At 72.1% G+C, this 46250-nt stretch carries 47 protein-coding genes, 2 tRNA genes and 1 pseudogene (1 of these 50 running past the window's edge); 25 read left to right on the forward strand and 25 right to left on the reverse strand.

Features of this window, described 5'->3' with window-relative positions:
- On the forward strand, positions 1-281 hold the 3' portion of the coding sequence (locus ABZ624_RS06135; RefSeq protein WP_360083077.1) for a hypothetical protein. The gene continues 187 nt to the left of window position 1, outside the view; 281 of the gene's 468 nt are visible here — the last part of the coding sequence; the start codon falls outside the window, past its left edge; its stop codon occupies positions 279-281.
- The gene (locus tag ABZ624_RS06140) at positions 278-1852 is read left to right on the forward strand and encodes a multicopper oxidase family protein (RefSeq protein ID WP_360083079.1); all 1575 of its coding nucleotides are present in this window, start codon (positions 278-280) and stop codon (positions 1850-1852) included. The genes ABZ624_RS06135 and ABZ624_RS06140 overlap by 4 nt, the downstream gene beginning before the upstream one ends.
- Before the next feature lie 68 nt (positions 1853-1920).
- On the opposite strand, the gene ABZ624_RS06145 is transcribed toward ABZ624_RS06140, so the two are convergent.
- Positions 1921-2451, reverse strand: a complete 531-nt coding sequence (locus tag ABZ624_RS06145) for a hypothetical protein (protein ID WP_360083081.1) — start codon at positions 2449-2451, stop codon at positions 1921-1923.
- A 639-nt stretch (positions 2452-3090) separates the two neighbouring features.
- Between ABZ624_RS06145 and ABZ624_RS06150 the strand changes: the two genes are divergently transcribed.
- The 14 genes from ABZ624_RS06150 to ABZ624_RS06215 all read left to right on the forward strand — a co-directional run bounded on the left by ABZ624_RS06150 (position 3091) and on the right by ABZ624_RS06215 (position 15787).
- Positions 3091-3291 carry a hypothetical protein gene (locus ABZ624_RS06150; RefSeq protein WP_360083083.1) on the forward strand — a complete coding sequence of 67 codons (201 nt, stop codon included), beginning with the start codon at positions 3091-3093 and terminating at the stop codon, positions 3289-3291.
- Positions 3292-3672: 381 nt separating this feature from the next.
- Positions 3673-4896, forward strand: a complete 1224-nt coding sequence (locus ABZ624_RS06155) for a glutamate--cysteine ligase (RefSeq protein WP_360083085.1) — start codon at positions 3673-3675, stop codon at positions 4894-4896.
- A 130-nt stretch (positions 4897-5026) separates the two neighbouring features.
- Positions 5027-5770 (forward strand): TetR/AcrR family transcriptional regulator C-terminal domain-containing protein, encoded by a 744-nt coding sequence (locus tag ABZ624_RS06160; protein ID WP_360083087.1) that lies wholly within the window; start codon positions 5027-5029, stop codon positions 5768-5770.
- A gap of 112 nt (positions 5771-5882) precedes the next feature.
- Positions 5883-6191 (forward strand): hypothetical protein, encoded by a 309-nt coding sequence (locus tag ABZ624_RS06165; RefSeq protein WP_360083089.1) that lies wholly within the window; start codon positions 5883-5885, stop codon positions 6189-6191.
- A gap of 18 nt (positions 6192-6209) precedes the next feature.
- Positions 6210-7280: a M14 family metallopeptidase gene (locus tag ABZ624_RS06170; RefSeq protein WP_360083091.1), complete on the forward strand. Its 1071-nt coding sequence runs from the start codon at positions 6210-6212 to the stop codon at positions 7278-7280.
- 225 nt (positions 7281-7505) lie between these two features.
- Positions 7506-9770 carry an ATP-binding protein gene (locus tag ABZ624_RS06175; protein ID WP_360083093.1) on the forward strand — a complete coding sequence of 755 codons (2265 nt, stop codon included), beginning with the start codon at positions 7506-7508 and terminating at the stop codon, positions 9768-9770.
- A 96-nt stretch (positions 9771-9866) separates the two neighbouring features.
- Entirely contained in the window at positions 9867-10301 is a 435-nt protein-coding gene (locus ABZ624_RS06180; protein ID WP_360083095.1) for a roadblock/LC7 domain-containing protein, read from the forward strand.
- 2 nt (positions 10302-10303) lie between these two features.
- On the forward strand, positions 10304-10675 hold the full coding sequence (locus ABZ624_RS06185) for a DUF742 domain-containing protein (RefSeq protein WP_360083097.1): 372 nt from the start codon (positions 10304-10306) through the stop codon (positions 10673-10675).
- Entirely contained in the window at positions 10653-11252 is a 600-nt protein-coding gene (locus tag ABZ624_RS06190; RefSeq protein WP_360083099.1) for an ATP/GTP-binding protein, read from the forward strand. The genes ABZ624_RS06185 and ABZ624_RS06190 overlap by 23 nt, the downstream gene beginning before the upstream one ends.
- 61 nt (positions 11253-11313) lie before the next feature.
- Positions 11314-11889: a GAF domain-containing protein gene (locus ABZ624_RS06195; protein ID WP_360083101.1), complete on the forward strand. Its 576-nt coding sequence runs from the start codon at positions 11314-11316 to the stop codon at positions 11887-11889.
- A 191-nt stretch (positions 11890-12080) separates the two neighbouring features.
- Positions 12081-13109, forward strand: coding sequence for an L-threonine 3-dehydrogenase (tdh, locus tag ABZ624_RS06200; RefSeq protein WP_360083103.1), 1029 nt, complete (start codon positions 12081-12083; stop codon positions 13107-13109).
- 77 nt (positions 13110-13186) lie between these two features.
- Positions 13187-14380, forward strand: coding sequence for a glycine C-acetyltransferase (locus tag ABZ624_RS06205; RefSeq protein WP_360083105.1), 1194 nt, complete (start codon positions 13187-13189; stop codon positions 14378-14380).
- Positions 14381-14411: 31 nt separating this feature from the next.
- Positions 14412-15317, forward strand: coding sequence for a LysR family transcriptional regulator (locus ABZ624_RS06210; RefSeq protein ID WP_360083107.1), 906 nt, complete (start codon positions 14412-14414; stop codon positions 15315-15317).
- A gap of 110 nt (positions 15318-15427) precedes the next feature.
- Positions 15428-15787 carry an MmcQ/YjbR family DNA-binding protein gene (locus ABZ624_RS06215; protein ID WP_360083109.1) on the forward strand — a complete coding sequence of 120 codons (360 nt, stop codon included), beginning with the start codon at positions 15428-15430 and terminating at the stop codon, positions 15785-15787.
- 69 nt (positions 15788-15856) lie between these two features.
- Here ABZ624_RS06215 and ABZ624_RS06220 read toward each other — a convergent pair whose 3' ends face one another.
- Positions 15857-16759, reverse strand: coding sequence for a transketolase C-terminal domain-containing protein (locus tag ABZ624_RS06220; RefSeq protein WP_360083111.1), 903 nt, complete (start codon positions 16757-16759; stop codon positions 15857-15859).
- 52 nt (positions 16760-16811) lie between these two features.
- Complete coding sequence (locus tag ABZ624_RS06225) at positions 16812-17519, reverse strand: transketolase (protein ID WP_360083113.1); 708 nt, start codon at positions 17517-17519, stop codon at positions 16812-16814.
- A 124-nt stretch (positions 17520-17643) separates the two neighbouring features.
- Between ABZ624_RS06225 and ABZ624_RS06230 the strand changes: the two genes are divergently transcribed.
- Positions 17644-17717 (forward strand) — tRNA-Pro (locus tag ABZ624_RS06230).
- Positions 17718-18000: 283 nt separating this feature from the next.
- On the opposite strand, the gene ABZ624_RS06235 is transcribed toward ABZ624_RS06230, so the two are convergent.
- Complete coding sequence (locus ABZ624_RS06235) at positions 18001-19686, reverse strand: ribonuclease J (RefSeq protein ID WP_360083115.1); 1686 nt, start codon at positions 19684-19686, stop codon at positions 18001-18003.
- A gap of 312 nt (positions 19687-19998) precedes the next feature.
- Here ABZ624_RS06235 and ABZ624_RS06240 point away from each other — a divergent pair, with 312 nt between their 5' ends.
- Positions 19999-20487 (forward strand): GNAT family N-acetyltransferase, encoded by a 489-nt coding sequence (locus ABZ624_RS06240; protein WP_360083117.1) that lies wholly within the window; start codon positions 19999-20001, stop codon positions 20485-20487.
- A gap of 161 nt (positions 20488-20648) precedes the next feature.
- Here the strand turns inward: ABZ624_RS06240 and ABZ624_RS06245 are convergent, their stop codons facing one another.
- From ABZ624_RS06245 to ABZ624_RS06265, 5 genes are all read right to left on the reverse strand, one after another.
- A complete protein-coding gene (locus ABZ624_RS06245; protein WP_360083119.1) occupies positions 20649-21446 on the reverse strand; it encodes a hypothetical protein in 798 nt (265 codons plus the stop codon).
- A 183-nt stretch (positions 21447-21629) separates the two neighbouring features.
- Complete coding sequence (locus tag ABZ624_RS06250; RefSeq protein WP_360083121.1) at positions 21630-22166, reverse strand: NUDIX hydrolase family protein; 537 nt, start codon at positions 22164-22166, stop codon at positions 21630-21632.
- Positions 22167-22173: 7 nt separating this feature from the next.
- Positions 22174-23355, reverse strand: a complete 1182-nt coding sequence (locus ABZ624_RS06255) for an amidohydrolase family protein (protein WP_360083123.1) — start codon at positions 23353-23355, stop codon at positions 22174-22176.
- 2 nt (positions 23356-23357) lie between these two features.
- On the reverse strand, positions 23358-24761 hold the full coding sequence (locus ABZ624_RS06260; RefSeq protein ID WP_360083125.1) for a glutamine synthetase family protein: 1404 nt from the start codon (positions 24759-24761) through the stop codon (positions 23358-23360).
- A gap of 33 nt (positions 24762-24794) precedes the next feature.
- Positions 24795-25604, reverse strand: coding sequence for an SAM-dependent methyltransferase (locus ABZ624_RS06265; RefSeq protein WP_360083229.1), 810 nt, complete (start codon positions 25602-25604; stop codon positions 24795-24797).
- A gap of 163 nt (positions 25605-25767) precedes the next feature.
- On the opposite strand from ABZ624_RS06265, the gene ABZ624_RS06270 reads away from it, so the two are divergent.
- Positions 25768-26622: a Cof-type HAD-IIB family hydrolase gene (locus ABZ624_RS06270; protein WP_360083127.1), complete on the forward strand. Its 855-nt coding sequence runs from the start codon at positions 25768-25770 to the stop codon at positions 26620-26622.
- 98 nt (positions 26623-26720) lie between these two features.
- On the opposite strand, the gene ABZ624_RS06275 is transcribed toward ABZ624_RS06270, so the two are convergent.
- The 4 genes from ABZ624_RS06275 to ABZ624_RS06290 form a co-directional block, all read right to left on the reverse strand.
- On the reverse strand, positions 26721-27368 hold the full coding sequence (locus tag ABZ624_RS06275; RefSeq protein ID WP_360083129.1) for an endonuclease: 648 nt from the start codon (positions 27366-27368) through the stop codon (positions 26721-26723).
- A gap of 16 nt (positions 27369-27384) precedes the next feature.
- On the reverse strand, positions 27385-27726 hold the full coding sequence (locus ABZ624_RS06280) for a DUF3140 domain-containing protein (RefSeq protein WP_360083131.1): 342 nt from the start codon (positions 27724-27726) through the stop codon (positions 27385-27387).
- Between the two features lie 30 nt (positions 27727-27756).
- Positions 27757-28248, reverse strand: coding sequence for a DNA starvation/stationary phase protection protein (locus ABZ624_RS06285; RefSeq protein WP_360083133.1), 492 nt, complete (start codon positions 28246-28248; stop codon positions 27757-27759).
- A gap of 170 nt (positions 28249-28418) precedes the next feature.
- Positions 28419-29228, reverse strand: a complete 810-nt coding sequence (locus ABZ624_RS06290) for a lysophospholipase (protein WP_360083135.1) — start codon at positions 29226-29228, stop codon at positions 28419-28421.
- Positions 29229-29391: 163 nt separating this feature from the next.
- Between ABZ624_RS06290 and ABZ624_RS06295 the strand changes: the two genes are divergently transcribed.
- The 3 genes from ABZ624_RS06295 to ABZ624_RS06305 all read left to right on the forward strand — a co-directional run bounded on the left by ABZ624_RS06295 (position 29392) and on the right by ABZ624_RS06305 (position 33035).
- Positions 29392-30579 (forward strand): acetyl-CoA C-acyltransferase, encoded by a 1188-nt coding sequence (locus ABZ624_RS06295; RefSeq protein ID WP_360083137.1) that lies wholly within the window; start codon positions 29392-29394, stop codon positions 30577-30579.
- A 60-nt stretch (positions 30580-30639) separates the two neighbouring features.
- The gene (locus ABZ624_RS06300; protein WP_360083139.1) at positions 30640-32154 is read left to right on the forward strand and encodes a long-chain fatty acid--CoA ligase; all 1515 of its coding nucleotides are present in this window, start codon (positions 30640-30642) and stop codon (positions 32152-32154) included.
- A gap of 101 nt (positions 32155-32255) precedes the next feature.
- Positions 32256-33035, forward strand: coding sequence for a sulfite exporter TauE/SafE family protein (locus ABZ624_RS06305; protein WP_360083141.1), 780 nt, complete (start codon positions 32256-32258; stop codon positions 33033-33035).
- Here ABZ624_RS06305 and ABZ624_RS06310 read toward each other — a convergent pair.
- Entirely contained in the window at positions 33024-33803 is a 780-nt protein-coding gene (locus ABZ624_RS06310; protein ID WP_360083231.1) for a TIGR01458 family HAD-type hydrolase, read from the reverse strand. The genes ABZ624_RS06305 and ABZ624_RS06310 overlap by 12 nt on opposite strands.
- 69 nt (positions 33804-33872) lie before the next feature.
- Between ABZ624_RS06310 and ABZ624_RS06315 the strand changes: the two genes are divergently transcribed.
- Positions 33873-34619 carry a cobalt-precorrin-6A reductase gene (locus tag ABZ624_RS06315; protein ID WP_360083143.1) on the forward strand — a complete coding sequence of 249 codons (747 nt, stop codon included), beginning with the start codon at positions 33873-33875 and terminating at the stop codon, positions 34617-34619.
- A 28-nt stretch (positions 34620-34647) separates the two neighbouring features.
- On the opposite strand, the gene cobF is transcribed toward ABZ624_RS06315, so the two are convergent.
- Entirely contained in the window at positions 34648-35421 is a 774-nt protein-coding gene (gene cobF, locus ABZ624_RS06320; protein WP_360083145.1) for a precorrin-6A synthase (deacetylating), read from the reverse strand.
- A gap of 59 nt (positions 35422-35480) precedes the next feature.
- On the reverse strand, positions 35481-35987 hold the full coding sequence (locus tag ABZ624_RS06325; RefSeq protein ID WP_360083147.1) for a DUF309 domain-containing protein: 507 nt from the start codon (positions 35985-35987) through the stop codon (positions 35481-35483).
- 116 nt (positions 35988-36103) lie between these two features.
- Here ABZ624_RS06325 and ABZ624_RS06330 point away from each other — a divergent pair.
- Positions 36104-36177 (forward strand) — tRNA-Pro (locus tag ABZ624_RS06330).
- Between the two features lie 293 nt (positions 36178-36470).
- Positions 36471-37244 (forward strand): hypothetical protein, encoded by a 774-nt coding sequence (locus ABZ624_RS06335; RefSeq protein ID WP_360083149.1) that lies wholly within the window; start codon positions 36471-36473, stop codon positions 37242-37244.
- 376 nt (positions 37245-37620) lie between these two features.
- Here ABZ624_RS06335 and ABZ624_RS06340 read toward each other — a convergent pair whose 3' ends face one another.
- From ABZ624_RS06340 to ABZ624_RS06380, 9 genes and pseudogenes are all read right to left on the reverse strand, one after another.
- The gene (locus ABZ624_RS06340) at positions 37621-39048 is read right to left on the reverse strand and encodes a zinc ribbon domain-containing protein (RefSeq protein ID WP_360083151.1); all 1428 of its coding nucleotides are present in this window, start codon (positions 39046-39048) and stop codon (positions 37621-37623) included.
- Positions 39049-39052: 4 nt separating this feature from the next.
- Positions 39053-39616, reverse strand: coding sequence for a phage tail protein (locus tag ABZ624_RS06345; RefSeq protein WP_360083153.1), 564 nt, complete (start codon positions 39614-39616; stop codon positions 39053-39055).
- Complete coding sequence (locus tag ABZ624_RS06350) at positions 39613-41571, reverse strand: putative baseplate assembly protein (protein ID WP_360083155.1); 1959 nt, start codon at positions 41569-41571, stop codon at positions 39613-39615. Before ABZ624_RS06350 ends, ABZ624_RS06345 begins: the two co-directional genes overlap by 4 nt.
- A complete protein-coding gene (locus ABZ624_RS06355; RefSeq protein WP_360083157.1) occupies positions 41571-41993 on the reverse strand; it encodes a GPW/gp25 family protein in 423 nt (140 codons plus the stop codon). Before ABZ624_RS06355 ends, ABZ624_RS06350 begins: the two co-directional genes overlap by 1 nt.
- Positions 41993-42310, reverse strand: a complete 318-nt coding sequence (locus tag ABZ624_RS06360) for a PAAR domain-containing protein (protein WP_360083159.1) — start codon at positions 42308-42310, stop codon at positions 41993-41995. Before ABZ624_RS06360 ends, ABZ624_RS06355 begins: the two co-directional genes overlap by 1 nt.
- A gap of 61 nt (positions 42311-42371) precedes the next feature.
- Positions 42372-44198, reverse strand: coding sequence for a VgrG-related protein (locus tag ABZ624_RS06365; RefSeq protein ID WP_360083161.1), 1827 nt, complete (start codon positions 44196-44198; stop codon positions 42372-42374).
- Complete coding sequence (locus ABZ624_RS06370; protein WP_360083163.1) at positions 44195-44917, reverse strand: LysM peptidoglycan-binding domain-containing protein; 723 nt, start codon at positions 44915-44917, stop codon at positions 44195-44197. Before ABZ624_RS06370 ends, ABZ624_RS06365 begins: the two co-directional genes overlap by 4 nt.
- Before the next feature lie 36 nt (positions 44918-44953).
- Positions 44954-45379: a phage tail protein gene (locus ABZ624_RS06375; protein ID WP_360083165.1), complete on the reverse strand. Its 426-nt coding sequence runs from the start codon at positions 45377-45379 to the stop codon at positions 44954-44956.
- A 34-nt stretch (positions 45380-45413) separates the two neighbouring features.
- Positions 45414-46250: pseudogene (locus ABZ624_RS06380) on the reverse strand (hypothetical protein); the annotation flags it as partial.

The raw sequence follows: 46250 nt of genomic DNA on the forward strand, positions 1-46250 counted from the left end.
TGGGCTTTCTCGACCTGCACGCGGCCAACGCGCAGGTACTTGCCGCTCTGGTCCTCGTCGAGGCCGCAGCCGCCCTGCTGGTATGGCGATCGATGCGCGGTCCGGCGTGGCCCTTTGCGCTCACAGTGGGCCTGCTCGTACTCGTCGGCGCGCAGATGGGACTGGGCGCGGCCCGGATGCTGGGCGGACACATCCCCCTGGCGCTGGGGGTGTTCGGGGTCGGTGTGGTGCTGGCTTACTGGGCCTGCACGTACAAGCACGGCGAGGGGGACCACGGGTGACGTCACGTCGACGGTTCCTGGGCGTCGCGGCCGGCGCCACGGCCGGCCTCGCCATACCCGCCGGAGCGGCGGTGTACGAGAAGTCGACCGGCGAGCGCACGGGGACGGTTCTGTCCAGCAGTATCCGGCCGCCCCGCCAGTTCGCCGTACCCCTGCCCGTACCGCCGGAGGCCCGCCCCTCCCGCACCGCGGGCGGCACCGACTTCTACGACATCGTCCAGCGTGAGGCGTCCGTGGAGATCGTGCCCGGCCTGAAGACGACGGTCTGGGGCTACGACGGCATCTTCCCCGGCCCCACGTTCACCGCCCGCTCGGGCCGCCGGATGGAGGTACGCGTCCTCAACAAACTGTCCGTGCCCACCTCCCTCCACCTGCACGGGGGTGTCACCCCACCGCACTCGGACGGCTACCCGACCGATGTGCTGGTGCCCGCTCAGTGCGGCGCCGAGTTCAGGGGCCGGGGAATGGCGCACGGCATGGGCGGCATGCGCGCCCCGGCGTCCGACTGGTCGGTCTCGGAGGGCTACAAGACCTACGCGTACCCGATGGACCAGCGGGCCGCGACGCTCTGGTACCACGACCACCGCATGGACTTCAGCGCCCCTCAGGTCTGGCGGGGCCTGGCCGGAATGTTCCTCGTCCACGACCAGGAGGAGGACGCCCTGCCGCTGCCCGGTGGCGAGCAGGACATCCCCCTGATGGTCTGCGACCGCTCCTTCGAGGAGGACGGCTCCTTCCGTTACCCGGGCACCTCGCCGTCGTGCACCGGCACCCCCGGAGTCGAACCTGCCTACATGGACGGCGTCCTCGGCGACGTACAGCTGGTGAACGGTGCGCCCTGGCCCGAGGCCGAGGTCTCGGCGACCCGGCACCGCCTGCGCCTGCTGAACGCCTCCAACGCCCGCCGCTACCACCTGGTGCTGCGCCGGGAGGACGGCAGCACGCTGCCCTTCGTGCAGATCGGGAGCGACGGCGGACTGCTGGCCGCACCCCAGCGTCTGACCGGCATCGCCATGGCGCCGGCCGAACGCTTCGACGTGATCGTGGACTTCACCGGCTGCCCGGCCGGCAGCCACGTCACCCTGGTCAACACCCTGGCGGACGGCCGCATGCGCCAGGTCATGCGCTTCCGCGTCGCCCGCAAGGGGAAGGACACCAGTCACGTCCCCGCCCGCCTTTCCCGGTACGCCGCCCTGCATCCGGCGTCAGCCGTCGCCACCCGGCACTTCGACTTCCGCCGGTCCGACGACGCGTGGACCATCAACGGCCGCCCCTTCAGCACCTCGGAGATTCTGGCCCGTCCACGCCTCGGCACCGTCGAACGCTGGCGGTTCACCAGCGACTTCCACCACCCTGTGCATCTGCACCTGGCCCACTTCCAGGTGCTCGCCCGCGGTGGCCGTGCGCCCGAGCCCACGGACGCCGGCTGGAAGGACACGGTCGATGTCCGCCCGTACGAGGTCGTCGACGTGCTGGTCCGCTTCCGTGGCTACCGCGGCCGGTACATGCTGCACTGCCACAACCTGGAACATGAGGACATGGCGATGATGGCGAACTTCCAGGTGGTGTGATCACCGCAGGGTCAGGGCGCGCCTGCGGCGTGGTGCGCAGGACGGCCGCCGCCTCGCACGGCAGGCCGTCAGCTGAGCCAGTCGAGCCAGATCGCGAGGAATGACGCGATCCCGCCCGGCGCGCCCGCGCCGTAGGCGATCACCATGGACTGGCCGATCGCCACATCCGTGGTGTCGACCCGCCCGGACCAGGCCAATCCGGCGTCCAGGCCCGGGATCGTACGGAAGGGGCTGTAGGCGGCGAGAGTGCCACAGGCTTCCGCGATGAGCTCTCCGTTCCGGCGCAGCTGCGCCCGGCGCAGGCCGGTGGGCCGCAGTTCGTAGGCCCGGTCGCCCACCAGTGCGGTACGGGTCCGCGCCGTGCGGCGAGGGTCCCAGCGGCTGCGTCTGGGGGTCGTGCAGGGAATCACCCGCTCGTCCATGGACATGGTTCCGATCTGACGGTCGGGTATGACCGTGACGATCGGTGTGTGAGGGACCTGCACGGCGACTATGGCACCAGGCCCGTCGCTGTAGCTGATGCGTACCGAGCCGAGGGGGCTGTCTGCCGTACGGTGGTTTGAGAGGCGTACCTTGCGCCGTCTGATGAAGAGTGCCACCGCGGCAGGTTAGGGCATCGGTGGCACGACCGCGGGGCGTGACTTTGGACCCCGCTGGTTCATGTGGCGGGCGCCGCGGCACTGGGCTCGCGAGGGTGGCGAAAGAGCCGGGCAGGGCCATGGAGGAAGCCCCGTGGCCCCGGCGTCTCCCACTCCAGGGCCGGCGATCCGCCTGCAGATCCCACTCCAGGGTCGGCGATCCGCCTGCAGACGATGGCCGGCAAAGCGGTCACGGAGGGCCGTGTCACGGGATGGGGGACGCCCATGCGGGTTGCATCGACGGCACAGGCGAGCCGAAAACCGGACCGTCACCGTTGTCCAGAGCACCCCTGACCTCGCGAGAAAAGGATGTTCCACATGCACCGCAACACACTCCTCCTCGCCCTCTGCGCCCTCCTCGCCGCCGCCGCAACGGGCTTCCTCGCCACCACCGCCGTCCGCAGCCGGTACGCATCGCACTGACGGCAACTCCTCCATGCGCCCACCACATGTGCGAGCACTGCAGACCACTCGCGAGCCCCGTCGCACACGACGATGGACGAGGTGTTGGCAGATGCCCGGCAGCTATGCGAGATCACAGTCCGGTGCCGACCGGGCCCACCACCGCAACCCGCCAACATCACCGGCGTTGGCCAGCATGTGGATGACGAAACCAGCTCCACCCGCCTACTGGGCGCCTACTGGCTGGACTTGGCCGACCGGCATCCGGGAATGCCCTGCTGCTTCTTCGGCCCGGCCCCACAACAGCGTGTGCGCGGAGCACATATCGCCCGTGCCGCCCTGACAGTGGCCGTCTACGGCCTCATCCTGACCGCCCTCGCCCTCACCGCCATCAGCTGACACCCCATCATGAGCAATCCCGGCGGGACTTCGCCTGCCGCAGCTCTCGCTCCCCCGTGCGCCGGCAGGCCACGGTGGTGCGTGACTCCATGCCGCAGGCTCCTCGCCCCAGGGCCAGGTGCACCTCCCCGCCCGCGGGTGCGGCATCGATGCTCGGACGCGCGGAGGCCCAGCTGCCGACGGCGCCGTAGCGGCGGTCACCTGCCGGCGAGCGTGCCCGCGCGTCTCGGGACGGCCTCAACCACCAGCGGATCGCCAGGACTGCGACCAACGGCTGGACTGCCGGCGACTGTACGAAAACCGGCGTTTGTCTCGCCGGCACGCTCCTTTGGCGCTGTGGCGCCCTCCACCGGCGTGACTGCGAGCGACAGACTGGTTGCCATGCAGAGCGAGCAGCGGACACGTGCCGACGCGCAGCCGTCGGCAGACAGCGCAGGTCGTCAGCGGCCTGCGACCGGTGCGACCGAGGTCACCGTGGGGGTGGAGGAGGAGTACCTGCTGGTGGACCCGGTGTCGCGGCAGCTGAGCCCGCAAGCGGACAAGGTGGTGGCTCAGGCAGCCGGGGACCTCGGCGACCGGGTCACCACCGAGTTCACCCTCTACCAGGTCGAGGTCCGCACCGATCCGCACACCGCCCTCACGGACCTGGGGGAACAACTGCGTACGACCCGCGACGCCGTCGCGCGCGCCGCCGCCCGGCTGGGGCTGCGCCTCATCTCCAGCGGCACGCCCATCCTGGGGCAGCTCGATCCCCCACCTGTGTCCCCTGGGGCCCGCTATGCCCAAAGCCTGGACAGATTCCGCGCCTTGGACAACGAACAGAGTGTCTGCGCCTGCCACGTCCACGTCGGCGTCCCCGACGTGGAGACGGCGCTGCAGTTGAGCAACCACCTGCGCCCCTGGCTCCCCGCTCTCCTGGCCATGGCCGCCAACTCCCCCTACTGGGAAGGCAAGGACACCGGCTACGCCAGCTGGCGCACCATGACATGGGGCCGGTGGCCGGTAGCGGGGCCGCCCCCCTACTTCGAGTCCCGCACCCACTTCGAGGACCTCCTCGATCGGCTCGTCACGAGCGAAACGCTTCTGGACCGTGGTGGCCTCTACTGGGACATCCGCCCCTCCCACCACGTGCCCACCGTCGAGATCCGTATCGCTGACGCCACCCCCACCGTGGACGACACCCTGCTGCTCGCCGGGACGGTCAAGGGCCTCGCCCTCACCGCCATGGCAGCCGTCCACCACTCCCAGCCCGCCCTGCGCCCGCAGCCGGAGATGCTGCGCGCCGCATGCTGGCGCGCCGCCCGAGACGGGCTGAACGGCAAGAGCATCAATCTGGACACCGGCCGGCTCGAACCCGCTGCCGTACACCTCGGCCGTCTCTGGAACGCCGCTCTGCCGGCTGTGGCCACCTCGGACGACCACACGCTCTTGCATGCCGCACACATGCGCCTCCGCACGGAGGGCAACGGCGCCGACCGCCAAAGAGCGGCCTACCGCCGGCGGGGCAGTCACACCGGCGTCGTCGACTACCTGATCGAGACGGCCGCCGCTGCCCCGGATCTCGGCCACCGCCCGGCCGAGCCCCACCTCGACGTCCTTGAATGATCCAGACCTCGGTACGACGAGGAGGCACCGACGACCTGCAAGGGCCCGGCTCAGCCGGGCCGCCGTATCCCGAGTCGGGGATAAAACGTACAATTAAAAACGAAATATACGTCGTATCCGGAGCGCGGCCATGGCTCAGCGGGACAACCCCGACAGGCGGGGACGCCTCAGTCGCCCGCTGGTGCTCAGTGCGGCTGTCGCCCTGGTCGACCGAGCCGGGCTCAGTGCCCTGACCATGCGCCGCCTGGCGGCCGACCTGGGCGTGGAACCGATGGCCCTCTACCGGTACACCGACGGCAAGGAAGGCCTGCTCGACGGGTTGGTCGAGGCGTTCTTCGAGGAGGTCAACGAACGGCTGCGCACCACGGCGCAGGAGCCCCGCGCCGACGGCGGCGCCGCACCGGCCGAACCGCCCTGGCGGGCCGAACTGCGCCGAGTCGCCCGGGCGTTCGCCTGTGTCGTACACGCCCATCCGCAGCTGCTGCCGGTAGTCGCGACGCGACCGCTCGCCGTGCCCGTGGCCCGGCGCCCCAGGGCCTGGCTCCAGCTCACCGAGCACATGCTCGCCGTCCTCACCCGCGCCGGATTCGACGACGCCACCGCGCCGGCGGTCTACCGCACCTTCGTCGCCTGGACGCTCGGCTGCCTCCTCGTGGACAAGCGCCAGGTCGTCGACGATCCCGACGAGCCCGATGTCATGCTGCGTCTCGGCCTGCACCGGCTGCCGGCGGCCGAGTACCCGCGGCTGCGCGCCCTCGTCCCGCGGTTCGGCGACTACGACGACGAGCAGGAGCTGATGACCGGCCTGGACAGCCTCCTCGGCCGCCTCCCCGAGCCCCCGCTTGACGCCTTCTACCAGGGCGGAGCACCCTGAGAATACGACGTACACATCGGGCATATGCTTACAGATTTCTCGAACTGTGCGCGCTCTTCGTCCGTACCACTCGCGCCGCCCACGCAGCCCGACGGCGCCGGAAGAAGCCCTCATGTCCAGCACTTCCGAACCCATCCTCCGGGTGCGCGTCACCGCCCGGGACGCCGACACCCTGCGTGCTCTGCTGCGGGACGCCCGTCCCGACGTCGGCGGCCGTCCCCACCGGTCCGACGACGGCACCGTCACCATCGACGCCTATGTGACCGCCGAGCAGGCAGAGGCCCTCGAACGCGAGGGAGTCTCGGTCACCACGATCGAGGACGCCACGGCCGTCGGCCGCGCCCGCCAGGCCGAGGTCGGCCAGGGCGACCGCTTCGCCCCCGCCGACGCCGTGCCCCACGGCCTGGCCGCCAAGGCGTAGGACGCCCAGGAGGACGCCATGCCGTACCTGAACATCACCGAGGTCGACTCCGCCGTGACCAGCCTGGCCACCGCCTACCCGGCCACCAGCGAACTCATCGACCTCCCCGAGCCCTCGGTCGAGGGCCGGGCCTGCCATGCCCTGCGGATCGGCTCCGCCCCCGCCGGAACCAAGGACTGCGCCGTACTGATCGGCGGCGTGCACGCCCGGGAGTGGGGCAGCTGCGAGATCCTCGTCCACTTCGCGGCCGACCTGCTGGAGGCCTACGCCACCGGCACCGGTCTCGGCTACGGGGGCACGCACTTCACCAGCGACCAAGTGCGCAAGATCGTGGACGAGCTGGAGCTCGTCGTCTTCCCCCTGGTCAACCCGGACGGCCGGCTCTACAGCCAGACCGTCGCGCCGATGTGGCGCAAGAACCGCGATCCGGTGAACTCGGGCGGCGACCCGGCCCGCATCGGCGTCGACATCAACCGCAACTACGACTTCCTGTTCGACTTCACCCAGGCCTTCGACCCGAGCGCCCCGGTGCAGGTGTCGGCCGACCCGGCCAGCGAGGTCTACCAGGGGCCGAGCCCCTTCTCGGAGCCCGAGACCCGTAACGTCCGCTGGCTGCTCGACGCCCATCCCCGCACCCGCTGGTTCGTCGACGTGCACAGCTACTCCGACGACATGCTGACCAACTGGGGAGACGACGAGAACCAGTCCCAGTACAAGGACCAGAACTTCCTCAACCACGTCTTCGACCACCGGCGAGGTCTGGGCAGCGGCAGGTACGGGGAGTACATCCCGAAGGGTGACGCCGACGACTGCGTCGTGCTCGCGGAGCAGTTCTGCGCGGCCGTGCAGGGCGTGGGAGGCCGTACCTACACCCCGAAGTCCGGCTTCCACCTGTATCCGACCTGCGGTACCAGCGATGACTACGCCTACGCGCGGCACTTCGCCGACCCGGACCAGGGCCCCATCCTCGGCTTCACCGTGGAGTGGGGCGACCAGGCCGGCGGCTTCCACCCGCCGTGGCGGGACATGAAGCGCGACATCCTGGACGTCGACGCCGGGCTCGTGCAGTTCTGCCTGACGGCACTGTGACATCCGCCCAGGCCAAATTGATTACTCCATGTGACGATTTGGCCTGGGCTCGGCCGGGTGAACGTATGTGCGGAATGTCGCGAGGTTATCGGTCTGTCGTACGAGAGCTCATACCAGAGCGGGACCAATCCTGCGGGACTTTGTCAACTGCCCCCCGCACATGATGCGGAGGCGACTACTGTCAGTGGCCGCATGGCAGCCCGACGGACAAGTACGAGGACCCAGATGTCTCACCTCCGAGCACCGGCCGGCCGTGCCGACCGCCGGGAGGGCGGACGGCACGGGCGACCGGTCGCCCGACCCGCTCCCGCACTGCCCGAGACGCACATACGGCCCCAGCTCATGCGGCTCGCCGTGCTGCCGCCCGTCGCGGTCGCCCTCAGCGCCACCGCCGCCGTTCTGTTCAGCATCCGGTCCTCCGGCGCTCGCACCGGGCCCATGCTGTGGGCCGTGCTCGCCGGAGCGGTCACCGTGACCGTCGCCGGCATCCTCATCGCCGCCGTGGCCGCCGACCGTGCCGCCCGCTCGGTCTCCGACCGCGTCGCCGCCCTGCGCCGTACCGCCGCGCACGGCGAGGCCGACCTGCACGCACTCGTCGACGCACTGCGCCGGAGCGAGACCCCGCCGCAGCGCTCGCCGCGCCGCCGCCCGCCCGAGGACGCCGACGACTTCGAACTGCTCGCCGCCGACCTGGACCGCGCACACGACGGCGCCGTCACCGCCGTGATGCGCGCCGCCCAGCTCTCCAGCCAGACGGGCAGCGAGCAGAAGCTCGAGGTCTTCGTCAACCTCGCGCGCCGGCTCCAGTCGCTCGTGCACCGGGAAATCTCGATCCTCGACGATCTGGAGAACGAGATCGAGGACCCGGACCTGCTCAAGGGTCTGTTCCACGTGGACCACCTGGCCACCCGCATCCGGCGCCACGCAGAGAACCTCGCCGTGCTCGGCGGCGCCGTCTCCCGGCGCCAGTGGAGCAACCCGGTCAGCATGACCGAGGTCCTGCGCTCCGCCATCGCCGAGGTCGAGCAGTACTCCCGGGTGAAGCTGGTGCCGCCGATCGACGGCGAACTGCGCGGCCATGCCGTCGCCGACGTCATCCATCTGCTCGCCGAACTCATCGAGAACGCCTCCGTGTTCTCCGCACCGCACACCCAGGTGCTGCTCCGCGCGGGCCTCGTCACCTCCGGGCTCGCCGTGGAGGTCGAGGACCGCGGACTCGGCATGCCCGTCGGCGAACAGAACCGGATGAACGCCCTGCTCGCCGACCCCGACCAGGTGAACGTCGCCAGCCTGCTGGCCGACGGCCGCATCGGCCTCTACGTCGTCTCCCAGCTCGCCCGGCGGCACGGCATCCATGTGCGCCTGCAGAGCAACATCTACGGCGGTGTGCAGGCCGTACTCGTCGTCCCGCAGGCGCTGTTGGGTACGGCACCCGGTGTACCCGGCGCGGTCGCCGGAACCGGCGTCCCCCAGCCGCACGCTCCGGCCGACACCGGTGCGGCACCCCCCGTGCGGATCCAGGGGCAGGCGCCGGGCCAGGGTCACCAGCACGGGTACGCGCAGGGAGAGGGGCATGCCTTCGGGCAGGGGCACGGGTCCGGGCGGGGGCCGGTGCCCGTGCCGGAGCCCGCAGTGCGGTCCGGGGAGGCGCGCCCCGCGCAGCACGGTGACGGCACCGGGCTGGGAACAGGAGCTGCCCTGCCCCCCTCCGGCGCCCCGCTTGCCCCCGCGGGCGAGACCGGCTCCGGCGCCGGACAGGCACCCGCGGCCGGGCGGCGTCGGCACGCCCAGCGCGGAAGCGGGTGGCGCGGCACCGAGAGCGGTACAGAAGGCGGCACGGGGAGCAGCACGGGGAGCAGCACGGGGAGCGGCGACAGCGGGCGGAACGACGGTGCCCCGGTGCCGCTTCCGGTACGGGGCGTCCGACAGGAGCGGCCCACCCCCGCCGCTGCCGTGCCCGGGGTCAGCGCCGAGGACCGGGCGGCGGTCGAAGCGCATGCGGGCATCCTGCCCACGCCACGCACCGGAAGCGTGCGCGGGACCATGGGCAAACCCCCGCTGCCCCGCCGCCGTGCCCAGGAGCACATCGTCCCGCAACTGCGCGGCGGCCCCGCACCCCGCCAGGACGGGGACACCGTCCCGGGCCACGACCCCGGGCTGATGGCGGCCTTCCAGCGCGGGATCGGACTTGCCGAGGCACAGCAGCACATGGAGCACATGGAGCACATGGAGAGCCAGGACCCCATGGACTCTGGCTCCATGGAGTCGGCTCACATGGACTCGGCCCACATGGACTCGGCCCACATGGAGTCAGCGCACATGGACTCGGCTCACATGGGCTCCGCCCATCTGATCGGTCATCAGCTTCGGCCCGTACTGCCGGAGTTCCCCGATCCGGCACCCCCCATATCCCAGCAACGCGCCCCCGCGCCCGTGTCCGACGGTGCTCGCGGTGCCGGCCGGCCCGATGGGAGCGCCCCGGCCGACTGAGCACCCGCACCGTACCCACCCCCACCACCCCAACCCGTCCCATCCACCCCCCCAGCGCTCCCGCAGACCTTACGTACCCCAAGGAGTCGATCCACCATGGCGAGCGATGCGCCGACCGCCCACGCGTCCGACCTCGACTGGCTGCTGAGCGGCCTCGTGCAGCGCGTACCGCACACCACCAGCGCGGTGCTGCTGTCCTGCGACGGGCTCGTGAAGTCCGTGCACGGTCTCGACATCGACAGCGCCGACCACATGGCGGCGCTGGCCTCGGGCCTGTACTCCCTCGGCCGCAGCGCGGGCCTCCGGTTCGGCGACGGCGGGGACGTCCGCCAGGTCGTCGTCGAACTCGACTCGACCCTGCTGTTCGTCACCACCGCCGGCTCCGGCACCTGTCTCGCCGTACTCGCCGGCCGGGAGGCCGACGCCGCCGTCCTCGGCTACGAGATGGCGATGCTCGTCAAGAGCGTCCGGCCCTACCTGGTGACCGCGCCCCGCCAGCATGCCGTCGAACCCACGGCGACGAGGCCTTGAGGGTGGCCGCAGCCGGCGACGGGCCCTGGCTGGACGACGCGGCCGGACGGCTGGTGCGCCCGTTCACGGTCAGCAACGGACGTACCCAGCCCAGCGTCGCCCTGGACCTGATGTCGCAGGTGATGACCACCGGCGTCACCCCGCTCGGCTACCTCGGCCCCGAGCACGCCCAGGCGCTCGACCTGTGCCGGTCACCCGTCTCGGTCGCCGAGATCGCCGCACATCTGAGACTGCCCGCGGTGGTCACCAAGGTGCTGCTCTCGGACCTCGTCGACTGCGGGGCGCTGACCACCAAGCCCCCCGTCTTCCACCACACACCCACTGACCGGTCTCTGCTGGAGGCAGTGCTCGATGGACTACGACGACAGCTCTGACCCGTTCCCCACCGCGCTGAAGATCCTGGTGGCGGGCGGGTTCGGGGTCGGCAAGACGACCTTCGTGGGCGCGGTCAGCGAGATCGCGCCGCTCAGCACCGAGGAGCTGCTCACCACCGTCAGCGTCGGCACGGACAGTCTCGACGGCGTCGAGAACAAGATGGAGACCACCGTCGCCATGGACTTCGGCCGGATCACGCTCGATCCGGACCATGTGCTGTACCTGTTCGGCACACCGGGGCAGGAGCGGTTCTGGTTCATGTGGGACGAGCTGTCCGAGGGCGCGCTCGGCGCGGTGATCCTCGCCGACACCCGCCGGCTGCAGGACTGCTTCGCGGCAGTGGACTTCTTCGAGGAACGCGGGCTCGGCTTCATCGTCGCCGTCAACGAGTTCGACGGCGGCTACCGCTACGACCCCGAGGAGGTGCGTGCCGCCATCGACCTCGACCCGGAGGTCCCCGTCGTCCGCTGCGACGCCCGGATCTCCAGCTCGGGCGTGCAGACCCTGCTCACCCTCGTACGCCACCTCCTCGCCCACGCCCCGGCGCCCGCGCCGAGCCATGGCGCCCACATGTGATCCCGCCCCATAGCCCACGGAGCCGCCCTATGAGCTACGCCCACAGCGCCGGAGCCCGGCCATGACCTACGAGCCGCCCCGGCCGGTCCGGGGTCTGCTGCTCACCCCCGAGGACAAGGAGGCCCCCGCGCGCGTCCACCGGTTGCGCCTGCTCGGCCTGGCGGACCGTCCCGACCCGGCGCTGGACGCCTTCGCGGACCATCTCGCCCGGCTCACCGGCGCGCCCTACGCCATGGTCAACTTCATCGGCGAGGACCTCCAGTTCTTCGCGGGCCTGTGCGTCCCCGTCGTCCCGCCGTTCCTCCGGGAGGACGGCAGCAGACCGGAACTGGGCCGGGTCCTGCCCCGCGACCATGGGTTCTGCCCCCATGTGGTGGTCCGCCGCAAGGCACTGGTGCTCGAGGACGTCCGCGACTATCCGCGGTTCGCCGGGAACCCGGTCGTGGACGAGTACGGCATCCGCTCCTATCTCGGCGCCCCGCTCATCGACAGCTCCGGCATGGCGCTCGGCACCGTGTGCGCGGCCGACACAGCCCCCCGCACCTGGGGGAGGGAAGGCCTGGAGGCCATCAAGGCGCTCGCCGCCGACCTCGTCGTACGCCTCGAACGAAGCGCCGAGGACGGTCTGCCGCTGTGAGGGAGCACGGCATTGCCTACGCTCCCGGTACCAGGGGCGTGAAGGAAAGCTGAGGCGGCGGTTAAGAAAAGCTCGATGGACCCGCGCCCCTCGCATACGGCAGATTGCACGGTGATTCCACCCCTCTGACCCGGTGCGGGCTTTCTTCGGCATGCCCGCGGTCCGGGACCTCACCCACAGGAGCGGCACGCGTGAAGGCGCTGGTCAAGGAGAAGGCGGAGCCGGGGCTCTGGCTGACGGACGTCCCGGAGCCCGAGATCGGTCCCGGCGACGTGCTGATCAAGGTCATGCGGACCGGTATCTGCGGGACCGACCTGCACATCCGGGCCTGGGACGGCTGGGCGCAGCAGGCGATCCACACGCCGCTCGTGGTCGGGCACGAGTTCGTCGGGCAGGTCGTCGAGGTCGGGCGGGACGTGACCGACATCCGCATCGGCGACCGGGTCAGCGGCGAGGGCCATCTGGTGTGCGGCAAGTGCCGCAACTGCCTGGCCGGCCGCCGCCATCTGTGCCGGGCCACCGTCGGCCTCGGTGTCGGCCGCGACGGTGCGTTCGCCGAGTACGTCGCCCTGCCCGCGTCCAACGTGTGGGTGCACCGCATCCCCGTCGACCTCGACGTCGCCGCGATCTTCGACCCGTTCGGCAACGCCGTGCACACCGCGCTGTCGTTCCCGCTGGTCGGCGAGGACGTCCTGATCACCGGCGCCGGACCGATCGGCCTGATGGCCGCCGCCGTCGCCCGGCACGCCGGTGCCCGCAACGTCGTCGTCACCGACGTCAGCGAGGAACGCCTGGACCTGGCCCGCAAGATAGGGGCGAGCCTCGCCCTGAACGTCGCCGAGTCCAGCATCGCCGACGGGCAGCGGGAGCTGGGCCTGCGCGAGGGCTTCGACATCGGCCTGGAGATGTCCGGCCGCCCCGAGGCCATGCGGGACATGATCGCCAACATGACGCACGGCGGGCGCATCGCCATGCTCGGCCTGCCCGCCCAGGAGTTCCCGGTCGACTGGTCCCGGATCGTCACCTCGATGATCACCATCAAGGGCATCTACGGCCGCGAGATGTTCGAGACCTGGTACGCGATGTCGGTGCTCCTGGAGGGCGGCCTGGACCTCGCCCCCGTGATCACGGGCCGGTACGGCTACCGCGACTACGAGGCCGCGTTCGCGGACGCCGCGAGCGGCAAGGGCGGCAAGGTCATCCTCGACTGGACCGTGTGAGCCGCAGAACGCGCCCCTCACAGGGGCCGTGGACCGCGCACCTCCCGTCACCCGCAAGCACTTTCAGGAGAGCCCCCATGTTCGACACCGTACGCGACGACCTGCGCGCCACCCTCGACGAGATCCGGGCCGCCGGCCTGCACAAGCCCGAGCGGGTCATCGGCACCCCGCAGTCCGCGACCGTCGGCGTCACCGCCGGCGGCCGCCCCGGCGAGGTCCTCAACTTCTGCGCCAACAACTACCTCGGCCTCGCCGACCACCCCGAGGTCATCGCCGCCGCCCACGCCGCGCTCGACCGCTGGGGCTACGGCATGGCCTCGGTCCGCTTCATCTGCGGCACCCAGGAGGTGCACAAGGAGCTGGAGGCCCGCCTCTCGGCCTTCCTCGGCCAGGAGGACACGATCCTGTACTCCTCCTGCTTCGACGCCAACGGCGGTGTCTTCGAGACCCTGCTCGGCGAACAGGACGCGGTGATCTCCGACGCCCTCAACCACGCCTCCATCATCGACGGCATCCGTCTGTCCAAGGCCCGCCGCTTCCGCTACGCCAACCGCGACCTCGCCGACCTGGAGGCCAAGCTCAAGGAGGCGTCCGACGCCCGGCGCCGCCTGATCGTGACCGACGGCGTCTTCTCCATGGACGGCTATGTCGCGCCCCTGAGCGAGATCTGCGACCTCGCCGACCGCTACGACGCGATGGTCATGGTCGACGACTCGCACGCCGTCGGCTTCGTCGGCCCGACCGGCCGCGGCACCCCCGAGCTGCACGGCGTCATGGACCGCGTCGACATCGTCACCGGCACCCTCGGCAAGGCCCTCGGCGGCGCCTCCGGCGGCTATGTGGCCGCCCGCGCCGAGATCGTCGCCCTGCTGCGCCAGCGCTCCCGGCCGTACCTGTTCTCCAACACCCTCGCCCCGGTGATCGCCGCGGCCTCCCTGAAGGTCCTCGACCTGCTGGAGTCCGCCGACGACCTGCGGGTCCGGCTCGCCGAGAACACCGCCCTGTTCCGCCGCCGGATGACCGAGGAGGGCTTCGACATCCTCCGCGGCGACCACGCCATCGCCCCGGTGATGATCGGCGACGCGGCGCAGGCGGCCCGTATGGCCGAGCTGCTGCTGGAGCGGGGCGTGTACGTGATCGGCTTCTCCTACCCGGTCGTCCCGCAGGGCCAGGCCCGCATCCGCGTCCAGCTGTCCGCCGCGCACTCCACGGACGACGTCAACCGCGCGGTCGACGCGTTCGTCGCGGCGCGCGCCGAACTGGAGGCCTGACCAGGGCGGACGCCCTGGGATAATGGAGGGCATGATCGAAGCACGGCGGCTCCACATCCTTCGTGCGGTGGCCGACCACCGCACGGTCACCGCGGCGGCCGCCGCGCTCTATCTCACCCCCTCGGCCGTCTCCCAGCAGCTGACCGCACTGGAGCAGGAGACCGGCCACCGGCTGGTCGAGCGCGGCGCCAAGGGCGTACGGCTCACCCCGGCCGGCGAGATCCTGCTCAGCCACACCAACGCCGTCCTCGCCCAGCTGGAGCGGGCCGAGGCGGAGCTGGCGGCCTACGGCTCGGGCGAGGCGGGCACGGTCACCGTCGCCGCCTTCGCCACCGGTATCGCCCAGGTCGTAGCCCCGGCCGTGGCCCGGCTGGCGCACACCGCGCCCGGCATCCGCATCCGCGTCCAGGACGCCGAGGGCGACGCGAGCCTGCCCATGGTGCTGGACCGGCAGGTCGATGTGGCGGTCGCCGTGGAGTACCGCGGCGCACCGCCCGCCGACGACCCCCGGCTCGCCCATGTCCCGCTGTACGCCGAGCCGTTCGACGCGGTTGTACCCCTCGGCCACCGCCTCGCGGACGCCGTCGAGATCCCCCTCGCCGAGCTGGCCAAGGACCCCTGGATCGGCCCGTACCCCGGCAATCCCTGCCACGACGTCGTCGTCCTCGCCTGCGAGCACGCCGGCTTCCAGCCCCGTCTTGAGCACTCCTCCGACGACTTCCGCGCCGTCGTGGCCCTCGCCTCGGCCGACGTGGGCGTGGCCCTCGTACCGCGCTCCGCCCTGAACGGCATGGACCTCACCGGTGTCGTCGTACGCCCCGTCGACGGCGTGGCGCCGACCCGCCGCGTGTTCGCCGCCGTACGGCGTGGCGCCGAGGGGCATCCGCTGATCCGGCCGGTGCTGGAGGCGCTGGGGCGGGCGGCGCAGGAGGCGTGAGGTTACCGCCCGACTGCGCGGCGAGCCCTGCGGGCGAGTTAGGGCCCACCATGCTCTCCTGCAAGCGGCTCGGAGGGTGACTGTCAGTGGGAGGAGCTACGGTGCGTTGCATGCCGGACGCACGAGACGTACGCCGTATCGCCCTGTCCCTGCCGGACACCACGGAGAAGGTCGCCTGGAGCATGCCCACGTTCCGGGTCGCCGGGAAGATGTTCGCGACGCTGCCCGAGGACGAGACGTCCCTCGCCGTGCGCTGCCCCAAGGAGGAGCGCGACGAGTTGGTGCTGGCCGAGCCGGAGAAGTTCTGGATCGCCGACCACGAGGTCCAGTTCGCCTGGGTCAGAGCGAGACTCGCCGCGCTGGAGGACGAGGACGAGCTGCGCGACATCCTCGCCGACTCCTGGCGGCAGGCCGCCCCGCCCCGACTCCTAGACACCCACCCCGGGTTGGGGCTGCCGCGAGGGAAGTGAGATCCCCGGTGCGCGGGGTGGGGCCGCTCGCCCCCGCCGGCGGGATGCTTCCCCCAGAGGGGGCCCCGGCTAGGCGGGCCGCACGAACTGCCTGATCCGCTCCCGCAGGCTCGCCGGGTCCAGGCCGTGTGCGGCCACGTGCTCCTCGATGGTGCCGTAGCGGCGCAGCTCGCGGCGGCCGACGCCGAGGCCCAGCACCCGGTGCGGCACGTCGGACAGTGCCTCGCTCACCGCGGCCGTCGACGTCCCCGCGAGATACGGCTCGACCAGCACGACATCGGTACCCGCCGCCTCCGTCGCGCGGCGCAGCCCCGCGCCGTCGAAAGGCCGTACCGTCGTCGCGTACAGGACGGTGATGTCCAGGCCCTCGGTCGCGGCGAGGACCGAGTCCAGCACCGGGCCCACGGCGACGACCACCCCGCGGCGGCCCTCGCGGACCGTCACGACGTGCTTGCCATCGGTCTCCTGGGCCTGCCGGTTGGCCTGCACGGAGAGTCGTACGTACACCTTGTCGTCGCCCGCGGCGACCGCGTGGCGCAGCAGCGTCTCGGCCTCGTCGGGATGCCCGGGCACATGCACGGTCCAGCCGTCCAGTGTGTCGAGCAGTGCCACATCACCGGGGGCCATGTGCGTGAAGCCGCCGGCCGGCCAGTCGAAGGAGGCGGCGGCGCTCACCAGCACCGCTCCGGTGTCCTGGTGTCCCAGATCCAGCTTGATCTGCTCGAACGGCCGCTCCACGAGGAAGCTGGCGAACGTGTGCACGACCGGCCGCAGCCCGGTGAGCGCCAGCCCCGCCGCCGCCCCGACCAGGAGCTGTTCGCGGATGCCGACGTTGATCACCCGGTCGGGATGCCGGGCCATGGCCTCGCGGAATCCGTCCTTGCCGATCTCGGCGAGGACCACCGCGACCCGGGGGTCCTCGTCCAGCAGCCGGGAGACGACGGGGGCGAAACGGTCACGCATGGTGTCCATGAAAGGGTGGCCTTTCGGGAGAGCAGGTAAGGATCAGCTCGACGACGGAGTGTCAGGCGTTCTTCGGTTCCACGCGGGCCACGACCACGTGCGGCCGCCCGGGGTGCGGTGCGGTGAACGCGGCGTACAGGGCCTCGTGATCGCGCCCGTCGACGCTCACCGCGGACCAGCCCGCGGCCTCGAAGCGGGCGACGATGCCGCCGGGGCGGGAATGGCTGGCGGAGGAGTTGTCGACCACCACGGTGTGCAGCCGCTCCAGGCCGGCGGGCCCGGCGAAGGCGATCGCCTCGTGATTGCTGCCCTCGTCCAGCTCGGCGTCCCCGATCAGCACCCACACCGCGGGATCGTGCAGCCCCTGCGCCCGCAGACCCAGCGCGCTGCCCACGGCGATCGGCAGCCCGTGCCCGAGCGACCCGCTGCCGATCTCGGCTCCCGGCACCAGCACCCGGTCCGGGTGGTGCCCGAGCGGGGAGTCGTACGACCCGAATCCGGGCAGCCACTCGACGGGCACGAAGCCCTTCGCGGCCAGCACCGCGTAGTACGCCATGGGCCCGTGCCCCTTGCTCAGCAGGAACCGGTCCCGGGCCGGGTCCTCCCGCCGCTCCGGCGCGACCCGGAGCACCTGGTCGTAGAGCACCCACAGCACATCGAGCGTGGAGGTGGCCGCCGGGCCGTGCTTCTCGTCGCCCGTCATGAGACTCATCAGGCCGGGCAGGTCGTCGTAGCCGTATGTGCGGCTGTGGTCGGCTGTGATCGTCATGCCGTGATCGTGCAACCTCAACCGAGCTTGAGGTCAACCGGGAAAGCGGTGCGCGACCACCGACCCGAGTGCGGTATTGTTTCCCTGCGCGTTTCGACCGGGGAAACCCCAGGTCAAACGGCATCGGGACGTGGCGCAGCTTGGTAGCGCACTTGACTGGGGGTCAAGGGGTCGCAGGTTCAAATCCTGTCGTCCCGACTTTGCGAAGTCGCAGGTCATGGGCCATTTCAGAGAGAATCTGGAGTGGCCTTTGATCATTTTTGGGCACCGGTTGGGGACCAGTCCGCTTGAACTGGTCCCGCTGCCGCAGCCGCAGCCGTCCAAGCCACAGCCCGTCTCCGTCACCAGCGCCGCCGCGCGGGCTCCCACCTGAACCGGGCGTTCATCCCGGCGTCGGAGTGAGCGTCCGGATGCGAGACAACGCGACCTCGGTGGTGGCGGGGCCGCGGCCGGGACGGGGACCGTGCTGTCGGGCTGTGGCTCAGGCGTCGATGATGACGGGGATGATGAGGGGCTTGCGGCGGTGGGTGCGGAACGCCCAGTTCGCCACGGCGCGGGCGAGGAGTTGTTCGAGTTGGTGCGCGTCCCCGACGCCTTCCTCGGCCGCGGTGGCCAGGGTCTTCTCGATGACGGGGATGACCGGCTCGAAGGTGGCGTCGTCGTGGACGAAGCCCCGGGCCAGGAAGTCGGGGGCCTCGGCGAGGGCGCCGGTGTCCGCGTCGACGATCGCCACCACCGTGACCACGCCTTCGGCGGCGAGGGTGAGGCGGTCCTTGAGGGACGCTTCGGTGGCGCCGCCGACTTCCATGCCGTCCACGTAGACGTTGCCGGCGGGGACTTTGCCGGTGATGGACGCGCGCCCGTCGACCAGGTCGACGACGACGCCGTCCTCGGCGATGACGACCCGCTCGGGGTCGACACCGGTGCGGATGGCGAGGTCGCCGTTGGCCCGCAGGTGGCGCCATTCACCGTGCACGGGCATGACGTTGCGGGGCTTGACGATGTTGTAGCAGTAGACGAGTTCGCCGGCGCTGGCGTGCCCGGAGACGTGCACCTTGGCGTTGCCCTTGTGGACCACGTGGGCGCCCCACCGGGTGAGTCCGTTGATCACCCGGTAGATGGCGTTCTCGTTGCCGGGGATGAGGGAGCTGGCGAGCAGGACGGTGTCGCCCTTCCCGATGCGGATCATGTGGTCGCGGTTGGCCATCCGTGACAGCGCGGCCATCGGTTCGCCCTGTGAGCCGGTGCACACCAGAGTGATCTTGTGGTCCGGGAGCTTCTCCAGCTCCTTCGTGCTCACCACCAGACCGGAGGGGACCTTCAGATAGCCCAGGTCACGGGCGATGCCCATATTGCGGACCATCGACCGGCCGACGAAGGCGACCTTGCGGCCGTGCTGGTGGGCGGCGTCCAGGACCTGCTGGATGCGGTGCACATGGCTGGCGAAGCTGGAGACGATGACCCGGCGCGGCGCGGTGCGCATCACCTGCTCGATCGCCGGGTTCAGCTCACGCTCGGAGGTGGTGAAGCCGGGTACTTCGGCGTTGGTGGAGTCGGTGAGGAACAGGTCCACGCCCTCCTCGCCGAGGCGGGCGAAGGCGCGCAGATCGGTGATGCGGTCGTCGAGAGGGAACTGGTCCATCTTGAAGTCGCCGGTGTGCAGCACCATCCCGGCGCCGGTACGGATCGCGACCGCCAGGCTGTCGGGGATGGAGTGGTTGACCGCCACGAACTCGCAGTCGAAGGGCCCGAAGCCGCGCCGGTCGCCCTCCCGCACCCGCACCGTGCGCGGCCGGATGCCGTGTTCCTTGAGCTTGGCCTCCAGGAACGCCAGCGTGAGTTTGGAGCCGACGAGGGGAATGTCGGACCGCTCGCGCAGCAGGTACGGCACGCCGCCGATGTGGTCCTCGTGGCCGTGGGTGAGTACCACGGCCACGATGTCGTCCAGCCGGTCCCGGATCGAGGTGAAGTCCGGCAGGATCACGTCCACGCCGGGCTGGGTCTCCTCGGGGAACAGCACGCCGCAGTCGACGATGAGCAGCTTGCCCGCGTGCTCGAAGACGGTCATGTTGCGGCCGATCTCACCCAGGCCGCCCAGGGCGATGACCCGCAGCCCTCCTTCGGCAAGGGGCGGGGCGGCTTTCAGTTCGGGGTGCGGATGACTCATACCCTGACGGTACCCGGAGAGCGGGACAGGGTGATCCATTGCCTGTGATCTCCTTCCCCGACGGAGCACGGCTTCCCCGACGGAGCACGGCGCCCGCAGTGGGTGCCTCGGCACGATCGGATCACGCCGGCGGCCGGAGCAGGGGGTGGTGAAAGCGGTACCACCTTCCCTGGCCGAACCGTTCGCCCGGTGCTGGAGAAGATCTCGTGCACCCTGTCGTGTCTTCCGGCGTTCGCTGCCTCGTGCAGTGACGCCTGCCCGAGCAGCCGACCCGCCGCACGAAGGCACTCCCCGGTGCGAAATACTCTCCCGATGAGTTCACGCACTTCCCCGATCAGCCAGCCGGTCATGATACGGAGGGCTGTCGCGCGGGATGCCAAACGGCTCACGAGGCTCGTGCGTGGTTCAGGCGCCTACGAGGGCAAGTACGCATCCGCAGTCGCGGGCTACCGGGTCGGTCCTGACTACATCGAGGCCCACCGCGCCTTTGTGGCCGTCGGCGCCGGCGAGCACGGAGGCCGGGTCCTCGGGTTCTACTCGCTCGTCCTCGCTCCACCGGAGCTCGACCTGCTGTTCGTCGCCGACGAAGTGCAGGGGCGGGGTATTGGACGGCTCCTCGTCGCGCACATGCAGTCCGAGGCCCGTGCCGCCGGGATCGACCGTCTCAAGGTCGTGTCGCACCTTCCCGCCGAGGACTTCTACCACCGCGTTGGTGCGGTGCGGACCGGGACCGCGTTCGCGAACCCGCCCGCCGTGCCGTGGGACCGCCCCGAATTCGAGTTTCGCATTCCTCCAGGATGACGCGGTGCAGGTGCCCCACACTCCTGGGGATCAAGGGGCCGCAGATTCACTTCCTGTCGTCCCGACCCGCGCCGCCGCATGGCATGAGGGAACCCCTCGACCCTCACTCCGGAGGGCCAAGGGGCCGGGGGTTCAGGTCCCGTCGGACGCGGGATGCGGGATCAGGCGGTGGGCTCGGTGTCCCGGTGGGACACCGCCAGGTAGGCCACGAAGGCCACGATCGCCACCGTCCAGGACAGGGTGACCGGGCCCAGACCCCAGGCAAGGCCGCCGCGCCTGGCCGGCAGGGCCATCCAGTCGGCGAGGGAGGCGCCGAGCGGGCGGGTGAGGACGTACGCCGACCAGAACGCGGCCACCGCACCCAGCAGTCCGGCACGGTGGGCGAGTGCCGGAACGCAGATCGCCACGGCGAACAGGACGACCGAGCCGGCGTAGCCAAGGCCGATCGTCGCGGTGAGGTCGCCCGCCGCCGTGCCCAGCGCGAACGTGGCGAGGACGGCCGCCCAGTAGAAGAACTCGCGGCGCCGGGTGCGGATGGAATGGATGGACAGGGTGCGCTCGGACTTGTACCAGAGCGCGAAGACGGCGGCCAGGGCCAGGAGGAACAGCGGGGTGGACAGGGTGTACGGGACGCCGAGACCGACGTGGAGCACGTCCGCGGCCATCGTGCCGAACACGCTGACCATGACGATCGCCGTCCAGTAGATCCAGGCCACATACCGGCGGACGGCGAACTGGAGGACCAGGGCCGCCGCGAAGGCGAGACCGCCGAGCCCGACCGCCGGGATCGGGCCCAGCAGATGGGCCAGGAAGTCGGAGGCGGTCTCGCCCATGCCGGTGGTGAGGACCTTGATGATCCAGAAGTAGACGGTGACCTCCGGCACCTTCGTCGCGCTCTCGCGTATGCGCGCGCGGGTGCGCCCGCGAGGCCGGTCGTCCAGGACGTGCTCTGTGCTCATGGCCCGCACCCTGGCATGTCCAACTGCCCCGTCCCCAGCCCCCTTTGCCATTGTTTTGGGGCTTCTGGTGCAGCTGTTGCCACGGGGGACCGTGAACCTGAACGCAACCTGAGCGCGCCACGGAAAGCCCTGGTCGGCGGCCCGACCGGCCTGATAGACAGGCGGGTCGGGCGGTCGGCGTCCTCAGTACACCAGGCCCACGTGGGCGAGCGCCTGCTTCAGCAGGAACCCTTGCCCGCCCGGCATCTCGCTCTGTACGGCCGGGGAGGCGGCCTCCTGCGGGCTGAACCAGACGAGGTCCAGCGCGTCCTGCCGGGGGCGGCAGTCGCCGGTGACCGGGACGATGTAGGCGAGGGACACCGCGTGCTGACGCGGATCGTGGTAGGGCGTGATGCCCGCCGTCGGGAAGTACTCCGCGACGGTGAAGGGCTGCAGCGACGCCGGGACGCGGGGCAGTGCGACCGGGCCGAGGTCCTTCTCCAGATGGCGCAGCAGGGCGTCGCGGACCCGCTCGTGGTGCAGGACCCGGCCGGAGACCAGGGTCCGGCTGACCGTCCCCTCGGGGCCCATCCGCAGCAGCAGTCCGATGCTGGTGACTTCGCCGCTGTCGTCCACGCGCACGGGCACGGCCTCGACGTACAGGATCGGCATCCGGGCCCTGGCCATTTCCAGCTCGTCGCTGGTCAGCCAGCCGGGCGTCGTCTCGGTCATGTCAGACATTGCTTGATCATACTTTCCGGGCGGGGCGTTTGCCGGGGTCACGGGCCGGAGCGTCGTCGGACACGGGCGGTCCGTAGAGGCGTCGGGCGTTGTCGCGGCCCGTCCAGGCCGCGATCCGCAGGGCGTCGGGCAGACTCAACTCGTCCGCGTCGACGCGGGCTTGGAGCAGATCGGCGAGCCCTTGGCGGAAGCACAGGGCGCCGAGGTGGTGGAATTCGGCCACTCCGTAGGCATCGGAGCTGTACAGCAGTTTGCGGAACGGGGTGATCTCCAGCGCCTCCTCCAGCACGGCCCGGCAGCGGGCCGGGCCCGTGTGGTGCAGGGCGAGGCCCACGTCCAGGTACACCCGCTCGAACACCGCGGCCAGATAGGCGGCTTGGCGGTGGTACGGCCAGCAGTGCAGCAGCAGGACCGGGACCGTGCCGGAGACCAGGCGCAGCCAGTCGGTCAGCAGGGCGGGATCGGCGTGGTGCAGCCGCAGGTCGGCGTCCCCGAAACCGGTGTGCAGCTGCAGGGGCAGGCCGAGGTCCACGGCGGTCCACAGCAGGTGCCGCACCAGGACCGGGTCGGCCAGACGCCCGCCGTCCGCGAGCCAGCGCCGGGCGGCCCCGGTCACCTCGTCGCCCGTCGGGCGTGCTGGGTCCAGTGCGAAGCCGGTGCGGTAGGCGGCCACCGACTTCACCGCGACCACGCCCGGCCGGCGTACGGCCTCCTCGGCGGCCGTACGGAAGGCGGTCGCGTACGCGTCGGGCTCGACACCCCGCGCGGCCACCGCCTCCGCCACCTGCTCCAGGCGTACGACCTCGTGGGCGGCGGCGCCGGCGGCCTCGGCCAGTGCGGCGGGCGAGGTGAGCGGGTGCGGGGCGTAGCCGGTGTCCACGAGGAACACCCCGGCCCGCGCGGCGCGCAGGAAACGCCGGTTGACCTCCTGCCAGCCCAGGGCCGAGCGGCGCGCCACGTAGTCGGCCGGCGGCGCGTGCCGGGGCAGGTCCAGCAGGGGCGCGCAGTGGCGGCGTACGGCCACGCCGACGGGGCTGTCGAAGGGCGAGACACCGGGCCAGGCCTCACCTTCGGTCAGGAGCGAGGCGAACTCCCCGGACGGGAGGTCGGCCGTCACCGCGCCGTGGCAGTGGTGGTCCACCAGCTCCAGTTCGGCGAGGGCCTCGTGGACCGGTCCCGGTGTGCCCATGGTCAGTACACCCAGCGGTAGGCCGCCGCCACCCGCGCGTCGTCCAGCCCCTCGACGGCCGCCGCCTCGCCGAGCCGTACGGCGGTCACCGCGTCCGCGAGGACCGGGCCCAGCGCGGCCCGCAGCACCGGGTCCGCCCGGAATTCCCGGGCGGCCTGCGGCAGCGACCGCGGCAGCCGCCGTACGCCGCGGGCCGCCGCCTCGTCCGGGCCGTACCGGGCCGGGTCGCCGGTGATCTCCTCCGGGAGGGCGAGGGAGGAGCCGATCCCGTCCAGGCCGGCGGCGATGACGCAGCCGAGGGCGAGATAGGGGTTGGCGGCCAGATCGACCGGTTTCACCTCCAGGTTGGCGTCCTGCGCCCCACGGCCCGCCGTGCCGGTGATCATCCGCAGCGCGGCCTCGCGGGTCTCCCGGCCCCAGGCGGTGAACACCCCGGCCCACTGCGACGGTCGAAGCCGCAGATAGCTCGCCGGGCTCGGCGCGGTGACGGCCGTCAGCGCGGGCAGGCGGGCCAGGATGCCGGCGGCGAAGGACTCCGCCTCGGGCGTCATGCCGTACCGGCGCTCCCCGCCCGCGTGCAGGTTGACCCCGTCGCGCCAGCAGGACAGGTGCAGATGGCCGCCGTTGCCGACGCCCTCCGCGGACACCGCGGGCGAGAACGAGACCCTGAGGCCGTGCCGCTGGGCGACCGCCCGGATCGTCTGTCGTACCAGCACGCTGCGGTCGGCCGCCGCCACCGGGTCCAGGGCGCCCACCGAGACCTCGAACTGCCCGGCCGCGTACTCGGGATGGAGCTGGTCGACGTCCACGTCCTGCGCGGCCAGCGCGGCCAGCAGATCGGCGGTGCAGTCGCTCAGCTCCACCTGCCGGATCCCGCCGTACGCCGGACCGGACACCGCCGGCACGAACTCCCCGGCCGGCGCCGAGCCGAACCCGACCGCCCACTCCACCTCGATCGCCGCCCTGAACGCGAGGCCGTGCCGTTCGGCGGCGCGGGCGACGATCCGGCGCAGAAAGGTCCGGGCACAGCCGGGGTGCCGCTCGCCCTCCTGGGTGATCCGGTCCACCGGAGCCCACGCCCAGCCGGGCTGCCCGGCCAGCACGACCAGCTGGTCCAGGTCCGGATAGAGCCGGAGGTCACCGTCGGGGGAGCCGAGGACGTCGGTGCTGACGATCGAGTCGCCGGCCAGGAAGGTGTCGAACACCGGGGACATGCCGACGCCCCAGGACACCGCCGCCTCCAGCCGCGCCGTGGGGATCGTCTTCACCCGGCAGACACCGGCGGTGTCCACGTAGGCCAGCACGATCCCGCGTACGTCCTTCGCGGCGAGGCGCGCGGTGAGTCCGGCGACCCGGCGCAGATCCTCCGGGCGCCCGCCGGGCACGGGGTCGGCAAGGGTGGTCATCCGTCCTCCTCTGCGGTCCGCGCGGTGCCGGTGTCAGGGTTTCACGGCCACGGCGCCGTACTGCGGCACCGCGGCGGCCTCCGCCCCGGCGCGCCACTGCGAGCAGGGCACAAGACCCGGCTCGACGAGCTCCAGACCGTCGAGGAAGCCGGCGATCTCCGCGCGGCTGCGGGCGGTGATCGGCGGGGTGGCGTTGGCGTTCCAGAACTCCATCGCGGCCCGGTTGCCCTCGCCGCCCACGTCACCGTCGTAGGTCGGGTGGGTGAGGACCAGGTGACTGCCCGGGGGCAGCGTCGCCATGAGCCGCCGCACGATGTCCCGGGCCTCGCCGGTGTCCAGGACGAAGTTCAGGATGCCGAGCATCATCAGCGCGACCGGCCGGGTCAGGTCCAGGGTGTCGGCGGCGCGCTGCAGGATGCCGTCCGGGTCCTGGACGTCGGCGTCGACGTAGTCCGTGGCGCCCTCGGCGGAGCTGGTGAGCAGTGAGCGGGCGTGCACGAGCACGATCGGGTCGTTGTCGACGTACACGATCCGGGACTCGGGGGCGATCCGCTGCGCGATCTCGTGGGTGTTCTCCACGGTCGGCAGTCCGGTGCCGACGTCCAGGAACTGCCGTGTCCCGCGCTCGGCCGCGAGGAACCGCACCGCCCTGGCCAGGAACTCCCGGTCCGCGCGGGCCACCTCCCGGATCACCGGGAACATCCCGGCGACGTGCTCACCGACCCGCTGGTCGACCTCGTAGTTGTCCTTGCCGCCGATCCAGTAGTTCCACACCCGGGCGTTGTGCGCCACAGAGGTGTTCAGCTTGCCCGGCCCGGCCGCCGTGGAGTGGCCCTCGGTCACGTAGCCGCCCTTCTCCGGTTCTCGGTGCTCCGCCGTCATTCTGCCGCCCGTCGATCGCGCTGTCCCGGGAAACGCGCACCCCGGGCGGTTCGGGGCGGCTGAGGGGAGCCGTGGCGCATGAGGAACACTGGACCGGTACGCCGTCCCCGACCGGAAGCAGGACATGCCCGCCACGCCCGCGCCCCTCCTGAACGTCCCCGGCCTGCCCGCAGGCCCCGCCGACATCCGGCTGATCGTCACCGACATGGACGGCACGCTGCTGGACGACACCAAGCGGATCCCCGACGGACTGCGGCCGATGCTCGCCGAACTGCGCCGGCGCGGAGTGCTGTTCAGCCCGGCGAGCGGCCGCCAGTACGCCACGCTGGTGCGGGAGTTCGCGGATGTCGCCGAAGGCATGGTGTTCATCGCCGAGAACGGCACCTACGTGGTCCGCGACGGCGTGGAGCTGAGCTCCGACACCATGGACAGGTCCGTCGCCGCGGGGGTGGCCCGTACGGTACGGCGGCTGGTCGCCGACGGCGTGGACGTCGGCGCCGTGGTGTGCGGCAAGCGGGCGGCGTACGTCGAGCGGACCGACGAGGCGTTCCTGGCCGAGGTGCGCAAGTACTACGTCGAGCACCGGATCGTCGAGGACGTCACCGCCGTCGACGACGAGGTGATCAAGGTGGCGCTGTTCGACTTCGGGTCCGCCGAGCACTCCACCGCCCCGGCGCTCGCCGGGTTCGCCGCCACCCACCAGGTCGTGGTCTCCGCCGAGCACTGGGTGGACGTCATGAACCGCACCGCCGACAAGGGCACCGCGCTGCGCGGCCTGCAGCGGACCCTCGGCATCACGCCCGCGCAGACCATGGTCTTCGGTGACTACCTCAACGACCTGGAGATGCTGGACGCCGCCGAGTGGTCGTTCGCCATGGCCAACGCCCATCCGGAGGTGGTCCGCAGGGCCCGCCACCTCGCGCCGTCCAACAACGACAACGGGGTGCTGCGGACCATCTCCCGCGTCCTCGGCCTGTAGCGGCCTTCAGCGCGGCGCCGGACGCTGCGCGGCCGACCCGGTCGTCCGCCTGTACTGCTTTGCCTTCGCTCCCAGATGCGAGGAGCAGTCCGGCACGGTCATCCGGCGCGGCGCAGACAGTCCTCGGCCACCTCCTTGTCGAGTGCGGCACGCACCAACGCGGCGGCCAGGACGGCCGGTTCGGTGTCCTTGGCCAGCTTCGTCAGCTTCTCCGGGTCCTTCGGCAGCCCGAGCCGCCGCGCTCCGTCGAGGGCCTTGCCGTCGATGTAGGGCGCGATCTCGGGCCACACGCGCTGGGCCTCACGCAGGAAGATGTCGGCGCCGGCCGGACCGACCCCCGGTTCCTCCTGGAGCAGCCGCCTGAGTTCGCCGGTGTCGCCGTGCGCCTCCTCGTGCAGCCGGCGCAGGTCTCCGGCCCAGCGGTCCAGCAACAGCTCGGCGCCGTCGCCGAGTTGGGTGGCGGTGCGCTCGTCGTAGCGCCGGTAGCCGCCGCGGCCGAGCGCGTCCACGCGTTGCTGCCAGTCGGCGTCGGCCATGCGGCGCGGGCTGTCCAGGTGGTCCTCGTGCAGGGCCTGCGCGGCGGCCACCGCGACCGAGGCGCGGATCCGGGCGCTGAGCAGCAGGGCCAGCACCAGCAGCCGGTACAGCGGCTGCGGGGTGTCCTTCAGCCTGATGCCCGCCTCCTCGGCGTACGTCCGCCCATGCGCGGACACCAGCTCGCGCAGGACCCGTTCGTCGCGGTTCATGACCAGGGCCTTTGGCCTACGGCTTGAGCGGGTCGTGGCCCATGGTCATCAGGCGGTGGCGGCGGGCGTCGTCCGCTGCCGTCTCCCGTTCCGGTTCGTCCTCCAGGTCCACGAGGTCCCCGACCGTGTCGACGACCTTGTGCATCACGCGGATGTCGTCGTCGGTGAGGTCGGTGCGGCGTTTCTGGAGGATGGCGAGGACATGCTGCCCGGTGGGCGTGCCCGCCTCCTCGGGCAGGGGCTCCGCCTCCTCGTCGGCGTCGCGGACCCGCAGCCAGGCCGCGAGCTCGGCGGAGGTCATGTTCACCACGCGGTGGAAGTCCTGCCACAGCGCTTCGGTTTCGAGGGCGTCGGCCATGGTTTTCCCCTTCCGTGCGGGGGTGTCGTGCTAGCTGGGGACGTTCTCGCGCGGGTGGTTCTCGGCCTCGAACATCCAGCGCTGCTTCTCCAGGTCGGCCGTGACGGAGATCAGCAGGTCCTGGGTGACCGGGTCCGGCTTCTCCGTCGCCGCGATCCGCTCGCGCAGCCGGCCGACGGCCGCCTCCAGCGCGGACACCATCAGCTCCACCACCTCGGTGTCGCGCAGCCAGCCGTCCTTGGTGCCGGGCAGCGCGAAGGCCGCGGCGACGGTCTCGGGCCGGCCGTCCGGGGGAAGGCCCAGCGCGGCGGCGCGTTCGGCGACCGTGTCGGAGTGGGCACGCGCCGTTGCGACCACCTCGTCGAGCTGGAGGTGGATCGACCGGAACCGCGGACCCACGACGTTCCAGTGCGCCTGCTTCCCGATCAGCGACAGGCCGAGCAGGTCCACCAGGGTCTCCTGCAGAGCGGTCCCGGTGATACCGAGCGCCTCCTCGGGCAGCGTGCTCTTCACCACGGTCATGTGTGTCCGTCCCCTTTCGTTGCGTCGTCCGGAGCCGCGTAGGTCCGGAGCCGCGTAGGTCCGGAGCCGCGTCGGCCCGGAGCCGCGTCGGTCCGAAGTCGCATGTGTCCGGAGTCGCGTCTGTCCGACGGGGCGGGTGCCCAGCGCCCAGAGGGGTGAAACGGGCCCGCTCAGCGGGGGAGTGCCGCGTCCAGGAAGCGGATCACCTCCGCGAAGGCCTCCTTCCTGCCGAGCTCGTGGAACACCTCGTGCCGTGCCCCGGGGAAGATCCGCTCGGTCAGCCGGCCGCCGGCGAGCCGCTGCACGCCGATCCGGCTGCCGGGCAGCGGCACCAGCCGGTCGTCGTCCCCGTGCAGCCACAGCAGCGGCAGGCCGCCCACGTTCCCGCCCCGGTCGACGGCCTCCAGGGTCCGGGTGAACGCCTCCAGCGTCGGCCGCTTCATCGGCCCGTGCCACACCAGCGGATCGGCGGCGTAGGCGGCGCCGACGGCCGGGTCCCGGGAGAGCGCGGCCGGGCTGACCGGGGTGTCCGGGATCTCAGGAAGGGCCAGCAGCCGCCCCGGCAGCTCCCAGGCGCCGATCACCGGCCCCGACAGGACCAGCGCGCTCAGTTCGCCGCCGTACCGCTGGGCGTAGCGGGCGGCGATCAGTCCGCCCATGGAGTGGCCGACCAGGACGAGCGGCAGCCCGGGGTGCGCGGCCCGGGCGAGGTCCGCCACCGCGTGCACATCGGTGACCACGTCCTCGAAGTCCTCGATCAGCACCCGTTCCCCGGCCGACCTGCCGTGGCCGACGTGATCGGGCCCGTACACGGCCGCCCCGTGCCCGGTGAGGACGGTGGCCGGCTCGTCGTACCGGCCCGCATGCTCGCCGTACCCGTGCACGATCAGGGCCAGGTACCTCGGCGCCGGGTGCGGCCACTCGCGTACGGCGACGGGGCCGCGGGTGCCGTCGAGGGTGTGCTCGCGGACGTGGGGCATGTCTCCTCCGGCTCTCCTCCGCCGACTCGGTGAAGGTCCCGGGAGATCTTCCCAGCGGGCCGGTCGGAGGTCTATAGTCCAAAACTAGCAGTGCTAATTAAGTGTCCCGTGTGGTCGCTGGTCCACAGCGTCGTGGATCAGTCGTAGGTCAGGAGTCCAAGCCGTGCGTCCCGTCCACTTCGCGGCCGCCCGCCGCACCCCCATCGGCAAGCTCCGCGGAGCCCTCTCCGCCGTACGCCCCGACGACCTGGCAGCCGGCGTGATCCGCCACCTGGTGGCCGAGGTGCCCGCGCTCGACCCGGCCCGGATCGACGACGTCTACTGGGGCGCGGCCAACCAGGCCGGCGAGGACAACCGCAATGTCGCCCGCATGGCCGCCCTGCTCGCCGGGCTCCCCGACTCCGTCCCCGGCGCCACCGTCAACCGGCTGTGCGCCTCCGGGCTCGAAGCGGTCACCGCCGCCGCCCGCACCATCGCCGCCGGTGAGGCCGACATCGTGATCGCGGGCGGCTCCGAGTCGATGAGCCGCGCCCCCTTCGTGCTGCCCCGCCCCGACGAGGCCCTGCCCCAGCGCATCGAGACGTACGACACCCGCCTCGGCTGGCGCCTGGTCAACCCCGCGATGAAGGAGCTGCACGGCCTGCTGTCCATGGGCGAGACCGCCGAGGAGGTCGCCGAGCGGTACGGCATCTCCCGTGAGCGGCAGGACGCCTTCGCCCTGCGCAGCCACCAACGGGCCGCCGCCGCACGCAAGAACGGCCACTTCGACGACGAACTCCTGCCCGTGGAGCGCCCGGACGGGATCGTGGTCGAGCAGGACGAGTGCGTCCGCGAGGACACCTCGCTGGAGAAGCTGGGCCGCCTCAGGCCGGTCTTCCGCCCGGGCGGCACGGTCACGGCGGGCAACGCCTCGCCGATGAACGACGGCGCGGCCGGACTGCTGCTGGTCAGCGAGGAGGCTCTGAACGAGCTGGGCCTGGAGTCCCTGGGCCGCTATGTCGCCGGCGCCTCCGCCGGCGTCCACCCCGATGTGATGGGCATCGGTCCGGTCCCCGCCACCCGCAAGGTCCTCGCCCGGGCCGGCTGGGACATCGCCGACCTGCAGGAGGCCGAGTTCAACGAGGCGTTCGCCGCCCAGGCCCTCGCCTGTGTCGACCAGCTGGGCATCGACCCGGAGCTGGTGAACCCTACCGGCGGTGCCATCGCCCTCGGCCACCCCCTCGGCTGCTCGGGCGCCCGCATCCTCACGACGCTGCTGCACCGGATGCGGCGCACGGGCGCCGGGCGGGGGCTGGCGACCATGTGCGTGGGGGTGGGGCAGGGGAGCGCGGTGCTGGTGGAGAGGCACTAGCACTGTTCCGACGGGGGATCTGGTCAGCCGAGCCGCAGCAAGGAAACGGAGCAGTACTCCATGGCAACCCTGTCCGTCGCCGCCATCCTCGCCGAGAACGCCCGCCGCCGTCCCGACAGGACCGCGCTGGTCGACGGGGACCTGCGGCTCACCTTCGCCGAGGTGTGGCGCAGGGCGCTGGCCCGGGCGGGTGCGCTCGCCGGCCTCGGCGTACGACCGGGGGACCGGGTGGCCCTCATGGCCCCCAACACCGCCGAGTTCCCGGTCGCCTACTACGCCGTCGCCGCGGCGGGCGCAGTGGTCGTCCCCGTACATCTGCTGCTGTCGGCCGGCGAGGTCGAGCACGTGCTCAAGGACAGCGGGGCGGCCGTGCTGCTGGTGCACCCGGCGCAGGAGGAGACCGGGCGGGCCGCCGCCGACGCCCTGGGCATCCGGACCGTGACCCTGGGCGAGGAGTTCGACCGGCTCGCGGCCGGCGTCGAGCCGCTGCCGTCCTACGTCACGCGCGCCGTCGACGACCCGGCGGTGATCTTCTACACGAGCGGTACGACCGGTGTCCCGAAGGGTGCCGTGCTCAGCCACTTCAACATCGTGATGAACGCGACCGTCAACGCCTTCGACGCCAACGACATCCGCGCCGACGACATCGCCCTCGGCGCGCTGCCGCTGTTCCACGCCTTCGGCCAGACGGTCTCGCTCAACTCCACCTGGCGGGCGGGCGCCACGCTCGTGCTGCTGCCCCGCTTCGACGCGGCCCGCGCCATCGAGCTGATGGTGAAGGAGGGCGTGAACACGTTCCACGGCGTGCCGACCATGTTCGTCGCCCTCGCGGCGGCGGCCCGGGACGCCGGGACGCTCCCGGAACTGCGCGTGTGCGTCTCCGGCGGCGCCTCACTGCCCGTCGCCGTTCTGGAGCGGTTCGAGACCGCCTTCGGAGCGAGGATCTACGAGGGGTACGGGCTGTCGGAGACCTCCCCGACGGCCACCGTCAACCAGCCCGACTTCGGCACCAGGTCCGGCACCATCGGCCACCCGCTGTGGGGCATCGACGTGGAGATCGCCCGCGCCGAGGCCGAGGGCCGCATCGAGCTGCTGCCGCACGGCGAGCTGGGCGAGGTCGTCATCCGCGGCCACAACGTCTTCTCCGGGTACCTGGGCCGCCCCGAAGCCACCGCCGAGGCCCTGGTCGACGGCTGGTTCCGCACCGGCGACCTCGGCAGCAAGGACGAGGACGGCTTCCTGAGGATCGTCGACCGCAAGAAGGACGTCATCATCCGCGGCGGCTACAACGTGTACCCGCGGGAGGTCGAGGAGGTTCTGCTGCGCCACCCGGGCATAGCCCAGGTCGCGGTCATCGGCCTGCCCGACGAGCTGCACGGCGAGGAGGTCTGCGCGGTCGTCGTACCGGCACCGGGCACCGGCCCCGACGCCGCCGCGATCACCGAGTGGTCCAAGGAACACCTCGGCCGGCACAAGTACCCGCGGCGTGTGGAGTTCACGGACGCGATGCCGCTCGGGCCCAGCATGAAGGTGCTCAAGCGGGAACTCCGGGCACAGTACGCGGACAAGTCATAGCGGATAGGTCATTAGCGGACAGGTCATGGCAGACGGCAGGTGTCACCTGGCGAGACGGTCCTTACGCCGGAGGGTTGTCCGGACATAGCATCGGTCCCCGCATGAACACGATGACGCTCTGGCACATATCCGGCTGGGGGTTCGCGGCGCTCGCCTGCGCGGCCCTGCTCGTCGGCTTCTCCAAGACCGCCGTGAGCGGGGCCAACACGGTGAGCCTCGCGATCTTCGCGGCGGTCCTGCCGGCCCGCGCCTCCACCGGCGTGCTGCTGCCCGTCCTGATCGCCGGTGACCTGCTCGCCGTCCTCACCTACCGGCGGCACGCCCACTGGCCCACCCTGTGGCGGCTGTTCCCGGCCGTCGCGGCCGGTGTGGTCGCCGGCACGCTGTTCCTGATGTGGGCCGACGACGGGATCGTACGGACCTCGATCGGCGCGATCCTGCTGCTGATGGCCGGTGTCACGCTGGGGCGGCGGCGCCGCGGGAGCGGCGGGGCCGGGGACGCGCCGGACACGGTGACCACCCGGGCGGGTCGCGCCAAGGCCCGCTCGTACGGCGTGCTCGGCGGGTTCACCACGATGGTCGCCAACGCGGGCGGCCCGGTGATGTCGCTGTATCTGCTGTCGGCGGGCTTCCGGAAGCTGGGCTTCCTGGGCACGTCGGCGTTCTTCTTCCTCATCGTGAACGTCTCGAAGGTGCCGTTCAGCGCGGGCCTCGGCCTGATCGACGGCCGTTCGCTGCTCCTCGACGCCGCACTCGCGGTGTTCGTCGTGCCCGGTGCGTTGTTCGGCAAGTGGGCTGTGAAAAGGATCAACCAGCGACTCTTCGAACAACTCGTGATCGCGGCGACCGTCGTGGGCGGAGTGCAACTGCTACTGCGCTAGCCCGAGCAGGGCCGGGAGGTCCGCGAAGGAGGCCAGCACGTGGTCCGGTGTGCCGCTCGCGTTCTCGTGGGTCTCCGGCTGGTACTTCCCTGTCCTGACGAGCACACCCGTGATCCCGGCCCGCTGTGCCGCGAGTACGTCCGACTCGATGTCGTCGCCCACCATCAGCGCCCGGTCCGCGCTCACCCCGAGCCCGGTCAGCGCCGTCTCGAAGAAGGCCGGGGACGGCTTGCCCGTGACCTCGGCCTTCACCCGAGCGGCCTTCTCCAGTCCCAGCAGGAACGCGCCCGAGTCCAGTTGCAGCCCCTCGTCGGTGCGCCAGTACAGGTTGCGGTGCATGGCGATCAGCCGGGCGCCCCGCTGGAGATGTCCGAAGGCCCGGTTGAGTGCCGGATAGTCGAACCCGGTCCCCGCACCGCCGAGGACGACCACGTCCGGACGCTCCTCGACGAGGGTGAGGTCACCGAGATCCTCCCCGATGTCACCGCTGTTGAGCAGGGCACAGCGGGCGCCGGGGAAGTGTTCGGCGAGGTGGGCGGCGGTGACGGCGGGCGCCGTGAGCACGTCCTGCGCACCCACCTCGAACCCGGCCCCCGACAGAGTCTCGGCGATCGACGCCCGGGTACGGGACGTCGTGTTGGTCACCAGCGCCACACCGAGCCCCGCCGCGCGGACCGCGCGCAACGCCTCCACGGCACCCGGCAGCGGCTTCCAGGAGACGGTGAGGACACCGTCGATGTCGATCAGCACGGCACGCACGGACTCCACGGATCGCATGGCTCGACGGTAGCGACCCGCACGGCGGACCGTCCCGTACGACCTCGTACCCTCACCCCTATGCCCGCGCACGTCCTGGTCCTCGGCGGCACCACCGAGGCCCGCCGCCTCGCCGCCGACCTCGCCGCCCGGCCCGGCCTCCGGGTCACCACGTCCTTGGCAGGACGCGTGGCCCGCCCGGGAGCCGTGGCCGGCGAGGTGCGGATCGGCGGCTTCGGCGGCGCGCAGGGTCTGGCCGACTGGCTGCGCGCCCACCACGTGGACGCCCTGGTCGACGCCACCCACCCCTTCGCCGAGGCCATCACGGCCCACGCGGCCCACGCGGCGGCGGCCACCGGAGTGCCGGCCGTGGTGCTGCGCCGCCCCGGCTGGCAGCCGGGCCCCGGCGACCGCTGGTACGACGTCCCGTCCCTGGCCGGGGCCGCCGAGGCGCTGCCCGGTCTCGGCCGCAGGGCGTTCCTCAGCACCGGACGCCTGGGCCTCGCCGCGTTCGCCCACCTGACCGACCTGCACTTCGTCGTACGGTCGGTCGACCCACCCGGGCCGCCCCTGCCGCCGGACACCGAAGTGGTCCTCGCCCGAGGCCCGTTCACGGTCGCCGACGAGACCGAGCTGCTGCGGGGGCACCGCATCGACGTCCTCGTGACCAAGGACAGCGGCGCTGCGGCGACGGCCGCGAAACTGACGGCAGCCCGGCGGCTCGGCCTGCCCGTGGTCGTCGTACACCGCCCTCCGCTGCCCCGGGGCGTCACGGCGGTGCCCGATGTGGCAGGCGCACTGGAGTGGCTGGGCCTCGGCCCGGCGTGACGACGAGGCAGCGGGGGGGGGGGGGACCTCAGCCGTCGCCGGGGTTCCTGCGCAGCAGGTATGTGTCCATGATCCAGCCCTTGCGTTCGCGTGCCTCCGCCCGCACCTGCTCGATGCGGGGACCGGCCTCGCCGATCGGGCCGGAGACGAGGATCTCGTCCGCGGTGCCGATGTACGCACCCCAGTAGATGTCCATGTCCTCCCCGGCGTACTGCCGGAAGGCCTGGTGGGCGTCCAGCATCACGACCACGTCGTCCACGCCCTCGGGGAAGCCCTCGGCCAGCCGCCGCCCGGTGGTGATCTGCACCGGCCGGGCCACCCGGTTCAGTCCCGTGCGATGCCGGGCGACCAGCGCGGAGACACTGCTGATGCCAGGGATGACGTCGTACGCGAACTCCACCGTGCCCCGCTCCAGCACCTCCTGCAGAATGCCGAGCGTGCTGTCGTACAACGCCGGATCGCCCCACACCAGGAAGGCGCCGGTGCCGTCCTCGCCCAGTTCCCCGGTGATCAGCCGCTCGTAGATCCCGGCCCGCGCGCTGCGCCAGTCCTCCACGGCCGGTGAGTACGCCGGCCCGCCCGCCTTCCGGTCCCGCTCCGGGTCACGGGCCTGCACCACCCGGTACGACCCCTCGGGCAGATGCGCTTCCAGCATGTCCCGGCGGAGCTGGGTGAGATCGCTCTTCACCTCGCCCTTGTCCAGCAGGAAGAACACGTCCGTGCTCCGCAGCGCCTTGACCGCCTGCAGGGTCAGCTGGTCGGGGTCGCCCGCGCCGATACCGATGACATGAATCTTTCGCACGCCCCGAGTCTGCCGCATGCCACGGACGGCGGGTGCGGCGCCTCCGCACGCCGTGCGCGTCAGGACCGGAGCCGGGGCGCCTCGGCCGTCGCGTCCACGGGGCGGCCCCCGCTCTCCACACGCGCCGCCAGTTCCCGCGCCCACCGGGCGAGCCCGGCGAGATCGATCCGGTACGGCCGGTCCTCGCCCTGTTCCCTCTCCCAGCCCTCGACCGCCCCGGCGCCCCGCCGCAGCAGTCGCGCACCGCCGACGGCGTTGCCGCGGGCCGCGTGGGTGAGCCCGACCGCCAGCTGGGCCAGGCCCCGCCACAGGGCGCGCTCCTCGTCCGGGCCCGACTTCCAGGCGTCCTCGAACACCTCGTGCGCATGGAACGGCTGGCCCGCGTCCAGCAGCTCCTGAGCCTGAGCGACCGTCTCGTCCGGCGTCCGTACGACCCCCTCCGGCTGCCGGGGGACGCCCTGCGCGCCGTAGGGCAGCGGGCGCCCGAGCCCGTCCCGGGGCCGGGCGTTGCGCGCCCGCCCCTCCACGTCCCGGTCCCTGGCATCCGATGCGCCCGCACTCGTCATACGGCCGATTGTCCCCCGCCTCCCGCCATGTCCTCCCGGGCCCTCTTCGGCACACCCCCGAAGGTGGGGTAAAGTTCTGTTCGCGCGATCACGCGGGTCACCGCGAGTGAGCGCATCGGGACGTGGCGCAGCTTGGTAGCGCACTTGACTGGGGGTCAAGGGGTCGCAGGTTCAAATCCTGTCGTCCCGACGGGAGTAACACTCCAAAGTCGCAGGTCAAAGGGTCCTGCCTCACATCAGTGAGGCGGGGCCCTTAATCATTTTCTGTGCTGTTGCGTCACATTCGGTCACGAATGCCCGGCGACCGCCCGCGCTCAGGCTGCAAGCAGCAGTGCCTACCTCGGCCTAAAAATTGGCACCCCAGCAGGGTGAGGCCATATCAGTGAATGTTCACAACTTTCCAACTAGTGCGCGACTGCCTCGGGCATATGCCCGAAGAAACGCTCATATGCCTGCAGGTAGGCAGAACGCAGAAGGAGGACCATGCCGTCTCGTAATGGCCGGCCCGTGGTTGGCAGACTAGGAAAGGCTCCCGCCAGAGTCGACAGACGTACCCTCAACTTCGCGCAGTACCTCCATCCGACGCTGCCGCCGGCGCCTACGGCGAAGAACTGGAGTGACAAAGTCATTGACTGGCAGGTGCTCGGCAATGACCAATACGGGGACTGTGTAGAGGCCGCTGCACTCCACATGGAGCAGAACTGGTCAGCCTACGAAGGACCTGAAGAGTTCGAGCCCACCGCCACAGAGGCCCTGGAAACGTACGCCGCTCTCACGGGGTTCAAAGAGGGTGATCCTTCGACGGACCGCGGAACCAACATGCTCGACGCGTTGAATTTCTGGCGCAGGGCGGGCATCGGCGGTAACAAGATCTTCGGCTTCGCTGCTTGCGAGCCGGGTAACACCGAGCATGTGCGAGACGCCATCGAACTGTTCGGTGCCGCGTTCATCGGATTGCAGTTGCCCTACAGCGCCCAAGGGCAAACTGTCTGGATGGTGCCCCCTGGAGGACCGGTGGGACCAGGCCAACCCAACAGCTGGGGCGGCCACTGTGTGCCTGTCATCGGGTACACGCCCACGCAGCTGATCTGTGTCACCTGGGGAGGGCTCCAGCCGATGACCTGGCAGTTCTTCCAGACCTACTGCGATGAGGCCTATGCGGTCCTCAGCAAGCAGTGGGCCGATGCCGACCGCCCTGACCCGGACGGCTTCACCCTCGATCAATTGCGGCAAGACTTGGCAGCAATTCCCGGCTAACAGCCGGAGGACCTCTGCCGTATCGGGCAGCAGCTGTGCCATCCTCACGCTGCCGTGATGCGTCGACCAAGGTGATCGGATAGGTGACATCTATAACCGCAAGCTGCGGGGTGGCCAGATCCAGCTGCCAGGGTTCCCAAGGCGGACGGTAGTAGTCAACGAGACGATCCCGTCGGATCCGAACGAGCGTCTTCTACACGGTTGAGTCCCGGTTCACACACCCGACACTCACCGGCGCGCAGAGGTCGCCGAGAAGTACGGGTTCCTTCGGGAGGGCAGCTTCCACTATCTGCTGATCGCGGCGGACCGGGTCTGAGAGACCGGTGACATGCGGAGCGCGGGACGCGGCACCCACGCTCCGTATGACCGCCGCACATCAGCTGCGCTGGAAGAACTCCACCTCGGCGACCGCGACATGACGATGCGCCGTGAGCCCCGTGACCGACCGCAGCACCAGCCGTACGCGCACCACGTCGCCGATCCCGGTCGGGAAGGTCTGCGGTCCCGGCTTGTCGCTGAGGGTGAGCTCCCTGCGGTGCACCGTACCGTCCGCCGACGTGACCTCCAGATCCATCCGGAGTGCCCGGGCCTCACCGGCGTACTCCTGCGGTGACGCCGAGGCGCCGTTGGTGATGATGAGATCGACCAGCCGGAACGGTGTGCGGAAGGTGTACGTCACCGAGGCCCCCGCGCCGGGCGCTCCCCAGTAGTGGTTGCTGAGGCCGTCCGTGGTGTTCGTCGCCGGATGCGAGGGCACCTGGGCGCCGGCCGTCACCCCGGCCGGGGTGACCGCCTTGACCCCGCCGAGCTTGTCCCGGGTGTCCTCGAACAGGGCGCGGCCGGCCGGCAGCAGGAGGAATCCGGCCGCGCACAGCGCCAGCACCACGGCCAGGGTCACCAGAAGCCGCACCGCCCGTCCCGATCCCGCCCGCACCCGGCGCCGGAACGGCCAGACCGTCCGCCACCACGGCAGCGGCGCACGGTCCGCCGCCCGGCTCAGCGGACTGGCGCAGCGGCGGCAGAACCGACGGCCCGGAGGGTTGGGCGTGCCGCACACCGGGCACGGCAGCCCCGACACCTCCTCCGGTTCCGTCACGGGCCGTACGACGGGACGCGGCGCGACCGGTTTTGCGGGCCGCACGGGCAGCACGGGTTCGGGCTGGGGCGGCTGCGCCGCCTCCGCCTCCGCCTCCGGGGCCGGGGACGCGGGGGGCCGGGGACCGGCAACGTCACGGGCCGGCGGCCGCGCGGGTACGGCGGGGCGCACCCTCCGGCCGCCGCTCCCACCGCCGACACCGTCACCGCTCTCCCGGCCGGTACGGTCCCCGCTGCCGCTGCCGCTGCCGCTGCCGCTGCCGCTGCCGCTGCCGCTGCCGCTGCCGTTGGCGGTGCTGGTGCCGCTGGTTCGGTCGGCGGTGCCGTGGTCGTGGGGCCGGTCGGTGGTGCCGGTCCGGCTGTCCGAGCCGGTACCGGTCTCCGTCGTGGTGCGCGCCGCAGGCGACGTCTCGTCGTGCCGGGCCGTGCCGCGGCCGGCGTCGTCCCCGGCGCCCGCGCCGACGACCGCGGACGCAGACGGAGCGGTCCGCGGCGTCCGTCCGCCGCCCTCCGGCGGCGCCGTGTCCGGTGCCGCATCACCCGGCGCCGAGCCCTGCCCGCCGGCCTCCGGGGCCGGCGGCTCAGGGGCGGTCGAGGGCGCGGACGCGCTGCGCGTGCCGCCCTCCGACCAGCCCAGGTACGCCCCGCAGTTGCCGCAGAAATCGTCAGCGGGGTCGTTGGACGCCCCGCACGAGGGACAGGCGCGCACGACCTCACCTCCCTTCGCCGGTGGGCGGGCCGGGCAGGACCTCCACCCGGCATGAGACATGCACCGGACACAGCGACCGGACGAGCTCCCGGACCCTGCGCCCGTCCACCTCCGGATCGCGGCCCGGCCACACCCGGACCACCACCTCGCCGGACGGCTCCGGCGGCAGCACGGCGCCCGCGGTACGCGACCACACCGCCCCGCCGTCGCCGACGACATCGGCGTTCACGCCGAGCGTGAGCCGCAGCCGCTCCACCAGACCGCGCCGGGTGCCGCGCCAGCGGTGCAGCTCCAGCGCGCGTACCACCGCCTCGCGGCGCAGCTCCACGGGCCACTCGGGATCGTCGGCGGCGCCCACCCACGACGCCAGCCAGACCACGAAGTCGAGCGGCGCCACCCGGGGGTCGAGATAGGCGGGCAGGTTGTCGAGGGTCGCGAACACCGGGGCGAGGACGGTGTCCAGCCCCGCCGTGAACCGCTGGGCGAAGTCGTCGTCGGCGTACAGTGCGGGCAGCAGGTGGCCGATGGGGTGCCGGCTCGGCAGACCGGGGACGGCGGCGCGGCTCATGCGCGGGCCTCCCCGCCGAGGGGCTGCACGACGACCTGGTGCTGGTACGAGAACACCAGCGCGCCCGCGGCCACGTCGATACGGTCCGCCGGCGCGCCGCGCCGCCCGGTGATCGGGTCGGCGGCGAACAGCCGGATCTCCTCCACCAGCGCGTTGCCGGTGGCGCGTTGCAGCACGCCGAACACCTCTCCGTACTGCACCGGGCGTCCGAACGGCCACCCGGTGCCGTCGGGTCCGCCGCGCAGCGGGTTGAGGTACCGGAACAGCGCGGCGAGCGCCGCCTCCCGCACCCGGTCGGTGTCCTCGGGCGGCGCCGCCAGCCGCGCGACCACGGTGACCCCCTGGTAGACCGGCGGCTCCACCAGCAGCCGGGTGCCGATCAGCCGCCGCTCGTCCAGGCTCCCGGTGATCGCCGTCAGCACCTGGTCCGACGGGATCAGCTGCTCGAACCGCAGCCGGTCGCCGTCGTCGGCCACCGCGTCCGGCACCACCAGGACCCGTACCGCGCCCGCTCCGTCCGCCGCCGGCAGACAGCGCACGCGGTGCACCGAGGGCGCCGCCTGCCGGGCGATGATCTCGTAGTCGTCGGCGGTCACCGCCCGCTCCTGCATCCGCAGCGCGTCCGGGGCCCGCAGTTTCGCGTTGGCGACCGTCTCCCCCTCCACCCCGCCGCGCGCGGCCTCCCGGTTGCCGACCCGCGCGATGTACGGAACCGAACTGCGCAGCACGGAGATCGCGCCGCGCGCCACATTGCCGGCCGGGCCGCCGCCGGTGCGGTACCGGGCCACCCGGATCTGTGCGCCCTTCTCCGGTACGGCGCCGCACAGCCGCAGCGTGCCGTCCGGTTCGCGCAGCGCCGGCGGAAAGGAGAACTCGCCGGTGGTGGCGTCCACCTGGACGTGCCGGTCCCCGGGGCCCGAGTTGCCGAAGTGCGCCACCAGCTCCCAGCGGCGCCAGCCGTCGGCCGAGGAGACCTCCACCACCGGCGGCTCACCGTCCAGCAGCACCGGCGGCCGGCCGAGCCGGAACGTCTGCCCCGGCACCCCCTCGGACGTGCCGAGCGGGACGTCGGTGACGGTCTCCGCGTGCTCGACGGCCGTGGTGCCGCCGACCGTGAACACGCTCGCCTCACGCACCGTCGGGGACTCCGAGTAGAACGGCTGACCCGGCTCCGGCTCGGTCACCCGGCAGCGCAGCCAGCCCGCCCGGATCCCGCCGATCACCGAGGCCGTGTGCCCGGCCGGGACGTACACGATCACCTCGCCGGGCCGGTTCAGCCCCCCGGTGGTGTCCGGGCCGGTCTCGCACACCTGCCAGTGGCCGCCGTCCCACGCCTCCCACACCAGCGGCGGCTGGCGCGGGTCCACCCCGACGCCCTCCACCCGGCTGTCCAGCCGTACGGCGACCACGCACCGGGGCACCGCCGTCGGCAGCCCGAACAGCAGCGCGTCACCCGGCTCGGGGGACGCCTGGAAACACCGTACGTCACGGCCCTCGGCGAGTTCACCGGTCCGGTCCGCGTGCTCCCCCGTGCGGGGCGCGGTCACCAGCCGCGTCAACTCACTGGGTACGATGCGCAGTTCGTCCGTGGTCGCGAACACCACGGGCTGCTCCGCCTCGCCGTCCGCCGTGGTCACCTCGGTGCCCACGGGCAGTGTGACCGTGTCGGGCTGCGGCGCCGACAGCCAGAAGTCGACCTCGGCCGTGGCCGCCGCCGGCGGGAACAGCCGGATGCCCAGCAGGTCGAGAAACGCCGTGTAGTTCTTGTCCGGAACCCGGTTCAGCCGGTACAGCAACTGGTCCACCAGGTACGCGAACGTCTCGATCAGGGTGACGCCCGGATCGGAGACGTTGTGGTCGGTCCACTCCGGGGCGCGCTGCTGCACATACCGCTTCGCCTCGTCGACGAGTTGCTGGAACCGCCGGTCGTCCAGATTGGGGGAGGGCAGGGCCATCAGTCCGCGACCGCTTCCTCGGCCCCCTCCTCGGAGGGGATCGTGTAGAAGGGAAACACCAGGTTGCGCCGGTCGTTGGTGGACCGCACCGTGTAGCGCACGTCGATGTAGAGGGTTCCGGCGTCCACCGCGTCGAAGGCCACCACCACCTCGTCCACCCCGATCCGCGGCTCCCACCGCTCCAGCGCCTCGCGCACCTGCTGGGCGATCCGCCCGGCGGTGGCGCCGTCGCCGGGCGCGAAGACGTAGTCGTGGATGCCGCAGCCGAACTCCGGACGCATCGGGCGCTCGCCGGGCGCGGTGCCCAGCACCAGCCGGATCGCCTCCTCGATCTCCCGCGCGCGCTCCACCATGGCGATCCCGCCGGTCGGCCCGACCCGCAGCGGGAACGCCCAGCCGCGCCCGATGAACCGCTCGCTCATCACAGACCCCCGATCAGGACGTTCGGCGCGCCGATCTGCACCGTCGCGCCACAGGCGGTGGAGTCGCCCGCCCGCGCGGCCGGCAAGCCGCCGATGAGCACCTGGCCCGCGACGAGCGCGGCCGGGGCGGGAAGGATCACATTGGCCGGGCCGAGGGCCGCGTGCGGCGGCATCGCACAGGTGTGCAGGCTGCCCACGACGGCGGCGGGACGGCCGCCGATCAGCACGCGCGCCACCGCCGTGGCGGCGCCGGGCGGCGGGGTGGCGATCACACCCCCGTGGCTGGTGGGGTCGCCGGTACGGGCTGCGGCGGGCATGCCGGGCTCCTCGAAGAACGGTCGCGGCCCTCAAGGGCCTTGTCAGGCAGGTGTGTTGACGTCAGTTGATCCGTACGAGGTCCGCCTTCAGCACCCCCAGCAGGCCGCCGTCCAGCGTGACATCGGTCTGCCCGGTGACGCTCACTGACCGGCCGCCGACCCGGACCGCCGTGGTGCCGTCGATCTCCACGGTCCCGCCCCGCACGCTGACCTTGCCGGTCTTCGCGTCGAGCGTGATGCCCTGGTCGTCCAGCCGTACCAGGGACAGCGCCCGCCGGCCGCCGGCCGCGTACACCGTCAGCTCGATCCGGTTGTTCCGGTCGTCCAGCAGGACGTCCAGCCGTTCGTCCGCGGTGCGCAGGCGCACCCCGGACGGACCCGGCGCCGGGGCGTCGAGCAGCTCCACCCGGTGTCCCGAACGTGACACCACGGAACGGCGGTTGACCTTGCCGCTGGTCCCGTCCACGAGCGGCACGTCGTGCGGCGAGGGCCGGTCCACGCCGTTGTACAGGCCGCCGATGACGTACGGGCTGTCCAGCAGCCCCTGTTCGAAACCGACGAGCACCTCGTCGTTGACCTCGGGGCTCACCACACCGCCCCCGCCCTTGCCGCCCCACTGCACGGTCCGCACCCAGTCGGTCACGTACGTGTCGTCCAGCCAGGGGAACCTGAGCCGGACCCCGCCGCTCTGCGCGCCGCCCGGCTCCCGTACGTCCGTCACCACGCCGATCGCCAGGCCCGGGATGCGCGGCCCGCGGCCGGGCGCGTTCGCGCCGGTCACCAGGCCGGCCAGGGACCGGTCGGGGCTGGCGCTCACCCAGACCGTGGTCCGGTAGCCGCCGTGCGGCTCCAGGCTGTGCTGCACCGCCGTCGCCGTGTACCGGCCTGAGAAGGCGGGCCCCACGTTGCCGAGCGCGACCGGCCGGCCGGCCCGCAGTCGCGGGTTGCCCTCGGCGACCGCCTCCCACTCGCCGAAGCCCGCACTCACCTGCGCGGCCGTCGCATCCGCGACCGCCGTCGTCTCGGCCTGGGTGCGGTACGGCGTGTCGGTCACCGTCAGCTTCGCCGACTTCCCGAACCGGGCGGCGAACTGGGGGGCGAGTCCGGGCAGCACCGTATCGCTGGTCACCGACTGGTGCCGGGCGACCAGCGGCGTCTTGGTGGTGACGTCCCAGCCGCGCACCTCGACCGAGGACGCGCCGTCCGCGCCCGACAGGGAGGCCCGCAGCGCCAGCAGGTTCCGCCCGTACTCCAGCACCATCGGGCTCTGCGTGGCCGGGGTGGACGGCGCGGGCGCACCGGAGGCCTTCTCGGGCCGGGTGAACTGCAGCACCCCCTGGCCGTCGACCCGCACCTGCGCACCGTGCTCGGCCGCCAGGTACCGCAGGAACTCCCAGTCGGAGACATTGGCCTGTGACAGCTGCCGGTAGGTGACCGGCGCGGCCTCCACCTTCCCGCACGGAAGCCCCGCACCGGCGGCCACCTTGCGGACGATGGCGGCGGCCGTCATGTTCCGGTACGCCACCACCTTCCGGCCGCGCTGCAGCCGGTGGGCGACGGAGTAGGCGCGCACCACCGTGAACGACCCGGTGCTGTCGCGGTCGATCTCCACCGCCGTGACCTCGCCGTTGAACAGCCGCTCCCGTGCCTGCCCGGCGACGGTCACCACCGACACCCGCAGTGGTGTGCCGAGGGTGACACCGGTGGACTTCAGGAACTCGTGGTCGGGATCGCGGTAGGTGAGCACCGCGGTGTCCGGCAGGCCCACGTTCTCGTCCACCACGCAGCTCACCAGCTGCGCCGCCCAGACCGGCGGCAGCTCGCCGGGCGCCTCCACGACGGGGTCCGCCGCGAAGGGCCGGCCGCCCCGCGCCTCGGGTGTGGTCACAGCTCCTCCTCACCGCCCGCGTCCCCCAGTGCCGGGACCACCAGTTCGGTGCCCGGCACCAGGGCCAGCGGGTCGTCGATCCCGTTGGCCTCGGCGATGACCCGCCACGACGTCGCGTCGCCGTACTCCCGCCAGGCCAGCAGCGCCAGGCTGTCCCCGGCCACCAGGGTGTGCGTGCTGCGGGCCGTGCGCGCGCCCGAGGTGGGGTTCTGCCCCGGCGGGTCGACGCTCGCCTCCGCCACCGACAGCGCGCAGGTCGCCCGCAGCGGCTTGCCGTCCACGTCGAAGAGCGTGTACGTCACCGACAGGTTCGACAGCACACCGTCGAACGAGGTCGTCCGGGCCGTACCCCACTCGAACCGCACCCAGGGGCTGGCCGGTTTCTTGCGGGCGAGGCTCGCCGGGGTCGGCACACAGGCCTTCATCAGCTTCTCCACCGCCTGCTCGACCGAGTCGTCGTGGGTCGAGGTCGCGTCGAGGAAGACCTCCAGGCTCAGCTCCCGCGGCCCGCTGCCCACGAACTCCGGCAGCGCCGACTGCCCGGCCATACGCGACGGGCTGCGCCGCCACTCGGTGCTCTTGCTCAGCTGGAGGGTGGACGGGTTGAACTGCAGGTTGAGCCGGGCGATCGTCCCGCCGGGCCGGGCACCGACCGCCGCCGGGGGCTCCTTCAGGGTCAGCTGAGCCCTGGCCCGGCTGGTGCGGACCGCAGGGGACATACGAGGGCACTCCTTCCGTGCGCTGGTGAGGGAACGTCAGGAAGGCCGCAGACCTTCATGGGCGATCTCCAACGTCTCCACCGCCGCCTCGGAGGACGACGGGTCGAAGGACGGCCCCTGCCAGCGCACCGGCACGATGCCGAGCACCTGCCAGCTGATGATCCGGGTCAGGTCCGGCCGGAGCGCCACGATCTCCCCGTCCTTGGGCTCCACGCGCCGCAGCGTCTGGTCGAGCCAGCGGCCGATCTTCGCCGTGTCGGCGGTGACCGGCCGGGTCAGTGTGATGTTCGACCAGGTGACGCGGCCGGGCAGCTGCCAGGTGAAGCCGTTGTTGCCGCCCTCGGCGTAGCTCTCCATCTCCACCTCGGCTCCCATGCCGGAGCAGGTGTGGAAGGCTCCCAGGTCGTTGCCGCCGATCGCGAGCCGGAAGAACACGCTCGTCGCGAAGATGTTGTCCGTCATCCGTTGGCCATCCGTTCCCTGTTCTTCCCTGTCCTCAGCGGCGTCCGTCGTAGGGGCGGCCCGCGCGTTCCCGGCCGCGCCGCAGATCGGCGCGGAGCAGCCGGGCCAGCGGGTCCAGCAGGCGCCGCGCCAGCTCGTCCAGGTCGACGCCGGGCTCCGGCGGCACCCCCGCCGGCCGGACCGGGCCCGTACCGGTGGCCGCTCTCGGTTCCGGGGGCGCGGAGGCCGACCGCTGCCGTCCCCGCGGGGGTACGGCCGTCACCGGCACCCCCGCGGCGCTCGTGCCCCGCTGGATGACCGGCACCGCCGGGTCCCCAGCAGGCCCCCGACGGACGGCACGGACCACGGGCACGGGCGGACCGGACACGGCCGGGGGAGCGGGGCGGTCCTGGAGCGCGGATGCCTGTGCGTCGGTCAGCGGCAGCGCGGACGGGCGTACGGCACCCTGCTCGCCGGCCGCGGCCGGCGGGACGAGCGGATGCGGCCGCACGACGGGAACGGCACGGTGGTGAGGTGCTGCGCTCGACGGCGGTGACGGGTACGGGCCTGCCGGTGCGGCAGCGGTCCGCCGCTGCACCTGTGGCGTCGGCCGCGCGGGCTCCCGCACCGCCGCGGCAGGCCGCGGATCCGGCGCCGGGCCCGGTCCGCGGTTCCAGGTCGCGGCCACGACGGGACGCCGGGCGGCGCGGGCGGCGTCGGCGGACGGTGCCGTAACCCCCTGGGGGACGCGGGTGTTGACGGTGAGCGGGCGTGCTGCCAGCAGGGAGAGCGTGCGCGGCGCGGAGGAGGCCCCCCGCTGGACGGTCGGCGGCTGCCCACCGATGACACCGGGCGTCCGCGGGCCGGGGGGCGGCCCGCCCCCCCCCCCCCC

The organism is Streptomyces sp. NPDC007205, assembly GCF_040634095.1.
Classification (GTDB): domain Bacteria; phylum Actinomycetota; class Actinomycetes; order Streptomycetales; family Streptomycetaceae; genus Streptomyces.

Bases quoted from the DNA above. Each gene is read 5' to 3' on its own strand.
- ABZ624_RS06335 (WP_360083149.1), top strand. From the start codon at position 36,471: ATGCCGTCTCGTAATGGCCGGCCCGTGGTTGGCAGACTAGGAAAGGCT.
- ABZ624_RS06250 (WP_360083121.1), bottom strand. From the start codon at position 22,166: ATGTCTGACATGACCGAGACGACGCCCGGCTGGCTGACCAGCGACGAG.
- ABZ624_RS06165 (WP_360083089.1), top strand. From the start codon at position 5,883: ATGTCCAGCACTTCCGAACCCATCCTCCGGGTGCGCGTCACCGCCCGG.
- ABZ624_RS06235 (WP_360083115.1), bottom strand. From the start codon at position 19,686: ATGAGTCATCCGCACCCCGAACTGAAAGCCGCCCCGCCCCTTGCCGAA.
- ABZ624_RS06350 (WP_360083155.1), bottom strand. From the start codon at position 41,571: ATGGCCCTGCCCTCCCCCAATCTGGACGACCGGCGGTTCCAGCAACTC.
- ABZ624_RS06370 (WP_360083163.1), bottom strand. From the start codon at position 44,917: ATGTCCCCTGCGGTCCGCACCAGCCGGGCCAGGGCTCAGCTGACCCTG.
- ABZ624_RS06155 (WP_360083085.1), top strand. From the start codon at position 3,673: ATGCAGAGCGAGCAGCGGACACGTGCCGACGCGCAGCCGTCGGCAGAC.
- ABZ624_RS06255 (WP_360083123.1), bottom strand. From the start codon at position 23,355: ATGGGCACACCGGGACCGGTCCACGAGGCCCTCGCCGAACTGGAGCTG.
- ABZ624_RS06270 (WP_360083127.1), top strand. From the start codon at position 25,768: ATGCCCGCCACGCCCGCGCCCCTCCTGAACGTCCCCGGCCTGCCCGCA.
- ABZ624_RS06260 (WP_360083125.1), bottom strand. From the start codon at position 24,761: ATGACCACCCTTGCCGACCCCGTGCCCGGCGGGCGCCCGGAGGATCTG.
- ABZ624_RS06205 (WP_360083105.1), top strand. From the start codon at position 13,187: ATGTTCGACACCGTACGCGACGACCTGCGCGCCACCCTCGACGAGATC.
- ABZ624_RS06315 (WP_360083143.1), top strand. From the start codon at position 33,873: ATGCCCGCGCACGTCCTGGTCCTCGGCGGCACCACCGAGGCCCGCCGC.
- ABZ624_RS06360 (WP_360083159.1), bottom strand. From the start codon at position 42,310: ATGCCCGCCGCAGCCCGTACCGGCGACCCCACCAGCCACGGGGGTGTG.
- ABZ624_RS06210 (WP_360083107.1), top strand. From the start codon at position 14,412: ATGATCGAAGCACGGCGGCTCCACATCCTTCGTGCGGTGGCCGACCAC.
- ABZ624_RS06305 (WP_360083141.1), top strand. From the start codon at position 32,256: ATGAACACGATGACGCTCTGGCACATATCCGGCTGGGGGTTCGCGGCG.
- ABZ624_RS06275 (WP_360083129.1), bottom strand. From the start codon at position 27,368: ATGAACCGCGACGAACGGGTCCTGCGCGAGCTGGTGTCCGCGCATGGG.
- ABZ624_RS06175 (WP_360083093.1), top strand. From the start codon at position 7,506: ATGTCTCACCTCCGAGCACCGGCCGGCCGTGCCGACCGCCGGGAGGGC.
- ABZ624_RS06345 (WP_360083153.1), bottom strand. From the start codon at position 39,616: ATGAGCCGCGCCGCCGTCCCCGGTCTGCCGAGCCGGCACCCCATCGGC.
- ABZ624_RS06285 (WP_360083133.1), bottom strand. From the start codon at position 28,248: ATGACCGTGGTGAAGAGCACGCTGCCCGAGGAGGCGCTCGGTATCACC.
- ABZ624_RS06280 (WP_360083131.1), bottom strand. From the start codon at position 27,726: ATGGCCGACGCCCTCGAAACCGAAGCGCTGTGGCAGGACTTCCACCGC.
- ABZ624_RS06225 (WP_360083113.1), bottom strand. From the start codon at position 17,519: ATGACGATCACAGCCGACCACAGCCGCACATACGGCTACGACGACCTG.
- ABZ624_RS06325 (WP_360083147.1), bottom strand. From the start codon at position 35,987: ATGACGAGTGCGGGCGCATCGGATGCCAGGGACCGGGACGTGGAGGGG.
- ABZ624_RS06375 (WP_360083165.1), bottom strand. From the start codon at position 45,379: ATGACGGACAACATCTTCGCGACGAGCGTGTTCTTCCGGCTCGCGATC.
- ABZ624_RS06220 (WP_360083111.1), bottom strand. From the start codon at position 16,759: ATGGACACCATGCGTGACCGTTTCGCCCCCGTCGTCTCCCGGCTGCTG.
- ABZ624_RS06245 (WP_360083119.1), bottom strand. From the start codon at position 21,446: ATGAGCACAGAGCACGTCCTGGACGACCGGCCTCGCGGGCGCACCCGC.
- ABZ624_RS06290 (WP_360083135.1), bottom strand. From the start codon at position 29,228: ATGCCCCACGTCCGCGAGCACACCCTCGACGGCACCCGCGGCCCCGTC.
- ABZ624_RS06170 (WP_360083091.1), top strand. From the start codon at position 6,210: ATGCCGTACCTGAACATCACCGAGGTCGACTCCGCCGTGACCAGCCTG.
- ABZ624_RS06240 (WP_360083117.1), top strand. From the start codon at position 19,999: ATGAGTTCACGCACTTCCCCGATCAGCCAGCCGGTCATGATACGGAGG.
- ABZ624_RS06300 (WP_360083139.1), top strand. From the start codon at position 30,640: ATGGCAACCCTGTCCGTCGCCGCCATCCTCGCCGAGAACGCCCGCCGC.
- ABZ624_RS06160 (WP_360083087.1), top strand. From the start codon at position 5,027: ATGGCTCAGCGGGACAACCCCGACAGGCGGGGACGCCTCAGTCGCCCG.
- ABZ624_RS06215 (WP_360083109.1), top strand. From the start codon at position 15,428: ATGCCGGACGCACGAGACGTACGCCGTATCGCCCTGTCCCTGCCGGAC.
- ABZ624_RS06355 (WP_360083157.1), bottom strand. From the start codon at position 41,993: ATGAGCGAGCGGTTCATCGGGCGCGGCTGGGCGTTCCCGCTGCGGGTC.
- ABZ624_RS06195 (WP_360083101.1), top strand. From the start codon at position 11,314: ATGACCTACGAGCCGCCCCGGCCGGTCCGGGGTCTGCTGCTCACCCCC.
- ABZ624_RS06190 (WP_360083099.1), top strand. From the start codon at position 10,653: ATGGACTACGACGACAGCTCTGACCCGTTCCCCACCGCGCTGAAGATC.
- ABZ624_RS06180 (WP_360083095.1), top strand. From the start codon at position 9,867: ATGGCGAGCGATGCGCCGACCGCCCACGCGTCCGACCTCGACTGGCTG.